General features: G+C 59.0%; 52 protein-coding genes (2 of these 52 running past the window's edge). 30 read left to right on the top strand and 22 right to left on the bottom strand.

The features are described from left to right. Nucleotides 1-223, bottom strand: the 5' end (the start) of a protein-coding gene (locus tag ACYZUA_RS09240) for an acyl-CoA dehydrogenase middle domain-containing protein (protein ID WP_461962833.1). It extends 656 nt beyond the left edge of the window; only the first 223 of its 879 coding nucleotides appear in the window; the start codon lies at nucleotides 221-223; the stop codon falls past the left edge of the window. Between the two features lie 154 nt (nucleotides 224-377). Here ACYZUA_RS09240 and olsB point away from each other — a divergent pair, with 154 nt between their 5' ends. Next, nucleotides 378-1,133, top strand: coding sequence for an L-ornithine N(alpha)-acyltransferase (gene olsB / locus ACYZUA_RS09235; protein ID WP_149629023.1), 756 nt, complete (start codon nucleotides 378-380; stop codon nucleotides 1,131-1,133). Then, on the top strand, nucleotides 1,133-1,924 hold the full coding sequence (locus ACYZUA_RS09230; RefSeq protein WP_461962832.1) for a lysophospholipid acyltransferase family protein: 792 nt from the start codon (nucleotides 1,133-1,135) through the stop codon (nucleotides 1,922-1,924). The genes olsB and ACYZUA_RS09230 overlap by 1 nt, the downstream gene beginning before the upstream one ends. 122 nt (nucleotides 1,925-2,046) lie before the next feature. Here the strand turns inward: ACYZUA_RS09230 and ACYZUA_RS09225 are convergent, their stop codons facing one another. Beyond that, the gene (locus tag ACYZUA_RS09225; protein WP_461962830.1) at nucleotides 2,047-2,625 is read right to left on the bottom strand and encodes an acyl carrier protein phosphodiesterase; all 579 of its coding nucleotides are present in this window, start codon (nucleotides 2,623-2,625) and stop codon (nucleotides 2,047-2,049) included. A gap of 155 nt (nucleotides 2,626-2,780) precedes the next feature. Here ACYZUA_RS09225 and ACYZUA_RS09220 point away from each other — a divergent pair, with 155 nt between their 5' ends. The 4 genes from ACYZUA_RS09220 (at nucleotide 2,781) to ACYZUA_RS09205 (ending at nucleotide 6,728) form a co-directional block, all read left to right on the top strand. Beyond that, on the top strand, nucleotides 2,781-3,101 hold the full coding sequence (locus tag ACYZUA_RS09220) for an ArsR/SmtB family transcription factor (RefSeq protein WP_347802846.1): 321 nt from the start codon (nucleotides 2,781-2,783) through the stop codon (nucleotides 3,099-3,101). 2 nt (nucleotides 3,102-3,103) lie between these two features. Further along, the gene (locus tag ACYZUA_RS09215; RefSeq protein WP_461962829.1) at nucleotides 3,104-4,270 is read left to right on the top strand and encodes an MFS transporter; all 1,167 of its coding nucleotides are present in this window, start codon (nucleotides 3,104-3,106) and stop codon (nucleotides 4,268-4,270) included. Nucleotides 4,271-4,291: 21 nt separating this feature from the next. Then, nucleotides 4,292-5,341 carry an alkene reductase gene (locus ACYZUA_RS09210; RefSeq protein WP_461962827.1) on the top strand — a complete coding sequence of 350 codons (1,050 nt, stop codon included), beginning with the start codon at nucleotides 4,292-4,294 and terminating at the stop codon, nucleotides 5,339-5,341. Between the two features lie 286 nt (nucleotides 5,342-5,627). Beyond that, entirely contained in the window at nucleotides 5,628-6,728 is a 1,101-nt protein-coding gene (locus ACYZUA_RS09205) for a hypothetical protein (protein ID WP_461962826.1), read from the top strand. A gap of 296 nt (nucleotides 6,729-7,024) precedes the next feature. Here ACYZUA_RS09205 and emhR read toward each other — a convergent pair whose 3' ends face one another. Further along, entirely contained in the window at nucleotides 7,025-7,663 is a 639-nt protein-coding gene (gene emhR, locus ACYZUA_RS09200; protein WP_461962825.1) for an efflux system transcriptional repressor EmhR, read from the bottom strand. A 265-nt stretch (nucleotides 7,664-7,928) separates the two neighbouring features. On the opposite strand from emhR, the gene emhA reads away from it, so the two are divergent. The 7 genes from emhA to ACYZUA_RS09165 all read left to right on the top strand — a co-directional run bounded on the left by emhA (nucleotide 7,929) and on the right by ACYZUA_RS09165 (nucleotide 18,054). Next, nucleotides 7,929-9,086 carry an efflux RND transporter periplasmic adaptor subunit EmhA gene (emhA, locus tag ACYZUA_RS09195; RefSeq protein WP_461962824.1) on the top strand — a complete coding sequence of 386 codons (1,158 nt, stop codon included), beginning with the start codon at nucleotides 7,929-7,931 and terminating at the stop codon, nucleotides 9,084-9,086. A 3-nt stretch (nucleotides 9,087-9,089) separates the two neighbouring features. Beyond that, nucleotides 9,090-12,251 (top strand): efflux RND transporter permease subunit EmhB, encoded by a 3,162-nt coding sequence (gene emhB / locus ACYZUA_RS09190; protein WP_461962823.1) that lies wholly within the window; start codon nucleotides 9,090-9,092, stop codon nucleotides 12,249-12,251. Beyond that, nucleotides 12,251-13,711 (top strand): efflux RND transporter outer membrane subunit EmhC, encoded by a 1,461-nt coding sequence (gene emhC, locus ACYZUA_RS09185; RefSeq protein WP_461962822.1) that lies wholly within the window; start codon nucleotides 12,251-12,253, stop codon nucleotides 13,709-13,711. The genes emhB and emhC overlap by 1 nt, the downstream gene beginning before the upstream one ends. A 439-nt stretch (nucleotides 13,712-14,150) precedes the next feature. Beyond that, nucleotides 14,151-15,410, top strand: a complete 1,260-nt coding sequence (locus ACYZUA_RS09180) for an OprD family porin (RefSeq protein WP_461962821.1) — start codon at nucleotides 14,151-14,153, stop codon at nucleotides 15,408-15,410. Nucleotides 15,411-15,618: 208 nt separating this feature from the next. Continuing rightward, nucleotides 15,619-16,809, top strand: a complete 1,191-nt coding sequence (locus ACYZUA_RS09175) for an NAD(P)/FAD-dependent oxidoreductase (RefSeq protein ID WP_461962820.1) — start codon at nucleotides 15,619-15,621, stop codon at nucleotides 16,807-16,809. A 22-nt stretch (nucleotides 16,810-16,831) separates the two neighbouring features. Beyond that, nucleotides 16,832-17,215: a DUF1641 domain-containing protein gene (locus ACYZUA_RS09170; protein ID WP_461962819.1), complete on the top strand. Its 384-nt coding sequence runs from the start codon at nucleotides 16,832-16,834 to the stop codon at nucleotides 17,213-17,215. Nucleotides 17,216-17,235: 20 nt separating this feature from the next. Next, a complete protein-coding gene (locus tag ACYZUA_RS09165) occupies nucleotides 17,236-18,054 on the top strand; it encodes a methyltransferase domain-containing protein (protein WP_461962818.1) in 819 nt (272 codons plus the stop codon). 157 nt (nucleotides 18,055-18,211) lie between these two features. On the opposite strand, the gene pcaC is transcribed toward ACYZUA_RS09165, so the two are convergent. From pcaC to pcaR, 10 genes are all read right to left on the bottom strand, one after another. Beyond that, the gene (gene pcaC, locus ACYZUA_RS09160) at nucleotides 18,212-18,604 is read right to left on the bottom strand and encodes a 4-carboxymuconolactone decarboxylase (RefSeq protein WP_008147336.1); all 393 of its coding nucleotides are present in this window, start codon (nucleotides 18,602-18,604) and stop codon (nucleotides 18,212-18,214) included. 10 nt (nucleotides 18,605-18,614) lie between these two features. Next, on the bottom strand, nucleotides 18,615-19,421 hold the full coding sequence (gene pcaD / locus ACYZUA_RS09155; RefSeq protein ID WP_461962817.1) for a 3-oxoadipate enol-lactonase: 807 nt from the start codon (nucleotides 19,419-19,421) through the stop codon (nucleotides 18,615-18,617). Nucleotides 19,422-19,432: 11 nt separating this feature from the next. Continuing rightward, complete coding sequence (locus ACYZUA_RS09150; RefSeq protein ID WP_461962816.1) at nucleotides 19,433-20,797, bottom strand: 3-carboxy-cis,cis-muconate cycloisomerase; 1,365 nt, start codon at nucleotides 20,795-20,797, stop codon at nucleotides 19,433-19,435. A 362-nt stretch (nucleotides 20,798-21,159) separates the two neighbouring features. Further along, entirely contained in the window at nucleotides 21,160-21,726 is a 567-nt protein-coding gene (gene pcaG, locus ACYZUA_RS09145) for a protocatechuate 3,4-dioxygenase subunit alpha (RefSeq protein ID WP_461962815.1), read from the bottom strand. A 1-nt stretch (nucleotide 21,727) separates the two neighbouring features. After that, on the bottom strand, nucleotides 21,728-22,432 hold the full coding sequence (gene pcaH, locus ACYZUA_RS09140) for a protocatechuate 3,4-dioxygenase subunit beta (protein WP_074874186.1): 705 nt from the start codon (nucleotides 22,430-22,432) through the stop codon (nucleotides 21,728-21,730). Between the two features lie 37 nt (nucleotides 22,433-22,469). Beyond that, complete coding sequence (gene pcaF, locus ACYZUA_RS09135; protein ID WP_461963924.1) at nucleotides 22,470-23,675, bottom strand: 3-oxoadipyl-CoA thiolase; 1,206 nt, start codon at nucleotides 23,673-23,675, stop codon at nucleotides 22,470-22,472. After that, nucleotides 23,672-24,451 (bottom strand): CoA-transferase subunit beta, encoded by a 780-nt coding sequence (locus tag ACYZUA_RS09130; RefSeq protein ID WP_461962814.1) that lies wholly within the window; start codon nucleotides 24,449-24,451, stop codon nucleotides 23,672-23,674. Before ACYZUA_RS09130 ends, pcaF begins: the two co-directional genes overlap by 4 nt. Next, a complete protein-coding gene (locus ACYZUA_RS09125; RefSeq protein ID WP_123719760.1) occupies nucleotides 24,451-25,308 on the bottom strand; it encodes a CoA transferase subunit A in 858 nt (285 codons plus the stop codon). The genes ACYZUA_RS09130 and ACYZUA_RS09125 overlap by 1 nt, the downstream gene beginning before the upstream one ends. A gap of 299 nt (nucleotides 25,309-25,607) precedes the next feature. Continuing rightward, a complete protein-coding gene (locus ACYZUA_RS09120) occupies nucleotides 25,608-26,954 on the bottom strand; it encodes a 4-hydroxybenzoate transporter PcaK (protein WP_074874177.1) in 1,347 nt (448 codons plus the stop codon). 141 nt (nucleotides 26,955-27,095) lie between these two features. Then, on the bottom strand, nucleotides 27,096-27,938 hold the full coding sequence (gene pcaR / locus ACYZUA_RS09115; RefSeq protein ID WP_150746117.1) for a pca regulon transcriptional regulator PcaR: 843 nt from the start codon (nucleotides 27,936-27,938) through the stop codon (nucleotides 27,096-27,098). 491 nt (nucleotides 27,939-28,429) lie between these two features. On the opposite strand from pcaR, the gene ACYZUA_RS09110 reads away from it, so the two are divergent. From ACYZUA_RS09110 to ACYZUA_RS09100, 3 genes are all read left to right on the top strand, one after another. Then, complete coding sequence (locus ACYZUA_RS09110) at nucleotides 28,430-28,558, top strand: hypothetical protein (RefSeq protein WP_461962813.1); 129 nt, start codon at nucleotides 28,430-28,432, stop codon at nucleotides 28,556-28,558. A gap of 47 nt (nucleotides 28,559-28,605) precedes the next feature. Next, complete coding sequence (locus ACYZUA_RS09105) at nucleotides 28,606-28,806, top strand: hypothetical protein (protein ID WP_007935837.1); 201 nt, start codon at nucleotides 28,606-28,608, stop codon at nucleotides 28,804-28,806. 375 nt (nucleotides 28,807-29,181) lie between these two features. Continuing rightward, entirely contained in the window at nucleotides 29,182-30,657 is a 1,476-nt protein-coding gene (locus tag ACYZUA_RS09100) for an inorganic phosphate transporter (protein ID WP_461962812.1), read from the top strand. A 267-nt stretch (nucleotides 30,658-30,924) separates the two neighbouring features. On the opposite strand, the gene ccoM is transcribed toward ACYZUA_RS09100, so the two are convergent. From ccoM to ACYZUA_RS09085, 3 genes are all read right to left on the bottom strand, one after another. Next, on the bottom strand, nucleotides 30,925-31,038 hold the full coding sequence (ccoM, locus tag ACYZUA_RS09095) for a cytochrome c oxidase subunit CcoM (RefSeq protein ID WP_461962811.1): 114 nt from the start codon (nucleotides 31,036-31,038) through the stop codon (nucleotides 30,925-30,927). Between the two features lie 144 nt (nucleotides 31,039-31,182). Then, complete coding sequence (locus ACYZUA_RS09090) at nucleotides 31,183-31,344, bottom strand: hypothetical protein (RefSeq protein ID WP_095128014.1); 162 nt, start codon at nucleotides 31,342-31,344, stop codon at nucleotides 31,183-31,185. A gap of 100 nt (nucleotides 31,345-31,444) precedes the next feature. After that, entirely contained in the window at nucleotides 31,445-31,786 is a 342-nt protein-coding gene (locus ACYZUA_RS09085) for an aspartate-semialdehyde dehydrogenase (RefSeq protein ID WP_095128015.1), read from the bottom strand. Between the two features lie 217 nt (nucleotides 31,787-32,003). Here ACYZUA_RS09085 and rapA point away from each other — a divergent pair, with 217 nt between their 5' ends. Next, nucleotides 32,004-34,850: an RNA polymerase-associated protein RapA gene (gene rapA / locus ACYZUA_RS09080; RefSeq protein WP_461962810.1), complete on the top strand. Its 2,847-nt coding sequence runs from the start codon at nucleotides 32,004-32,006 to the stop codon at nucleotides 34,848-34,850. A 206-nt stretch (nucleotides 34,851-35,056) separates the two neighbouring features. Here rapA and ACYZUA_RS09075 read toward each other — a convergent pair whose 3' ends face one another. Further along, nucleotides 35,057-36,406 carry a spinster family MFS transporter gene (locus tag ACYZUA_RS09075; protein WP_461962809.1) on the bottom strand — a complete coding sequence of 450 codons (1,350 nt, stop codon included), beginning with the start codon at nucleotides 36,404-36,406 and terminating at the stop codon, nucleotides 35,057-35,059. A gap of 288 nt (nucleotides 36,407-36,694) precedes the next feature. Here ACYZUA_RS09075 and ACYZUA_RS09070 point away from each other — a divergent pair, with 288 nt between their 5' ends. Then, the gene (locus ACYZUA_RS09070; protein WP_461962808.1) at nucleotides 36,695-38,977 is read left to right on the top strand and encodes a putative bifunctional diguanylate cyclase/phosphodiesterase; all 2,283 of its coding nucleotides are present in this window, start codon (nucleotides 36,695-36,697) and stop codon (nucleotides 38,975-38,977) included. Here ACYZUA_RS09070 and ACYZUA_RS09065 read toward each other — a convergent pair. Then, nucleotides 38,868-39,764, bottom strand: a complete 897-nt coding sequence (locus ACYZUA_RS09065; RefSeq protein ID WP_461962807.1) for an NAD(P)-dependent oxidoreductase — start codon at nucleotides 39,762-39,764, stop codon at nucleotides 38,868-38,870. The two genes, ACYZUA_RS09070 and ACYZUA_RS09065, sit on opposite strands and share 110 nt — an antisense overlap. A 197-nt stretch (nucleotides 39,765-39,961) precedes the next feature. On the opposite strand from ACYZUA_RS09065, the gene ACYZUA_RS09060 reads away from it, so the two are divergent. Then, nucleotides 39,962-42,157 (top strand): hypothetical protein, encoded by a 2,196-nt coding sequence (locus tag ACYZUA_RS09060; RefSeq protein WP_461962806.1) that lies wholly within the window; start codon nucleotides 39,962-39,964, stop codon nucleotides 42,155-42,157. A 305-nt stretch (nucleotides 42,158-42,462) separates the two neighbouring features. Here ACYZUA_RS09060 and ACYZUA_RS09055 read toward each other — a convergent pair whose 3' ends face one another. Beyond that, on the bottom strand, nucleotides 42,463-42,768 hold the full coding sequence (locus ACYZUA_RS09055) for a DUF2288 domain-containing protein (protein ID WP_461962805.1): 306 nt from the start codon (nucleotides 42,766-42,768) through the stop codon (nucleotides 42,463-42,465). Nucleotides 42,769-43,106: 338 nt separating this feature from the next. Between ACYZUA_RS09055 and ACYZUA_RS09050 the strand changes: the two genes are divergently transcribed. From ACYZUA_RS09050 to ACYZUA_RS09030, 5 genes are all read left to right on the top strand, one after another. After that, nucleotides 43,107-44,234, top strand: coding sequence for a branched-chain amino acid ABC transporter substrate-binding protein (locus ACYZUA_RS09050; RefSeq protein WP_461962804.1), 1,128 nt, complete (start codon nucleotides 43,107-43,109; stop codon nucleotides 44,232-44,234). 232 nt (nucleotides 44,235-44,466) lie between these two features. Beyond that, a complete protein-coding gene (gene livH / locus ACYZUA_RS09045) occupies nucleotides 44,467-45,390 on the top strand; it encodes a high-affinity branched-chain amino acid ABC transporter permease LivH (protein ID WP_461962803.1) in 924 nt (307 codons plus the stop codon). Further along, the gene (locus ACYZUA_RS09040) at nucleotides 45,387-46,643 is read left to right on the top strand and encodes a high-affinity branched-chain amino acid ABC transporter permease LivM (RefSeq protein WP_064676188.1); all 1,257 of its coding nucleotides are present in this window, start codon (nucleotides 45,387-45,389) and stop codon (nucleotides 46,641-46,643) included. The genes livH and ACYZUA_RS09040 overlap by 4 nt, the downstream gene beginning before the upstream one ends. Beyond that, complete coding sequence (gene livG, locus ACYZUA_RS09035; protein ID WP_461962802.1) at nucleotides 46,640-47,407, top strand: high-affinity branched-chain amino acid ABC transporter ATP-binding protein LivG; 768 nt, start codon at nucleotides 46,640-46,642, stop codon at nucleotides 47,405-47,407. The genes ACYZUA_RS09040 and livG overlap by 4 nt, the downstream gene beginning before the upstream one ends. Further along, on the top strand, nucleotides 47,408-48,109 hold the full coding sequence (locus ACYZUA_RS09030; protein ID WP_201114164.1) for an ABC transporter ATP-binding protein: 702 nt from the start codon (nucleotides 47,408-47,410) through the stop codon (nucleotides 48,107-48,109). It abuts the gene before it with no gap. Nucleotides 48,110-48,281: 172 nt separating this feature from the next. Here the strand turns inward: ACYZUA_RS09030 and ACYZUA_RS09025 are convergent, their stop codons facing one another. After that, entirely contained in the window at nucleotides 48,282-49,202 is a 921-nt protein-coding gene (locus ACYZUA_RS09025; RefSeq protein WP_461962801.1) for a LysR family transcriptional regulator, read from the bottom strand. A 105-nt stretch (nucleotides 49,203-49,307) separates the two neighbouring features. On the opposite strand from ACYZUA_RS09025, the gene ACYZUA_RS09020 reads away from it, so the two are divergent. The 3 genes from ACYZUA_RS09020 to ACYZUA_RS09010 all read left to right on the top strand — a co-directional run bounded on the left by ACYZUA_RS09020 (nucleotide 49,308) and on the right by ACYZUA_RS09010 (nucleotide 52,451). Continuing rightward, nucleotides 49,308-49,907 carry a short chain dehydrogenase gene (locus ACYZUA_RS09020; protein WP_223432946.1) on the top strand — a complete coding sequence of 200 codons (600 nt, stop codon included), beginning with the start codon at nucleotides 49,308-49,310 and terminating at the stop codon, nucleotides 49,905-49,907. A 169-nt stretch (nucleotides 49,908-50,076) separates the two neighbouring features. Then, on the top strand, nucleotides 50,077-50,742 hold the full coding sequence (locus tag ACYZUA_RS09015; protein WP_461962800.1) for a COG3650 family protein: 666 nt from the start codon (nucleotides 50,077-50,079) through the stop codon (nucleotides 50,740-50,742). Between the two features lie 95 nt (nucleotides 50,743-50,837). Next, on the top strand, nucleotides 50,838-52,451 hold the full coding sequence (locus ACYZUA_RS09010; protein ID WP_461962799.1) for an NAD(P)/FAD-dependent oxidoreductase: 1,614 nt from the start codon (nucleotides 50,838-50,840) through the stop codon (nucleotides 52,449-52,451). A 123-nt stretch (nucleotides 52,452-52,574) separates the two neighbouring features. On the opposite strand, the gene ACYZUA_RS09005 is transcribed toward ACYZUA_RS09010, so the two are convergent. Continuing rightward, the gene (locus ACYZUA_RS09005; RefSeq protein WP_461962798.1) at nucleotides 52,575-53,669 is read right to left on the bottom strand and encodes a PLP-dependent cysteine synthase family protein; all 1,095 of its coding nucleotides are present in this window, start codon (nucleotides 53,667-53,669) and stop codon (nucleotides 52,575-52,577) included. A 238-nt stretch (nucleotides 53,670-53,907) separates the two neighbouring features. On the opposite strand from ACYZUA_RS09005, the gene nhaA reads away from it, so the two are divergent. From nhaA to ACYZUA_RS08990, 3 genes are all read left to right on the top strand, one after another. Continuing rightward, complete coding sequence (gene nhaA / locus ACYZUA_RS09000; RefSeq protein WP_461962797.1) at nucleotides 53,908-55,095, top strand: Na+/H+ antiporter NhaA; 1,188 nt, start codon at nucleotides 53,908-53,910, stop codon at nucleotides 55,093-55,095. A gap of 121 nt (nucleotides 55,096-55,216) precedes the next feature. Next, entirely contained in the window at nucleotides 55,217-56,428 is a 1,212-nt protein-coding gene (locus ACYZUA_RS08995; RefSeq protein ID WP_461962796.1) for an S-type pyocin domain-containing protein, read from the top strand. Continuing rightward, nucleotides 56,425-56,655 (top strand): DUF7683 domain-containing protein, encoded by a 231-nt coding sequence (locus ACYZUA_RS08990; protein WP_461962795.1) that lies wholly within the window; start codon nucleotides 56,425-56,427, stop codon nucleotides 56,653-56,655. The genes ACYZUA_RS08995 and ACYZUA_RS08990 overlap by 4 nt, the downstream gene beginning before the upstream one ends. Before the next feature lie 66 nt (nucleotides 56,656-56,721). Here the strand turns inward: ACYZUA_RS08990 and ACYZUA_RS08985 are convergent, their stop codons facing one another. After that, nucleotides 56,722-56,901: the 3' end of an outer membrane lipoprotein gene (locus ACYZUA_RS08985; RefSeq protein ID WP_017336812.1), read on the bottom strand. It continues 285 nt past the right edge of the window; the window shows 180 of its 465 coding nt (coding positions 286-465); the start codon falls outside the window, past its right edge — the gene reads right to left on this strand; it ends in the stop codon at nucleotides 56,722-56,724.

Below are 56,901 nucleotides of genomic sequence, written 5' to 3'. Positions count from 1 at the left end.
AGGCGCCGAGGCTCAGCGGCGCGCTCGGCCAGAGCATGCGCAACGCCGCCTGATAGCCCACCAGAAACGCCAGGCCCGGGGTCGACATCAAACGCCCGCCGGCCACCGCCAGTTCGAACGGCGTGACGTTGCCCAACTGGTGCAACAAGGTCGCGAAACCCTCGCCCAGGTCCGGGTTGGTGGGCAGACGATCGTGGCGGCGCAGCAGGTTTTGCCAGGGCATAAGAGGCTCCTCGTGGGCTGTCATATAAGCATCACCAAAGCTTCATGGCGATGACACCGGGGCTACATAGCCTGACTTTGCACAACACGGCTGCATAAAGAAAGTCGATCGGCTGCAACCCAAGACGGGTGACCGGCCCGTACGGAGACTCACAATGACTCAGATCGCCCGCATCAGCGACACCGGCAATGAACGCCGCCTGCAAGCCGAACGCCTGGTGGGCGCCGAGGCCTTGCAGGAAGCCCAGGCCTTGCGCTTCAACGTGTTCAGCGGCGAATTCAACGCCAAGCTGAAAGGCGCGGAGCTGGGTCTGGACATGGATGACTATGATGTTCACTGCGCCCACATCGGCGTGCGTGACTTGAACACCGGGCGTCTGGTGGCGACCACTCGTTTGCTCGACCACACGGCCGCCAGCAGCCTGGGCAAGTTCTACAGCGAAGAAGAATTCAGCCTGCACGGCCTGCTCCATCTGAAAGGCCCGATCCTGGAAATCGGCCGCACTTGCGTCGACCCGGCCTACCGCAACGGCGGCACCATCGCCGTACTCTGGGGCGAACTGGCCGAAGTGCTGAACCAGGGCGGCTACAGCTATTTGATGGGTTGCGCGAGCATCCCGATGCAGGACGGCGGCATTCAGGCCCACGCGATCATGCAGCGCCTGCGCGAACGTTATCTGTGTACAGAACACCTGAGGGCCGAGCCGAAAAAACCGCTGCCGAGCCTCGACATCCCGTCCAACGTCATCGCCGAAATGCCACCGTTGCTCAAGGCTTACATGCGCCTCGGCGCGAAGATCTGCGGCGAGCCGTGCTGGGACGAAGACTTCCAGGTCGCCGATGTGTTCATCCTGCTCAAGCGCGACGAGCTCTGCCCACGTTATGCCAAGCACTTCAAGGCGGCCGTGTGATGAGTCGGTTACGGGTGTACGCGCGGATTGCGCGAGTGTTGGTGGTGGTGGCGCTGGGTTTGAGCATGGCCGGCGTGTTCGGATTGTTCGAACGTTTGGGGATTGCTCATTCGATGGTCCGTCGTCAGCGCTGGTCGCGATTTTTCATGGCGCGCCTGAGCAATGCCCTGCCCTTTCGCGTGACCACGCACGGTGAATTGCCGAAGGCGCCGATGCTCTGGGTCAGCAATCATGTTTCATGGACCGACATTCCGCTGCTGGGCATGCTCACGCCGCTGTCGTTCCTGTCCAAGGCCGAAGTGCGCACCTGGCCGGTGGCGGGCTGGCTGGCGGCCAAGGCCGGCAGTTTGTTCATTCGCCGAGGGTCGGGCGACAGCCAGTTGATTCGCAAACAGATGACCCGTCATCTGGAGCAGGAACATCCGCTGCTGATGTTCCCGGAAGGCACCACCACGGATGGCCGTTCGTTGCGCACTTTCCACGGTCGATTGCTGTCTGCGGCGATCGACTCCGACGTGAAGTTGCAGCCGGTGGCGATTCGTTATCTGCGCGACGGAAAGCTCGATTCACTGGCGCCGTTCATTGGCGATGATGATTTGCTCTCGCACTTGATGCGCTTGTTTGCCAATGATCGGGGTGAGGTGGAGATTCATTTGCTCAAGCCGATCGCATGTGAAGGTCGCGAGCGTGCGGCACTGGCGTTCGAGGCACAGCAAGCGGTGCAGAAGGCGTTGTTTGGGGCGATTCCGGAAAAGCAGGAAGCGCCAATGCGCCCGGCAATTGCGGCCTGACACCCATCCCTGAAAAAACACATATCCATGTGGGAGCGAGCCTGCTCGCGATAGCGACTTAACATTCAATGATGATGTGAATGAAAGACCGCCATCGCGAGCAGGCTCGCTCCCACAATGGTTTATGGCGTTGGATAGTTCTGCGCGAATTCCTGAAGTTGCGGATAGAACAACCGAAAGTCATCGCTCAACGGTTCATACAACACCCGCAATTCCTGCATCGCTGCGGCCAGCGCCTCCGGTCGCGTCAGCCGCCGTGAAATCCCTCGCAGCACCTGCTCAAGCACCACAAATTCCCGATAAGAACCCAACCAGTCATTGGCCATCATGTGCGGCGCGATCTGCGCCAGACGTTCCGGCAATTGCGCCTCGGCGGACAGCACCCGGTACACGCCCGAAGTGAACTGTTCCAGTGGCTGGTCGGAGTAAAGCGTCCAGTCACGCGCCAGGCAATGGTCGAAAAACACGTCAAGCACGATCCCGGCGTAACGCCTGCGGGTCAGGGAAAATCGTGACAACGAGACGTCCACCAACGGATGGCGGTCGGTAAAGACATCGATGCTGCGATGCAGCTGGATGGCCGCTTCGATCTCCGGATCGAACTGCCCTTGCAGCCGCCCTTTGACGAAATCGCCATACAGACTGCCGAGCAATTGACCGGGGCGCTGGCCACCGAGGTGCAGATGTGCGAGATAGTTCATGCCGCGCAGCTTAGCACTACGCCCTACATATCGTTATAACTCGATATACCGAATTACTCGGTCATCAGACCAAAATCATATTGGTATATCGCGAAGTACCGATTTAAAGTTCGCCTCATCGCGATATAGCGTTTTACTCATCACGAGCCCAAACCATGACCATCGACCTCGACGAAATAATAAAAGCCCTGGCACACCCAGTACGCCGAGACATCCTCATCTGGCTGAAAGATCCCAAAGTCCAGTTCCCGGAACAGATCCACAACCACGAGTACGGCATTTGCGCCGGACAGATTGATCAACGCTGCGGCCTGTCGCAGTCGACCGTGTCCGCCCATTTGGCGAACTTGCAACGTGCGGGACTGATCAGCAGCCAGAAAGCCGGTCAATGGCATTTCTTCAAACGCAACGAGGACGTGATTCAGGCGTTCCTCGACGCCATCGTCAAGGAGCTCAGCGCTCCGACAAGGAATTAACAATGCCCCTCTCGCTACTCATTCTGGCCTTGAGCGCCTTCGCCATCGGCACCACCGAGTTCGTCATCATGGGCTTGCTGCCCGATGTGGCAGCCGACCTCGGTGTGTCGATTCCCGGCGCCGGCTGGCTGGTGACCGGTTACGCCCTGGGCGTAGCCATCGGTGCGCCGTTCATGGCACTGGCCACCTCTCGATTGCCGCGCAAGGCCGCGCTGGTAGCGTTGATGGGCATCTTCATCATCGGCAACCTGCTCTGTGCAATGGCGACCGACTACAACGTGCTGATGTTTGCCCGCGTGGTGACCGCCCTCTGCCACGGTGCGTTCTTCGGCATTGGCTCGGTGGTGGCGGCAGGTCTGGTGCCGGCGAACAAGCGCGCTTCGGCCGTGGCATTGATGTTCACCGGCCTGACCCTGGCCAACGTGCTCGGCGTTCCACTGGGCACCGCGCTCGGTCAGGAAGCCGGCTGGCGTTCGACCTTCTGGGCGGTGACCGTGATTGGTGTGATCGCATTGATCGGCCTGATCCGCTTCCTGCCGGCCAAGCGTGATGAAGAGAAACTCGACATGCGCGCCGAACTGCGCGCCCTCAAAGGCGCCGGGATCTGGCTGTCGTTGAGCATGACTGCGTTGTTCGCAGCTTCGGTCTTCACCCTGTTCACCTACGTCGCCCCGCTGCTCGGCGATGTCACTGGCGTCTCGCCCAAAGGCGTGACCTGGACCCTGATGCTCATCGGCCTGGGCCTGACGGTCGGCAACATCATCGGCGGCAAACTGGCAGACAAAAGCATGGCCGCAACGTTGATCGGCGTCTTTATCTCGATGGCCGTGATCTCCACCGTACTGACCTGGACCAGCGTTGCGCTGATCCCGACCGAAATCACCTTGTTCCTCTGGGCCACCGCGTGCTTTGCCGCCGTGCCCGCCCTGCAAGTGAACGTGGTGACCTACGGCAAAGCCGCACCGAACCTGGTGTCGACCCTGAACATCGGCGCTTTCAATATCGGCAACGCACTGGGTGCCTGGGTCGGTGGCAGCGTCATCGCCCACGGTTTCGGCCTGACCAGCGTTCCTCTCGCGGCAGCCGCACTGGCGGTACTCGCCCTGCTGGTGACCCTGATTACTTTCCGTCAGACCGGCAATTCCGAACTGGCCCCTGCTACCAACTGATCTCTACAAGAGAGCTATTTCATGACGACTATTTTCGATCCGATCAAACTGGGCGACCTTGAGTTGGCCAACCGCATCATCATGGCGCCGCTGACCCGCTGCCGCGCCGACGAAGGCCGCGTGCCAAACGCGCTGATGGCCGAGTACTACGTACAACGCGCTTCGGCCGGCCTGATCCTCAGCGAGGCCACTTCGGTCACGCCGATGGGCGTCGGCTACCCGGACACCCCGGGCATCTGGTCCAACGATCAGGTGCGTGGCTGGGCCAACGTGACCAAGGCTATTCACGGCGCAGGCGGCAAGATTTTCCTGCAACTGTGGCACGTCGGCCGTATTTCCCACGGGTTGTACCTGGGCGGTGAAGCGCCGGTCGCACCTAGCGCCATTCAGCCGAAAGGCCATGTCAGCCTGGTTCGCCCACTGGCCGACTTCCCAACCCCACGCGCCCTGGAAACCGCTGAAATCGCCGACATCGTCGACGCCTACCGCGTCGGTGCCGAGAACGCCAAGGCGGCCGGTTTTGACGGTGTGGAAATCCACGGCGCCAACGGTTACCTGCTCGACCAGTTCCTGCAAAGCAGCACCAACCAGCGCACCGACAACTATGGCGGTACCGTGGAAAATCGTGCGCGCCTGTTGCTGGAAGTGACCGATGCCGCGATCGAAGTCTGGGGCGCGGGCCGCGTGGGTGTGCACCTGTCACCCCGTGCCGATCTCCATGACATGGGCGACGACAACCTGTCCGAGACCTTCACTTACGTCGCTCGCGAACTGGGCAAACGTGGCATCGCGTTCATCTGCTCCCGCGAAAAAGAAGATGGCGACAGCCTGGGTCCACAATTGAAAGAAGCATTCGGCGGCCCGTACATCGTCAACGAACGCTTCACCAAAGACAGCGCCAACGCCTGGCTCGCCAGCGGCAAAGCCGATGCGGTGGCCTTCGGCGTGCCGTTCATTGCCAACCCGGACCTGCCGGCACGTTTGAAGGCCGATGCGCCGTTGAACGAGCCACGTCCTGAGCTGTTTTATTCCAAGGGCGCGGTCGGCTACATCGACTACCCGGTGTTGTAAGCGCCCCCCCTTGAAACGCAAAAGCCCCGACTCGAAAGAGCCGGGGCTTTTTTGTCATTCACTACCCAACAATAAAACAACCACTAACATACAACATAAACCCAGATAAAAAAAACGAGCTTGCCTCAACTTAAAATATCCAGCAAACAATACCCTACCTAAAAAACTTGCGACACCGCCCACAAAAAATCATTATCCACTCCGTCGACACACCACCTCACCAACAACAGCAACAGCAACCACTTACACACTTCAACACCAACCCTTATTCAGTAGAGAATAAACAATGAACTACGAACAAGAATCACAACTCATCAAAGAAGAAAAACTTAAAACCCTATACGAAAATCGTAAAATCGCCGATTGGAAAAAATTCAACCAGGGTAAAAACACAATAGAACTATTGGTCTATATCCATAACAACACACCTGAAACAATCCAGCTTACCGAAACAAACTTCGAAGTCGAAGACTTGTCCGAATGTGATATCCCGCCCTACTCCATCGCCTCAATGGGCGCACAGAGTCACTTTAACCACGACAGACTCGGGGCGCTGAGCCCCGGCGACAAAATCTTTATCAAGAAGTTTTTCAAATATGCTGCAGGTGACAAGCAATGTCATTTTGATACACGTATGGTGGTGAAATCCTCGTTCGGCGTTTTTGAGCCCACCCGCACGCCGGTTTGGGATCATCAAGCACGCTCCACAGGCCGAAAACCTCTGATCTGCTCATCCCAATTGAGAGACAGCGATCTCCAAGCGCCTCACAGCTACTGGCTGGATGTCCATATCGGAACGGAACAACCCGGAACCCTGATCGCAAATGCATCACAGACCGATCTGGACAGTATGGAACTGGCAGAACAGACCTACCTGGACAACTTGGAACACAGCGAGTCAGAAGGAAAACTCCCAACCTCCCGTCCTTATATGGACGATTTTAAAGACGCCATATTTGCCAGCCAGGGCACAACAGATATCACCACGACCACCACTGTATTTTTTATTACAAACAATACATCAGAAAACTTCAAACTCATAGACAGCAACATCCATCCAGAGCACTTACACCCAGTAGCGAAACTTCTAAGACCTAAAGAAACCACCTACTTCTGCGAAAAAACCGTGTCCAACTTCCTTGATCCGAGCACCACCGATCAAAATAACAGGGTCCAGGCACAGCGACTTTTCACTTACAGCAATGCCAAGGGCGACCATGTCTCTCAGATCACTACAGATTTTAGACCTGAAACTCCAACTCATGCCAAAACCTGGAATCATAAGGTAGATTCAATCGGCGCTGCTCACGTGAGCTGCTCCTCCACACTGAACAACACATTGAATAGAGCACCTTACAGTTACCTGATAGATATCCAGATCGGATAAACGCTCATCGCGTGAATGTAAAACTGCTCTGCGTGTGTTTTACAACGGTTACCTGGCATTCGCCCAACCACCAGTCCGCGAAGACGAATCAGCGTGTTGCCGTTGATCGGCTACCCGGCGCTCCCGAAACGGGGTCGCTCACATTCGTTCACAGACTCGCACAAATCCCCTACAAAATACGTAGCTCGCTAGCTTTCAACCGAATCAGCATCCGTATATAAAAGCAGCCCATGACGAAAAGGCGAGCAACGAAATGAACCTCTGCTCGCCTAAAATGTTGACACAACCGGATCCAGTTACGCATTTTGACGAAGGCTTGGGCTGAAGCGCAGCATGTCCAGCCCGGTATCGACCCAACGCTCGGCTTCGGCGTGCAGCAAGAAGCTGTCAGGCGCCAGCAGCCATTGGTACAGAATGCCGTCGATGTACGCATGCAGGCTGATGGCTGCGCGGGCCGTATCGAGGTTTTCCGGTAACTGCCCCCGATTGACCGCATTACTCAGGGCCAGGGCGATTCGCACATTGCAATCAAGGCTGACCTCTCGGCGCTGCTGGCGCAGGTCGCACATTTCATCGGTGAATTCGCACTTATGAAACAGAATTTCATTGATGCGTCGGGTTTTCGGGTCCAGGGCAACTTGATGAAACAAATGAATCAGCAGCTTGCGCATGCAGCCGAGGGGGTCGGGTTCATCTTCGCTTTCGCTGGCCTTCGCCATTTCATCCAGCGGCTCCTGCAAGGTATCAAGCATGGCCTGCACCAGGTCCGCCTTGTTGCTGAAATGCCAGTAGATAGCCCCGCGCGTGACCCCGGCCAGGGTAGCGATATCCGCCAGTGTCGTACGCGCAACGCCCCTTTCGTAAAAGGCTTTTTCTGCCGCTTCCAGTATCTGGCTGCGGGTTTCTTGAGCTTCCTCTTTGGTACGACGGACCATGGCAGTACAACCTCAATCAGGATGCTTCAGCGATGTCTGAACATCCGCTGAATAAAAGTGGGGCGAGCGTTCTTGGGCTTCGTCCCCGGCTTACAATTCGAACCCTTGAACGGCTTTTGTAACGGTGTGGATACGCGGTCAAGGTATTTACAAACAACCATGAACGTAAGTATATTCCTTAGCAAGCTACTTATCCACTCAGCGCACACTTTTTACCTTTCCACCTTTCGAGTGCGCAATTTGCGCGCCTGACCCGAGGTTTTTCATGCAATTCAAGCCAGCTGTTACCGCTCTGGTCACCGCCCTCGCCTTGGCATCGCTGCTCAGCGGATGCAAAAAGGAAGAGGCGGCACCTGCCGCACCACCCCCTCAGGTCGGCGTCGTTACTCTGCAACCTCAAGCCTTTACCCTGACCTCCGAGCTTCCGGGCCGTACCAGCGCGTACCGCATCGCCGAAGTCCGCCCTCAGGTTAACGGCATCATTCTCAAGCGCCTGTTCAAGGAAGGCGGCGACGTCAAGGCCGGCCAGCAGCTGTATCAGATCGATCCGGCCGTTTATGAAGCCACCCTGAAAAGCGCCGAAGCCAACCTGCAACAGACCAAATCGATCTCCGACCGCTACAAGCAGTTGGTCAGCGAACAGGCTGTGAGCCGTCAGGAATACGACACGGCCCTGGCCAACCGTTTGCAATCGGAAGCCGCCCTGCAAAGCGCCCGGATCAATGTGCGTTACACCAAGGTTTACGCGCCACTCTCCGGCCGCATTGGCCGCTCGACCGTGACTGAAGGCGCGCTGGTCACCAGCGGCCAGCTCGACGCGATGGCAGTGATTCAGCAACTCGACCCGATCTACGTCGACGTGACCCAGTCTTCCGTTGAGCTGCTGGAACTGCGCCGCGAACTGGAAAGCGGTCGCCTGCAAAAATCCGGCGACAACGCGGCCAAGGTCATGCTGACCCTCGAAGACGGCAGCCAGTACAAACAGGAAGGCAAACTCGAGTTCTCGGAAGTCTCAGTAGACCAGACCACCGGTTCCGTGACCTTGCGTGCGGTATTCCCCAACCCTGATCACACCCTGCTGCCGGGCATGTTTGTACACGCCCAATTGCAGGCCGGTGTGAACAGCGCGGCGATCCTCGCCCCGCAACAAGGCGTGACCCGTGATCTCAAAGGCACCCCGACCGCACTGGTCGTCGGTCCGGACAACAAGGTCGAACTGCGTCAGCTCAAGGCCAGCCGCACTGTCGGCAACCAATGGCTGATCGAAGACGGCCTGAAGGCCGGCGATCGACTGATCACCGAAGGGCTGCAATACGTCAAACCTGGCGTTGAAGTAAAAGCCAGTGAGGCGACTAACGTTGGCGCAAAGAACCCGGCCCCCGCACAGGCAGCTAACAAGGCTTCCAGCGGTAAAGGGGAGTAAACCATGTCCAGATTTTTTATCGACCGTCCGATTTTTGCCTGGGTAATTGCCCTGGTCATCATGCTGGTCGGGGCACTATCGATCCTCAAACTCCCGATCAACCAATACCCGAGCATTGCGCCTCCGGCCATTGCAATCTCGGTGACCTACCCGGGCGCGTCTGCACAAACCGTGCAGGACACCGTGGTGCAAGTGATCGAGCAACAGCTCAACGGTATCGATAACCTGCGTTATGTTTCGTCGGAAAGTAACTCTGACGGCAACATGACCATTACCGCGACCTTCGAGCAGGGCACCAACTCCGATACCGCGCAGGTTCAGGTCCAGAACAAACTGAACCTGGCCACCCCGCTGCTGCCGCAAGAAGTGCAGCAACAAGGTATCCGCGTGACCAAGGCAGTGAAAAACTTCCTGATGGTGATCGGCGTGGTGTCGCGCGACGGCAGCATGACCAAGGACGACCTGTCCAACTACATCGTGTCGAACATGCAGGACCCGATCTCGCGGACCGCCGGTGTCGGTGACTTCCAGGTCTTCGGTGCGCAGTACGCGATGCGGATCTGGCTCGACCCGGCCAAGTTGAATAACTTCAACCTGACCCCGGTGGACGTGAAAACCGCCATCGCGGCTCAGAACGTTCAGGTGTCATCCGGTCAACTCGGCGGTTTGCCTGCTGTCGCCGGCCAACAGCTGAACGCGACGATCATCGGCAAGACCCGCCTGCAGACCGCCGAGCAGTTCAAGGCCATCCTGCTGAAGGTCAACAAGGACGGCTCGCAAGTGCGTGTCGGCGACGTTGCGGAAGTCGGTCTGGGCGGCGAAAACTACTCGATCAGCGCCCAGTTCAACGGCGCCCCGGCCTCCGGTCTGGCGGTGAAACTGGCCAACGGTGCCAACGCCCTCGACACCGCAAAAGCCCTGCGCAAGACCATCGAAACCCTCAAGCCGTTCTTCCCGGAAGGGATGGAAGTGGTGTTCCCGTACGACACCACGCCGGTGGTGACCGAGTCGATCAAGGGTGTGGTTGAAACCCTGGTCGAAGCGATCGTGCTGGTGTTCCTGGTGATGTTCCTGTTCCTGCAAAACTTCCGCGCCACCGTCATCACCACGATGACCGTGCCAGTCGTATTGCTGGGTACCTTCGGGATCCTCGCGGCGTTCGGTTTCAGCATTAACACCCTGACCATGTTCGGTATGGTGCTGGCCATCGGTTTGCTGGTGGACGACGCCATCGTCGTGGTGGAAAACGTCGAACGGGTCATGAGCGAAGAAGGCCTGTCACCCAAGGAGGCCACCAAGAAATCCATGGGGCAGATCCAGGGTGCGCTGGTCGGTATCGCCCTGGTGCTGTCGGCGGTACTGCTGCCGATGGCGTTCTTCAGCGGTTCCACCGGTGTGATCTACAAGCAGTTCTCGATCACCATCGTCTCGGCCATGACCCTGTCGGTACTGGTCGCACTGATCTTCACCCCGGCGCTCTGCGCGACCATGCTCAAGGCGATTCCGAAAGGCGAGCACGGCGTGCCGAAACGCGGCTTCTTCGGCTGGTTCAACCGCAATTTCGACCGTGGCGTCAAAAGCTACGAACGTGGCGTGGGCAACATGCTCGCGAACAAGGCCCCGTACCTGCTGGCCTACCTCATCATCCTGGTCGGCATGATCTGGCTGTTCACCCGCATTCCAACCGCGTTCCTGCCGGAAGAAGACCAGGGCGTGTTGTTTGCCCAGGTGCAGACTCCCGCCGGTTCCAGTGCCCAGCGCACGCAAGTGGTCGTGGATGAAATGCGTGAATTCCTGCTGCGTCCGGGCAAGGACGGTGGTGAAGGCGACGCGGTGGCTTCGGTGTTTACCGTGACCGGCTTCAACTTCGCCGGCCGTGGCCAGAGCTCGGGTATGGCGTTCATCATGCTCAAACCGTGGGACGAACGTAACGCCGAAAACAGCGTGTTCAAAGTCGCGGCCCGTGCCCAACAGCATTTCTTCACCTTCCGTGACGCCATGGTGTTTGCGTTCGCACCTCCGGCGGTGCTGGAGCTGGGTAACGCCACCGGTTTCGACGTGTTCTTGCAAGACCGTGCCGGCATCGGTCACGACGCACTGATGGCTGCACGCAACCAGTTCCTCGGCATGGCGGCGCAAAGCAAGGTGCTGTCGCAAGTCCGCCCGAACGGTCTGAACGACGAACCGCAATATCAGCTGGAAATCGATGACGAGAAGGCCAGTGCCCTGGGCATCACCCTCACCGACATCAACAACACCCTGTCGATTGCCCTGGGCAGTAGCTACGTCAACGACTTCATCGACCGCGGTCGGGTGAAGAAGGTTTACGTGCAAGGCCAGCCGGGCGCGCGCATGAGTCCTGAAGACGTGAAGAAATGGTATGTGCGCAACAGCGCCGGCACCATGGTTCCGTTCTCGGCGTTCGCCAAGGGTGAGTGGATCTACGGTGCACCGAAGCTGTCGCGTTACAACGGCGTCGAAGCAATGGAAATCCTCGGTGCCCCGGCGCCCGGTTATTCAACCGGTGAAGCCATGCTCGAAGTCGAAGCCCTGGCCAAGAAACTGCCGGCCGGTGTCGGTATTTCCTGGACCGGTCTGTCATACGAGGAACGGTTGTCCGGCTCGCAAGCGCCAGCGCTGTACGCCCTGTCGCTGCTGATGGTGTTCCTGTGCCTGGCGGCGCTGTACGAAAGCTGGTCGATCCCGATCGCGGTGATGTTGGTGGTACCGCTGGGGATCATCGGTGCACTGATGGCTACCAGCCTGCGCGGCCTGTCCAACGATGTGTATTTCCAGGTGGGCCTGTTGACGACCATTGGTCTGGCGGCGAAAAACGCCATTTTGATTGTCGAATTTGCCAAGGAACTGCATGAACAAGGGCGTAGCCTGCGCGATGCCGCGGTCGAAGCCTGCCGGATGCGTTTGCGACCGATCATCATGACGTCGCTCGCTTTCGTCCTCGGTGTGGTACCACTGGCAATCTCCACGGGTGCAGGTTCGGGTAGCCAGCATGCGATCGGTACCGGGGTGATTGGCGGTATGCTCACGGCCACGATCCTGGCGATCTTCTGGGTCCCACTGTTTTTCGTCACTGTGTCGGCCATGGGGCAGCGCAAAACCGCTGACCAGGACGACGCTATTGAACCTTCTAAAGAGGCTGGCTAATGAGCAAGTCGCTACTCTCCCTGGCTGTTGCCGCTTTCGTGCTCGGCGGTTGCTCGCTGATTCCCGATTATCAGCAGCCTGAAGCACCGGTGGCGGGCCAGTACCCGCAAGGTCCGGCGTATTCGCCGGCCCAGGCGCCTGCCCAGGCTGCCGCCGAACAGGGCTGGAAGCAGTTTTTCCATGACCCTGCGCTGCAACAGCTGATCCAGGTCGCCCTGGAAAACAATCGTGACCTGCGTGTCGCGGCGCTGAACATCGACGCCTTTGCGGCTCAATACCGCATCCAGCGTGCCGATCTGTTCCCGGCCGTGTCGGCCAACGGCACCGGCAGCCGCCAGCGGGTCCCGGCTCGGGCCTCGCAGACAGGCCAAGCGGACATCACCAGTTCCTACTCGGCCACGGTCGGCATCAGCGCCTATGAACTCGACCTGTTCGGTCGGGTTCGCAGCCTGAGCGAAGAAGCGCTGCAGAAGTACTTCGCCACTGAAGAAGCACGACGCAGTACCCAGATCAGCCTGGTGGCCAGTGTGGCCAACGCCTATCTGACCTGGCAGGCCGACAAGGAACTGCTGAAACTGACTCAGAACACCCTCGCTGCGTTCGAGGAGAGCTACAAGCTCACCGCCCGCAGCAACGAAGTGGGCGTCGCCTCGGCCCTGGACCTGGCCCAGTCGCGTACCTCGGTGGAAAACGCCCGCGCGCAAATGGCCAAGTACACCCGTCAAGTCGCCCAGGATGAAAACAGTCTGGTGTTGCTGCTCGGCACTGGCGTCCCGGCCAATCTGCAAGCGGCCAAGCCATTGGCTGACGACCTGCTGAGCGACGTGCCGGCCGGTCTGCCATCGGACTTGCTGCAACGTCGTCCGGACATCCTCCAGGCCGAATACAACCTGAAAGCCGCCAACGCCAACATCGGCGCGGCACGGGCTGCGTTCTTCCCGAGTATCAGCCTGACGGCCAACGCCGGGACCCTGAGCCCGGACCTGTCCGGTCTGTTCAAGGGCGGTTCGGGTACCTGGCTGTTCCAGCCGCAGATCAACCTGCCGATCTTCAACGCCGGCAGCCTGCGCGCAAGCCTCGATTACTCAAAAATCCAGAAAGACATCGGCGTGGCGAACTACGAGAAGTCCATTCAAACGGCCTTCCAGGAAGTCGCCGACGGCCTGGCTGCCCGCCAGACCTACACCGATCAGTTGCAGGCCCAGCGTGATTTCGTCACCGCGAACCAGGACTACTACCGTCTGGCCGAGCGTCGATATCGCATTGGCGTCGACAGCAACCTGACCTTCCTCGATGCCCAGCGTCAGCTGTTCAGTGCTGAACAGGTACTGATCACCGACCGTCTGGCGCAACTGGTCAGTGCCGTCAATCTGTACAAGGCACTCGGCGGTGGCTGGAATGAGCAGACGGCGAAGAACGAGCCGTTGAAAGAAGAAGCGCCGAAGATGAAGTTATTCTGATCGCGCAGTAAAACTAGAAGCCCACCGATTGGTGGGCTTTTTGTTGTCTGCAGAAAAATTGTGGCGCCAGGACTGGCCTCATCGCGAGCAGGCTCACTCCCACAGGGGATCTAGGGTGAACACAATATTGATGACCGACAGAGATCAACTGTGGGAGTGAGCCTGCTCGCGATGAGGCCAGAACAGCCACCACAAATCCCCAGCCAATCTTATGTTCGATAATCGCCCAAAACCCGCTTTCTCCGATTGAACCCTCCCGCCCATCCCCCGCACCATTCGTCGCACAAGACCAATAACAACAGGTTCGACACCATGCCCCCGCGCCCTGCCCTGTCCGGCTGATCCCGTTCGTTTTTGCCCTGATTTCAAATTTTAGTCTGCAACCCCAGGTTGCGGCAGCGCCCCGTTTCACGCCTAAAAACTAGAGAGACCCGAGCACATGACACCTTCCAATACTCAATACTGGTTCCCCAGCTTCATCGCCGTTGCACTGGCCAGTACGGCTCTGCCCGCCATGGCCGAGGAGTCAGGCTTTGTCGAAGGTGCCAAGATCAACCTGAACCTGCGCAACTTCTACATCAACCGCAACTTCACCAACCCGACCAAAGCTCCGGGCAAGGCAGAAGAATGGACACAAAGCTTCATCCTCGACGCCAAGTCCGGGTTCACTCAGGGCACCGTCGGGTTCGGCATGGATGTGCTGGGGCTGTACTCGGTGAAGCTCGATGGCGGTAAAGGCACGGGCGGTACGCAGTTGCTGCCGCTGGATCACGACGGTCGCCCGGCGGACAACTTCGGTCGCACCAACGTGGCGTTCAAGGCCAAGCTGTCGCAGACCGAAGTGAAGGTGGGTGAATGGATGCCGGTGCTGCCGATCCTGCGTTCGGACGACGGACGTTCCCTGCCGCAAACCTTCCGTGGCGGCCAGATCACCTCGAAGGAAATCGACGGCCTGACGCTCTACGGCGGCCAGTTCCGCGCCAACAGCCCGCGGGACGACAGCAGCATGAACGACATGTCGATGAGCGGAAAACCAGCGTTCACTTCCGACCGTTTCAACTTCCAGGGCGGCGAATACGCCTTCAACGAAAAGCGCACCCAGATCGGTGTGTGGAATGCCGAACTCAAGGACATTTACAGCCAGCAGTACGTGAATCTGATCCACAGCCAGCCCATCGGCGACTGGACCCTGGGCGCCAACCTCGGTTTCTTCTACGGCAAGGATGACGGCGGCGCCCGGGCCGGCGAGTTGGACAACAAGACATGGTCGGGTCTGTTCTCGGCCAAATACGGCGGCAACACCTTCTATGTCGGCCTGCAAAAACTCACCGGCGACAACGCCTGGATGCGGGTCAACGGCACCAGCGGCGGCACCCTGGCCAACGACAGTTACAACGCCAGTTATGACAATGCGAAAGAAAAATCCTGGCAGGTACGTCATGACTACAACTTCGTCGCCCTCGGCATTCCCGGCCTGACCCTGATGAACCGCTACATCAGCGGCGACAACGTCCACACCGGCACCATCACCGACGGCAAGGAGTGGGGCCGCGAAAGCGAACTGGGCTACACCGTGCAGAGCGGCGCGCTCAAGGACCTCAACGTCAAATGGCGCAATTCGACTATTCGTCGTGACTTCAGCAACAACGAGTTCGATGAGAACCGGTTGATCGTCAGCTATCCAATCAGCCTGCTATAGCGCTTGCTATAGCAGAGCTCAGGCAGCGACCGCAGGATGAAAACGGTCGTCTGCCTCGCACCGCTGGTCGGTACAAACTGGCGCTTTGCGTGTTCACAGATACAGTCAGGAAGCGTGTTTAATTCTCCATTGCGATGTAGGAGCCCCTTTTTTCTTCCGTTATCTCCGGATGCTGTACGCGAAGCTGCCATGACCACGGAGGTCAGGTATGAGCAAGCGAATAGTTATCGTCGGTGGCGGCGTAGGTGGAACCATGTTGGCCAATCAACTGGTCAACAAGCTGTATCCAGAAATCCTGCGTGGCGAAGTCTCGATTGCACTACTGTCCAATTCCCCCGATCACTATTACAAACCTGCGTTCATGTACGTGGCGTTCAATCAGTTCTTTGAAGAAGAACTCAAGCGCCCGGAACGTTCACTGTTGCGCCCGGAAATCAGCTTTTACGTCGAAGAAGTCACGGGTTTCGATTTCCCCGGACAATGCCTGAAAACCCGCAGCGGCAAACGTTATGGCTATGACTTTCTGGTCATTGCCACCGGTTGCGTGCCCGCGCCGGAGCGCATCGAGGGCTTGAAAGAAGCCGGCGACCACTTCTACCAATATCAGCCCGCCCGGCAGTTGGCAGAACGGCTGAGCACGATCAAAAAAGGCCGGATCTTCATCACGGTGTCTTTCCCGCAGACACCCAACGTGCCGCACCAATGCGGCATTGCGCCGGTAGAAACGACGCTGATGCTCGACGACTTCCTGCGTCGTCGGGGCGTGCGGGACCAGGTGGAAATCGTCTACACCTACCCGACCACGGCTCAGTTGCTGCGTAACTGCCTGTTTCTGCAACGCCCCACCGGGGAAATCCTGCCCGGCATTTTCGAGCAGAAGAACATCCGCTTCCAACGCGGCTTCACCCTCAGCCGTGTCGACCCCGAACGAAAAATCGCCTACTCCGAAGAAGGCGAAGAGCAACCCTTCGACATCCTGATGGCGACACCGCCGATCCGCGCTGTCGATGCGGTGCTGGAATCCGGAGCGTCACAAGCGCCCAACAACGAAGGTTGGCTACCGACCCACCACGAGACGCTGCAGGTCTACGGCCTGGACCACGTCTACGTGATTGGCGACACCGTTGATCTGCCGGTGAGCAAGGCCGGTGGTGCCTGCCATAACCAGGCGCCGGTCATCGCCAATAACATTGCCGCCGAGATTCGCCTCGGCGCGCCCAACAGCGTCTACGACGGACGGGTTCAGGCCGTGGCGCAGATGGGTCTCAACGCCGGTATGCCGCTGTGGTACGACTACGCCCATGACGTCCTGCCGACGCCGCCGACCAAACTCGGCGGTCTGCTGAGAAATGGTTTCAATCGTGGCCTGTACTGGGCGGTTGCCCGTGGAATGCTTTGATCCGCTCAGGGAGGCGTAAACAATGACGAACCTATCAGATGAAACGCTGACAACCAGCGCTGCCAGCATGCCAGCGACGCCGGGACTCACCGCCTTGATGGCGAAAATTCAGCCGCTGATCGACGGCGGTCGGCTCGACAACATTGTCAATGTGCTATCGCTGGTCTCGGACATGACCGACCTGCTGGACGCAGCGATGGTGGAAAAACTGGCGCGGCTGTTCGAAAACGCTACGGCGGCCACCTGGACAGTCAGTAACGCCGTGCGCATGGCCAAGGCCGAGGTCGCCGCCGCCCCCGAGCCGCCGGGAGCCTATGCGTTGATCAAACTGCTGAACGACCCGGACACGCGCAAAGGCGTGGCGGTTGTCCTGAAAACGCTGAACGTCATCGGAAGACAACTGTAACCGCCAGAGAGGATCACCTCATGAGCGTCAAACTTGAATCGGCAAGGAAAGCCTGCACCGACTGGGACGCCAAGGCGTACCAGCAGTTTTCCCGCCTCAGGCAACGACCGGTCAATGAATTGCTCGACCGTGTCGAACTCAAACAGCCCAAACGCATCTACGACCTGGGATGCGGCACCGGCATCGCCACGCAACTATTGGCCAAGCGTTGGCCTCGAGCGCAGTTGCAAGGCATCGACAGTTCCGGGCAAATGCTGGACGAAGCCCGTTGCCTGCCGATCAAGGCGTTGTGGAAACAGTGCGATCTACTCGACTGGCAACCCGAACAACCCGCAGACCTGCTGTTCGCCGCCGCCGTACTGCACTTCGTCAGTGGTCACGAACAGTTGTTGCCGCGACTGCTCGGCCAGCTCAATCCGGGGGGATGCCTGGCAGCGCACATGCCCGACTGGCGGGATGCGCTGTGGTATCAACTGATGCTCGACACCCTTGAAGAGGCAGGCCCCGGTGGCAAACCACTCGGCGCCCCGAAGTTGCGCGAGGCCATGGCTGCGCGGCCGCTGTTGTCTTTGGAAAGTTATTATCGGTTGCTCTCGCCGATCACCCGGACACTGGATATCTGGGAGACTGAGCAGCTACAGGTTGTCGACGGCAAGTCGCCGATCTATGACTGGGTCAAAGTCTCGGCGCTGCGGCCGGTGATGCAGGGGCTGAAGGATGATGAACAGGCGCGGTTCATCTACCACTACCTGATGCGCGTGCATGCGCATTACCCGCCCGAGAGCGACGGGCACACGTTGTTTCCGTTCAAGCGGATATTTATTGTCGCTACTGTGTAGTCCATGGCATCGCCATCGTCGGAACGCCGCCCGGAGCAGGCTCGCTCCCACAGTTGACCGAGTTCCTCCAGGGAGAATGAGGTCTAATGTGGGAGCGAGCCTGCTCCGGGCGGCGTTCCGACGAAGGCGTCAGTTCTGGCACCCTCAAATCCTGAGATCACTCCCGCGATTCAACCCCCAACTCATCCCACACCGACTCCGCCAGGTGGAACGTCGCATTCGCTGCCGGAATGCCGCAGTAGATCGCGCTCTGCATGATCACTTCCTTGATCTCGCCGCGGGTCACACCGTTGTTGGCGGCGGCGCGCAGGTGCAGTTTGAGTTCTTCGTTGCGGTTCATACCGATCAGCATGGCGATCGTGATCAGGCTGCGGGTATGACGCGGCAGCCCCGGGCGAGTCCAGATGTCGCCCCAGGCGTGGCGGGTGATCATTTCCTGAAACTCCGAGTTGAACTCGGTCAGCGCGTTCAGGCTGCGGTCGACATGGGCGTCACCGAGTACGGCACGGCGGACTTTCAGGCCTTCGTCGTAACGTTGTTTCTCGTCCACAAAAAAACCCTCAATGACCTGACAAAAACGCCAACACGCGCTCGCTGAACGCAGCACCGGCCTGGACGTTGGACAGGTGCGCGGCATAGAACTCGGCGTACTCGGCGCCCTGCACATGTTCCTGAATGAAGTGCCCGCCGGACGGAGGCGTGACCGCGTCTTCGGTGCCGGCGATGACCAGCAGCGGCACCTTGATCGAGGACAGCTGATCGCGGAAATCGGCATCGCGCACGGCGGCACAGTTCGCGGCATACCCTTCAGGCGAAGTGACCGCGAGCATGTCAGTAATCCTCTTCACGGCAGCAGGATTGGCTTCGGCAAAATCCGCGGTGAACCAGCGCGCAATCGACGCATCACGCAAAGCGACCATGGCGGCCGGACCGTCACGCAACACGGTTTCAATGCGCGGGTTCCACACCGACGGATCACCGATTTTCGCCGCGGTGTTGCACACCACCAGTTTGTTCAGGCGATGACCGGCGTTGATCCCCAGCCACTGACCAATCAGCCCACCCATGGACAAACCGCAGAAATGTGCGCGTTCGATGTGCAACGCATCCAGCAGCGCCAGCACGTCATGGCCCAGTTGCTCGATGCTGTACGGCCCCGGTGTGACCAGCGATTGGCCATGACCCCGGGTGTCGAAACGCAACACGCGGAAATGCTTGGTGAACGCCGCAATCTGCGCGTCCCACATGTGCAGGTCAGTGCCCAGCGAGTTGGACAGCACCAGCACCGGCGCATCCGCCGGGCCATCGAGTTGCGGCCCTTGAATTTGGTAGTGCAGTTCGCCCTCGGCGAGTTGTAAGAAAGCCACAGCAATCTCCTTCAGGCAGTCAACGCAGAATGTTCAGCCACCGCTCGCTCGACCCAGGTATGGGCCTGACCGAGGTAATGGGCGGGGTCCAGCAGATGATCGAGTTCAGCATCCGACAGTTCGGCGGTCACTTGCGGCTCGTCGCCGAGTACCGCTCGCAGATGACGTTGTTCAGTTACTGCGCGCTTGCAGCATTGCTCCAACAAATGATGCGCTGTGTCGCGCCCCACTCGTTGGGCGAGGACGATGCTCACTGCTTCGGCGAGCACCAGCCCTTGGGTCAGATCGAGGTTGCGGGCCATGCGCTCGGCGTCCACTTCCAGTCCGTCCGCCACCAGCCGCGCCTGTTTCAGGCTGCCGGACACCAGGCAGCAAATCTCCGGCAGGGTTTCCCACTCGGCATGCCACAGGCCCAGGCTGCGCTCGTGTTCTTGAGGCATGGCGCTGAACAGGGTCGAGAGCAAACCGGGTACGCGAGTCGCCGCACTGATCAGTACCGCCGCGCCCACCGGATTGCGCTTGTGCGGCATGGTCGAAGAACCTCCCTTGCCCGGTGCCGAAGGTTCGAACACCTCCCCCGCCTCGGTTTGCATCAACAGGCTGATGTCGCGGCCGAGTTTGCCGAGGCTGCCGGCGATCAACCCCAGTACCGAGCCGAACTCCACCAAGCGGTCTCGCTGGGTGTGCCAAGGTTGATCCGGCAGTGTCAGTTGCAATTCTTCAGCCAGCGCCCGGGCAATCGGCATCGCCTGCTCGCCGAGGGCCGCGAGGGTTCCAGAGGCCCCGCCGAATTGCAGCACCAGCAATCGTGGTTTGAGTTCCCGCAGACGTTGGCGGCTGCGAGTGACAGCGCCCAGCCAACCGGCGATTTTCATGCCGAGGGTGACGGGTGTCGCGTGCTGCAACCAGGTGCGCCCGGCCAGCGGTGTGGCGACGTATCGTTGGGCTTGGGCCGAGAGGGTTTCGCCCAGTTGCACCAGATCGCTTTCGATCAGCTCCAGCGCCCGGCGCAGTTGTAACACCAGTCCGGTGTCCATCACGTCCTGGCTGGTCGCGCCCAGATGCACATAGCGCTCGGCTTCGGCATGGTTGGCCGCGATCTGTTTACCCAGCGCCTTGACCAACGGAATCGCCGAATTGCCCGCCGTGGCAATCGCCTCGCCGAGGGCTGCGAAGTCGTAATGCCCGGCCTGACAGGCTGCTTCAATCGGCGCGACAGCCGTTTGCGGGATCAGCCCGACGCGCGCCTCGGCCCGGGCCAGTGCTGCTTCGAAATCAAGCATCGCTTGAACCCGACCCTGATCGCAGAACACCTCACGCATGTCGCGGGCAGTGAAATAGGCATCGAACAATTGATTGCCTGGTCGCTCGTTCATAAACAGTCCTGGAGGCATGGACCGGTCAGGCCCACGGGTAAAGATCAAAGGTCGTTTTGCAAGTACTTCGCCTGTTTCGGCAGGCGCAGGCTGAGCTTCCTTTTGCTGCGCTCTTCGCCGGTGTAGAGCGCTGTAGTAGCGGTGCCAGTTGTCATTGTTTTTCACTCAATGGGGACTGTGAGAGTCTAGACACACTTTGCAATAATCCCGTTCCACAAATGCATCAGCAACACATATCCCCTGTGGGAGCGAGCCTGCTCGCGATTGCGGTGTGTCATTCAGCAGTGATGGCACTGATACACCGCTTTCGTCGGAACGCCGCCCGGAGCAGGCTCGCTCCCACAGGGATTGCGGTGTTCCACTCAGTAATCGAAGAACACTGTCTCGGCATCGGTGCCCTGCAGGATCACATTCCACTGGTACACACCGGACGCATCCTTCTTCGCCAACAAGGTGCTGCGACGTTCTGCCGGCACGCATTCCAGCAGCGGGTCCGCCACGTTGGCCGGTTCGCCATCAAAGTAAATCCGTGTCAGCAGGTGTTTCACCAACCCGCGAGCAAACACTAGCACTACCAGATGCGGCGCCTGAGTCGTGCCTTTCAAGCCTTCCACCGTGCCTGGCTTGATCGTGGTGAAGCGGAAGCGCCCTTCTGCATCCACCGGCACCCGGCCAAACCCTTCGAAATTCGGGTCCAGGGGTTTGTCCTGATCGTCTTCGGGGTGGTCATACTTGCCGGCGGCATTGGCTTGCCAGACTTCCAGCATTGCGTCGTTGACGACGTCGCCGTTGCCATCGATGACTTGCCCGGTGATCGCCACGCGCTCGCCGAGGGATTGTTCGACGGTCAGGTCTTCGCGGTTCAGCCAGGTCAAACCGATGTGGTAATACGGCCCGACGGTGTGGGATGTGGTCGCGTTCAGCGTCATCTTATTTCTCCATCGGCGTGGCTTCGCGGCCGCGCAAGACGATGTCCCAGCGATAACCGAGGGCATAGGAAGGGATGGTTTTTTCCAGGTCGAAACTGGCGATCAAGCGTTCTTTGGCGCTGGTATCGGGTACGCAGTTGTAGATCGGGTCGTAGGCCAGCAACGGGTCGCCCGGGAAATACATCTGCGTGACCAGCCGCGTCAGAATGCTCGGCCCGAACAGTGAGAAATGGATGTGCGCCGGGCGCCACGCGTTGTGGTGGTTGCCCCATGGATAGGCGCCGGGCTTGATGGTCTGGAACTGGTACCAGCCATCGGCGTCGGTCACAGTACGTCCGGTGCCGGTGAAATTCGGGTCCAGCGGCGCATCGTGCAGGTCACGGTCATGGTTGTAGCGACCGGCGGCATTGGCCTGCCAGATCTCCACCAGAATCCCCGGCACCGGCAAGCCATCTTCATCCAGCACGCGGCCGTGAATGATGATGCGCTCACCCAATGGCTCACCCTTGTGCTGGGCAGTCAGGTCGTTGTCCTGCGCTTGGATGCGCTCGGCACCGATGGTCGGACCGGTAATTTCCGACAGCGAATGGGGCAAAAACACCAACGGCTTGGACGGCGAGCGACGGTTGGTGGATTGATAGGCCGGGTGCAGGTATTCCGGCTGGGTGCCCTCTTGCGGGCGGCGGTAACCAGGCTTGTCAGTCATGAAGCATTCCTCAGTTCTTATTCATCAACGCTGCGCGTCAGACCCGTTCGATCGCCAAGGCCAGACCTTGGCCCACACCGACGCACATGGTCGCCAGACCTTTCTTGCCACCGGTCTTTTCCAGCTGATGCAGGGCGGTCAGCACCAGACGCGCGCCACTCATGCCCAACGGATGGCCCAAGGCAATGGCGCCACCGTTCGGGTTGACCTGGGCCGCGTCATCCGCCAGCCCCAATTCACGCAGCACCGCCAAGCCTTGGCTGGCGAACGCTTCGTTGAGTTCGATCACGTCGAAATCGCTGACGGCCAGGCCGAGACGTTCGGTCAATTTGCGCACCGCCGGCACCGGGCCGATGCCCATGACCCGTGGTGCGACACCGGCACTGGACATGCCCAGTACTTTGGCGCGAGCCGTCAGGCCGTGCTTTTTCACGGCGTCGCCGGAGGCCAGAATCAACGCCGCCGCACCGTCGTTCACCCCGGAAGCATTGCCGGCGGTGACGGTTTTGTCGGGACCGTTGACCGGTTTCAGTTTGGCCAAGGTTTCCAGGGTGGTGTCGGCGCGAGGATGCTCATCCTGGCTGACGACACTTTCACCCTTCTTGTGGGCAATACGCACTTCAACGATTTCTTCGGCGAAAAATCCTGCGGCTTGCGCGGCGGCTGTCCGCTGCTGACTGCGCAGTGCGAAAGCGTCCTGATCTTCGCGGGAAACTTCGTAATCGTCAGCCACGTTGTCGGCGGTCTGCGGCATCGCATCCACGCCGTATTGGGCTTTCATCAACGGATTGATGAAACGCCAGCCGATGGTGGTGTCTTCCAGCTTCATGTTGCGCGAGAACGCCGCATCGGACTTGCCCATCACGAACGGTGCGCGGGACATCGACTCGACGCCGCCGGCAATCGCCAGCTCCATCTCGCCACTGGCGATGGCACGAAACGCGGTGCCGATCGCGTCCATACCCGAGGCGCAGAGACGATTGAGAGTGACGCCCGGAATGGTTTCCGGCAGGCCCGCCAGCAACAGCGCCATGCGCGCCACGTTGCGGTTGTCTTCGCCGGCCTGGTTGGCGCAACCGAGGAACACCTCGTCCACCGCGTTCCAGTCTACCGACGGGTTGCGCTCCATCAGCGCCTTGATTGGCACGGCGGCCAGGTCGTCGGCGCGAACCGCCGACAAACCACCGCCGAAACGGCCGATGGGGGTGCGAATTGCGTCGCAGATATAAACGTCACGCATCAGGCTTCTCCGGGTGCTTGGCCGTGGGCGGCGGCGGTGCGGGCTTCCAGATCCCTGAGTGCCGTCAGTTCGACATCCGTTGGCTCGGCTGTGTTTTCAACACTTTCTGCAAAACGAATCGCCCAACCGGTAGCCGCGCTGACTTGTTCACGAGTCACGCCTGGGTGCAACGCGGTGACCACAAATTCATGGGTGCCGGCTTCCGGTTCCATGATGCACAGGTCGGTAATGATGCCGACCGGACCGGCGCCCGGCAGGCCGAGACGCTTGCGCGAATCACCGCCCTCGCCATGGCCGACCGAGGTAATGAAGTCAAGTTTGTCGACAAAGGAACGCGCCGACTGCTTGAGGATGATCAGCACGCTTTTGGCCGAGCCAGCTATCTCCGGCGCACCGCCGGCACCCGGCAGGCGGACTTTCGGCGCGTGGTAATCGCCAACGACCGTGGTGTTGATGTTGCCGAAGCGGTCGACTTGCGCGGCGCCGAGGAAACCGACGTCGATGCGCCCGCCCTGCAACCAGTAGCGAAAAATCTCACCGGTCGGGACGACGGTGTCGGCGGTTTCCGCCAGTTCACCGTCACCGATCGACAGCGGCAGTACGCTCGGCTTGGCGCCAATCGGACCCGATTCGTAGATAAGGACGACATCCGGCGAGGAAGTCAGACGCGCCAGGTTGGCGGCTTTCGACGGCAGGCCGATGCCGACGAAGCACACCGAACCGTTTTTCAGACGGCGGGCAGCGGCGACGGTCATCATTTCATTGGTGGTGTAAGTCATTACTTGGCCTCCGAAGCAGCGGCCAGTTTGGCCTGGAACTCGCTGAAGTCAGCGCAGCCGTGGATGTACTCGTTGATCCACGCGGTAAAGGTTTCACGGTCGCGGGCAATTGGGTCCCAGGCCTGGTAGAAACGGTTATCACGCTCGTTGTAGCCGTGAGCGTAGGACGGATGCGCACCGCCGGGAACGTGGCAGACCGCGCTCAACGCCCAGGTTGGCAGAACGCAGGAGTTCATCGGTGCATTGAGGTCGTCGACGATTTCTTCGACGGTGACGATGCAGCGCTTGGCGGCCAGTGCCGCTTCTTTTTGTACGCCGAGAATGCCCCACAGCAGCACGTTGCCTTTGCGGTCGGCTTTCTGTGCGTGAATCACGGTGATGTCCGGACGCACCGAAGGTACGGCCGCCAAGACTTCACCGGTGAATGGGCAGGTGACGGTTTTGATCAGCGGGTTGACCTTCGGCAGGTCGGAGCCGGCGTAGGCACGCAGTACCGCGAACGGTAGGCCGGAAGCGCCAGCGACGTAGGCATTGGCCAGGTCGGCGTGGCTGTGTTCTTCGATTTCCAGTGCGTGCGGCCACTGCCTCTCGACGGCATCACGCAGTCGGTGCAGCGAACCGACGCCCGGGTTACCGCCCCAGGAGAAAATCAGCTTGCGAGCACAACCGGCGCCGATCAACTGGTCGTAGATCAGGTCAGGCGTCATCCGCACCAGGGTCAGGTCTTTCTTGCCCTGGCGAATGATTTCGTGACCCGCCGCCGTAGGGATCAGGTGAGTGAAGCCTTCGAGCGCGACGGTATCGCCGTCGTTAACGAATTGCTTCACCGCGTCGTGCAGCGAAAGGATTTCAGCCATGGGGCAGGCTCCCGTTTTGTTATGAACCGACAGTGGAAGAAAAAGGCGCGATGCGCAGCGCCGGAATGACTGAAGAGTAAGCCCCTGAAAATCGCCAAACAATCCGATAATCGACTGAGTGTTCGTTTATCGAACAGATTGTTGTCTCGCTATCGATGATCGTTCCCACGCTCCGCGTCCATTGAACAATCAAAAGCATCACGAGCAGGCTCACTCCCACAGTTGACCGCGTTCCCCTGCGGGAGCGAGCCTGCTCGCGATGAGGGCCGCAAGCTCAACGAAAAATCAGAAGCCTGTCCTCAGGTCGCATCCGCATGACTGACCATGCCCTTGATCACCACCGCCGTGGTCGCCAATGCCGCCGGAATCACCAGCGCTGTCAGCACCTGCTCGAAGTTCCAGCCCAGGCCCAGCAGCGTTGCGCCCATCCACGCACCAAGGATCGCGCCAAAGCGACCAATCCCGAGCATCCACGACACCCCGGTCGCCCGCCCCTGCGTCGGATAAAACCGCGCCGCCAGTGAAGGCATCGCCGATTGCGCGCCGTTGACGCACATCCCGGCCACCAGCACCAACGTCGCCAATAGCGTGATGTTGCCCAGGCTCTGCCCTACTGCGTAGGCAAACACCCCGGCGAATAGATAGAAAATGCCGATAACCTTGTGCGGATTGAACCGGTCCATCGCCCAGCCCACGCCTACCGCGCTCAAAACCCCGCCAAACTGGAACAACGCGCCGATGAATGCCGACTGCTCCATGCTCGCGCCACTGTCACGCATCAGCGTCGGCAGCCAACTGGTCAGCAGATAAACGATCACCAACCCCATGAAGTAGGTCAGCCACAGCAACAAGGTGCCGGTGCTGTAGGTGCCGGAGAAGATCACCGCGAACACGTTGCGGGCCTTCACGGTTTTCTGTTCCGGCACGCTGAAGCTGGAGGCTTGGGCGACGACGATTGGATCGATGGGCGCCAGGGTCTTGCGCACTTTGTCAGTGCCGCGATTGCGGACGACGAGGTAGCGCGCCGACTCCGGCAGCCAGAACAGCAATACGACGGCGAGGATCAGCGGCAAAATCCCGCCGATCAGCAGCAGACTGTGCCAACCAAAGGCCGGAATCAGTTTGGCGGAAATGAAACCGCCGCCCGCCATGCCGAGGTTGAAGCCGCAGAACATGCTGGTCACCAGCAGGGATTTCTTGCGCTCCGGGGTGTATTCGGACAGCAGCGTCGTGGCGTTCGGCATGCCGGCGCCGAGGCCAAGGCCAGTGAGGAATCGCAGTACCAGCAGTTGATCGACGTTGGTGCTGTAAGCCGAGGCCAGGCTGAACGCGCCAAACAACAGCACCGCGCCCACCAGTACGATTTTTCGCCCGAAGCGGTCAGCCAATGGGCCAGAACCCAGTGCGCCAAAGACCATGCCGATCAACGCCGCGCTCATCACCGGACCGAGACTGGCGCGGTCGATGCCCCAATCCTGAGACAGGGCGGGCGCGATGAAACCCATGGCCGCCGTGTCGAGGCCATCGAGGAAAACAATCAGGAAACACAGGATCACCACTCGCCATTGGTAGCGCGAAATGGGTTGAGCATTGATGAAGGACTGCACGTCGAGGCAGTTTCCTACAGCAGACTGAGGCTGGTTCATTATTTTTATTCCACGCAAAGAACGCAGTCGGATAGGAGCCAGCCAAGGCTGGCGCTGCCGCGACATTAGTGATCTTGGGGAAAGAGCGTCAATTCGATAAACGCGAGTCTGTGCGTTTATCGAACAGCTTAGGTAAATGGCTTACGCAAAGAGTTGCGCGCTGAGGTCGCGACTCGCGCTCAGAAGGCCAGGCAGGAAACGTTGTTCCAGCTCGTTGCGGCTGACTCGGCCGGCGTGGGTACTGACGTTTAGCGCCGCGACCACCTGGCCGGAAGCGTCGTACACCGGAACGGCAATCGAACGCAGGCCTTGTTCCAGTTCCTGATCGACGATGCACCAGCCTTGCTGCCGCACTTCTTGCAGGCATTCGAGCAACGCCTCGGGGGTGTGCAAGGTTCGGCTGGTCTTGGCTTGCAGCTCTGCATGGTCGAGGTACTCGCGCAGTGACGTATCATCCAGCGCCGCGAGAAGAATCCGACCCATCGAGGTGCAATAGGCGGGCAGACGTCCACCCACCGACAGGTCGACGGAAATCAGTCGCTGGGTGGTGGCCGAACGAGCGATGTACAAGATGTCATCGCCTTCCAGCGTGGCCATGTTGCAGGCTTCATGAAGTTGCTCGCTCATGCGGTCCAGATAGGGCTGGGCGGAAACCGCCAGCGGCGTCGAGGACACATAGGCATGGCCGAGCGTCAGCACTTTGGGCAGCAGCGAATACGTGCGGCCGTCGGTGGTGGCGTAGCCGAGTTTGATCAGCGTGTGCAGGCAACGTCGCACAGCGGCGCGGGGGATTTCCGTGCGGTGGCTGATCTGGGCGATGGTGAGGTGACGTTTGCGCTCCTGGAATGCTTGCACCACGGCCAGGCCTCGGGCCAGGGAGGTCATGAAATCCGGGTCGCCGGTCATTGCCTGGATCCGCTTGGCGGGCGAGGCCACGATCGGCGGCGCCACTGAAGCAAAGGAATTGCGCATTTGATCGTTCATATAAGGTCCTTTCCCACACGGTTCAGCGGCTATTACAAGCGGCTGCCGGTCCCTCATACAACCCCGAGCAGCCAAGATTGTGCGATTATCGAACCATCGACCGGTAATCGCAATCTGACCAGCCGATTATTGAACGGGCTTGCACCTGTTTTTACACTGGCTCTGACGCAGACTAGAAGGGGCGATGTAATTGTCTTAACTTGTTCGACTTAATGGCGTCAGAAAGACATCACTGTAACGCCGTGCCGTTGAACGACCTAGTTAGCCGTATAAAGTTGCGAGTAACAAAACAATCACACATCAAGACCCACATTTAACTCTTTGGCGATAGTGTTCTTCAAATCGACCGCTATAATGAAATTCAGTGGCGACCGGTTTTAATTGCCGATTCTGCCACCCGGTAGCGCGATGTTCCATCGCCGTTGCCCGCAGCAAGCGCCTGACACTCATTTCACATGCTTGGCCAAAGCGTTCGCTGAAACAGGAAACTGATGCTACGTCAGCTGTTTATCTCTGGTGCCGTGGCCGCCTGCAACATGGAAGTAATTGATCGCAATGCCGTAAAAAATGATGCCTTTGCGGGCCTTGTCCATTCGGCGAGCGTGGTCAAATACATTTGATGCAGCGCGTTTCACCAGAATTCAACTCAACTCAATCAGGTAGCACTGTGACGAAAGACGAACTGCGCGCGGAACTTGAGCGCCAGGAACAACGTTACAAGGAAGTTTACGGCGGGGAAGTCACCACCTACGCCGCTCAGCCCGAACCAGAACGCAAACCCTGGCGTAAACGCGCCACCGTTCAGGATCAGGCATTCACTCAAGAATTGCAGAAAATGGAAAAGGAACTCAAAGCCGAAGAGCCATAAGCCCTCGGCCTGAATCCTTTCAAGGGTCTGCGTCTGCACCCGTTAAAAACGGGATGTATCGATGATGCCTTTCGCGCCCGCTACCAGCGGGCAGCGGCCACCTCACCCCCTGGATGAGGCAAATGGCTCATGTCTGGCCTCTTTTCAGATATTTCACATAAGCGTTAAAACCTCTTGCTCCTACGAGAGGACGCCTTGCGGCTGCGGCCTTTTCAAAGAAATTCAACGACTTGAAAAACACGGTAAAAACCTGAGGCTTGAGCTGCTGCCACAAATTAATTCGTTGAAGAATGTTACCGATGAGCACCTAGTGCATCGATTAGCAGTCTTTTCTGGCATAATCGCGCCCCCTTACGACCGGGTCAGAAAACCTTCATGATCGATTTATTCAGCGGACTAGATGCTTGGGTGCTCGTGAGCCTCTTGCTCGCCCTGGCCTTTGTCCTCGCCTTCGAGTTCATCAACGGCTTTCATGACACCGCTAACGCGGTGGCCACTGTTATCTACACCAAAGCCATGCCGCCCCATCTGGCGGTGTTCTTTTCCGGTGTGTTCAACTTTCTCGGCGTGCTGCTGGGCGGTGTCGGCGTGGCGTATGCCATCGTCCACCTGCTGCCGGTTGAGCTGCTGATCAATGTGAACACCGGTCACGGACTGGCCATGGTGTTCTCGCTGCTCGCCGCTGCCATCACCTGGAACCTGGGCACCTGGTACTTCGGTATCCCGGCTTCCAGCTCCCATACGCTGATCGGGTCGATCCTCGGTGTCGGCCTTGCCAACGCCTTGATCAACGATATTCCGTTGGCCGATGGTGTGAACTGGCAGAAAGCGATCGATATCGGTGCGTCCCTGGTGTTCTCGCCAATGGCGGGCTTCCTGGTCGCCGCTCTGATATTGATCGGCCTTAAATGGTGGCGTCCACTGTCGAAGATGCACAAGACACCGGAACAGCGCCGCAAGATCGATGACAAGAAACACCCGCCGTTCTGGAACCGCCTGGTGCTGGTCATTTCGGCCATGGCCGTGAGCTTCGTGCATGGCTCCAATGATGGCCAGAAAGGTATCGGCCTGATCATGCTGGTGCTGATCGGTATCGTGCCGGCGCAGTTCGTACTCGACCTGGGCAGCACAACCTACCAGATCGAACGAACTCGCGACGCGACCCTGCACCTGAGCCAGTTCTACAAGCGCAATGCCGATACGCTGGGTGAATTCCTGGCCCTGGGCAAAAGCATGGAAGGTGATCTGCCGGAGAAATTCCGTTGCAACCCGCAACAGACCGAACCGACCATTACCGCCCTGCTCGGCACCCTTAAAGGTGTAGCCGACTACCACTCGCTGCCGTCGGAAAGCCGCATCGAAGTGCGTCGCTACCTGCTCTGCCTGGACGACACGGCGAAGAAAGTCAGCAAGCTTCCTGGTCTCGCTGCCCGTGAAAAGGCTGACCTGAACAAGCTGCGCAAAGACCTGACCACTACCACCGAATACGCCCCGTTCTGGGTGATTCTGGCGGTCGCCCTGGCCCTCGGCCTGGGTACCATGGTCGGCTGGAAGCGCGTGGTTCTGACCATCGGCGAGAAGATCGGCAAGCAAGGCATGACTTACTCCCAAGGCATGTCGGCGCAGATCACTACCGCAAGTCTGATCGGCATGGCCAACATCTTCAGCCTGCCGGTGTCCACCACCCACGTCCTGTCCTCGGGTGTGGCCGGCACGATGGTCGCCAATAAAAGCGGCCTGCAAGGTGGCACCGTCAGAACCATCCTGCTGGCCTGGGTCCTGACCCTGCCAGCCACAGTGTCCCTGTCTGCCGGCCTGTTCTGGCTGGCGTCGAAGGCACTGGGCAGCTGATACATAGCCGCACAAAAAAGGCGCGTTCCGTAAGGTTCGCGCCTTTTTTATTGCTGCAATTTTCTCCACTCCACCGATCGACTGTGGGAGCGAGCCTGCTCGCGATAGCGGCTAATCAGTCGACATTTTCATCGCGCCGGACACTGTCATCGCGAGCAGGCTCACTCCCACCCTGATTCTGTGCACTCTGATAGAAAACTACAGACAAAAAAAAGGGCAACCGAAGTTGCCCAAAATGCCTTGCGTGCTCATTGCGTCCAGAAAGACCTACGGTTTGCGCTTTTGCGAATCCTTCCAGATAAAAAATCCAAACCCTGCAAAAAACAGAACCATGAGGCCGACTGTCAGCACTCCGGCGATCACCACGTTGTCGAAAAACATGACTGGCCTCCTGCACTTGCCTTGTTGCGATAGGGCTAAGTTAACCAATCAGGCAGGAGAAGAAATTGACCGGGATCAATGTCGCCCGAGACTGGGCGTAAAGGAGGGGAAATAACTGACCTGCATCAAGCGATGCAGGGTGTTTCAACGCTTTTTCGGTTTGTTCTTCGGCTTTTTCTTCGCTTTACCCAACGGCATGGCGTGTTCGAACGCCTGGCGCACTTCGTTCAGGCGCTTTTCATTAAGGTCATGAACCCGCTTGGCGCGTTCGGCGTTGAGGTCGATCAGCTTGTCGTCTTGGCTCATGGTGTTCAGTGCATCGCTTGGAATGAAATTCAGTTGCCGTACTTGCTGGCAAGGATGTGCCAATAATGCGGTCTGACGGCAGCGCTGACCAGCCGTGACCTCAAATCTGGATATCGACCCACAAACCCTGCCGTGGCTGATCTTCCATCAAAGGCGCCACCGGCACGGTATTGTCGGCGTTGAGCTCGTCACCGGGAATCGCCAGGTGCTCTTCAGGATCCTCATCGGCTTCGCGGCGGCGCCTTTGCTGTTCCTGCTTGCGGCGCTGTTCCTCGCGCAGCTGAAACGCCGCCTCTTCCGGATCGCGCTGTTGCAGGTCGATGGTGCTTTCGTTGGAGCTTTCCTGCACCGGCACCACGGGAGGAATATCCGGCCGCTGGCGAATCGGATCCTGCTGTGAGGTGATTGGCACGGCACTCAAGGGGAGCATCGGTGGCAGCATAGTTATTCGTCTCCTGTCAGCAGGCTGTCGGCTGCGGGGATGGCGACTTGAGCCATCGGTCGCAAACTGTGACCCGTTTGGCACGAATAGGTGCCCAACCCACAAGCGCTGCATCGTTGGACTAACGTAAGACTGCGAGTTTTTATGAGAGTCCTTTGGCCCTGAAGCCCTCATTCCGTTAAGATAGCCCGCTTTTTCAAGGTGGGAGTCAGGCAGCATGGCGCAGCAGTATCAACCGGGGCAACGCTGGATCAGTGACAGCGAAGCCGAGCTGGGTTTAGGCACCGTTCTGGCACAGGACGGCCGCTTGTTGACCGTGCTCTACCCGGCCACTGGCGAGACTCGCCAGTACGCGCTACGGAATGCGCCCCTCACCCGCGTGCGGTTTTCGCCGGGTGACTCGATCACTCACTTCGAAGGCTGGAAACTGACCGTACAAGAAGTCGACGACGTCGACGGCCTGCTGGTTTACCACGGCCTCAACGGGCATAACGAAGCGGTTACCCTGCCGGAAACCCAACTGTCGAACTTCATTCAGTTCCGTCTGGCCAGCGATCGTTTGTTCGCCGGGCAGATCGACCCGCTGGCCTGGTTCTCCCTGCGATACAACACCCTGGAACACACCAGCCGCCAGTTGCAGTCTGCGCTTTGGGGCCTGGGCGGCGTGCGTGCGCAACCGATCGCGCACCAGCTGCACATCGCCCGAGAAGTCGCCGACCGCATTGCACCGCGGGTTTTGCTGGCGGACGAAGTGGGCCTGGGCAAAACCATCGAAGCCGGTCTGGTGATTCATCGCCAACTGCTCTCGGGCCGCGCCAACCGCGTGCTGATCCTGGTTCCGGAGAACCTGCAGCACCAGTGGCTGGTCGAGATGCGCCGCCGCTTCAACCTGCAAGTCGCGCTGTTCGACGAAGAACGCTTCATCGAAAGCGATGCCGCCAACCCGTTCGAAGACACCCAGCTCGCGCTGGTTGCACTTGAGTGGCTGGTGGAAGACGAGAAAGCCCAGGACGCACTGTTCGCCGCCGGTTGGGACCTGATGGTCGTCGACGAAGCCCACCACCTGGTGTGGCACGAAGACAAGGCCAGCCCGGAGTATTCGCTGGTTGAACAACTGGCCGAAGTCATTCCCGGCGTCCTGCTGCTGACCGCGACCCCGGAACAACTGGGTCAGGACAGCCACTTTGCGCGTCTGCGCCTGCTCGACCCGAACCGTTTCCATGACCTGCACGCCTTCCGCGCCGAGAGTGAAAACTATCGCCCGGTGGCCGAAGCCGTTCAGGAGCTGCTGGACAAGGGGCGCCTGTCGCCTGAAGCGCACAAGACCATTCACGGTTTCCTCGGCAACGAAGGCGAAGCGCTGCTGGCCGCCGTCAACGATGGCGACATCGAGGCCAGTGCCCGTCTGGTCCGCGAATTGCTCGACCGCCACGGCACCGGCCGCGTGCTGTTCCGCAACACCCGCGCCGCCGTGCAGGGTTTCCCGGAGCGCAAACTGCACCCGTACCCGCTGCCGTGCCCCGACGAGTACCTCGAACTGCCGTTGGGCGATCACGCTGAGCTGTACCCGGAAGTCAGCTTCCAGGCCCAGCCGGACGCCAATGAAGAAGAACGCTGGTGGAAATTCGACCCGCGTGTCGAGTGGCTGATCGATCAGCTGAAGATGCTCAAGCGCACCAAAGTGCTGGTGATCTGCGCCCACGCCGAAACCGCCATGGACCTGGAAGACGCCCTTCGCGTGCGTTCCGGCATCCCGGCCACGGTGTTCCACGAAGGCATGAACATCCTCGAGCGTGACCGCGCCGCCGCCTACTTCGCCGACGAAGAGTTTGGCGCGCAAGTGCTGATCTGCTCGGAAATTGGCAGTGAAGGTCGTAACTTCCAGTTCTCGCACCACTTGGTGCTGTTCGATCTGCCGTCGCACCCGGACCTGCTGGAGCAGCGTATCGGTCGTCTCGACCGGATCGGCCAGAAGCACATCATCGAACTGCACGTGCCGTACCTGGAAACCAGCCCGCAAGAGCGCCTGTTCCAGTGGTACCACGAAGCGCTGAACGCGTTCCTCAACACCTGCCCGACCGGTAACGCCTTGCAGCATCAGTTCGGCCCGCGCCTGCTGCCGCTGCTGGAAAATGCCGACGACGGCGAGTGGCAAGCGCTGATCGACGAAGCCCGCGCCGAGCGCGAACGCATGGAAGCCGAGCTGCACACCGGCCGTGACCGCTTGCTGGAACTCAATTCCGGCGGCGCTGGCGAAGGTGATGCGCTGGTCGAAGACATCCTTGAGCAAGACGATCAGTTCGCCCTGCCGATCTACATGGAAACCCTGTTCGACGCGTTTGGCATCGACAGCGAAGACCATTCGGAAAACGCGCTGATCCTCAAGCCGAGCGAAAAAATGCTCGACGCCAGTTTCCCGCTGGGCGATGACGAAGGCGTGACCATCACGTACGACCGCAACCAGGCGCTGTCTCGCGAAGACATGCAGTTCATCACCTGGGAACACCCGATGGTTCAGGGCGGCATGGACCTGGTTTTGTCCGGTTCCATGGGCAACACCGCCGTGGCGCTGATCAAAAACAAGGCGCTGAAACCTGGCACTGTATTGCTGGAACTGCTCTACGTCAGCGAAGTGGTTGCTCCGCGCTCGCTGCAGTTGGGCCGTTACTTGCCGCCGGCCGCCCTGCGCTGCCTGCTCGATGCCAACGGTAATGACCTGTCGGCCCGGGTCTCGTTCGAAACCCTTAACGATCAGCTGGAAAGCGTACCGCGCGCCAGCGCCAACAAGTTCATCCAGGCCCAGCGCGATCAGCTGACGCCACGGATCAACGCCGGCGAAGAGAAGATCTTCCCGCGTCACGCCGAGCGCGTGGCTGAGGCGCAACGTCGTCTGGCCGCCGACACCGATGAAGAACTGGCGCGCCTGACCGCGTTGCAAGCGGTCAACCCGACCGTGCGTGACAGCGAACTGGTTGCCCTGCGCAAGCAACGCGAGCAAGGCCTGGCCATGCTCGACAAGGCTGCGCTGCGACTGGAAGCCATTCGGGTGTTGGTGGCGGGTTAACGCCCCTGCTCTACCCCGCTAAAACAAAGAAGGCCCGCAGCGATGCGGGCCTTTTTTTGTCTGCTTGATTGTTAAGGTGTTGCTGATGGCCTCATCGTCGGAACGCCGCCCGGAGCAAGCTCGGCTCCCACAGGGGGGTCTGAGTTGCCCACAATTTTGTGGTTCCACTCGGTCATTGTGGGAGCCGAGCTTGCTCGCGATGGCGATTAGGCAGTCGCCACAGAAACTCCAGGCTCAACCACCGCCACCAACCCTTCCTTCATACGCTTGGCATCGCGCACAAAACAACGCGAAGCCAGGAACAGAAACACCATGGTGAAAAACAGCGCCACCGGGATCAAGTACATCGCGTCATGCAAGCCGACAGCCTTGAACGCCTCAGTCATCTGTTCGGCACCGGCCGAGAGCATCGCGGTATGCGCAAAGTGGTCGGACAATGCGCCCACCACCACCGGCCCCAAACCACCACCCAGCAAATACAAGCCGGCAAAGAACAGCGCCATGGCCGTAGCCCGCAAGCGCGGCTCGACTACGTCCTGAATGGCGGTGTAAACGCAGGTGTAGAAGTTGTAGGCAAATAGCCAGCCCACACTGAACACCGCCACAAATACCCCGATCTCGATCCGCCCGGAATGCAGCGCCCAAGCCGTACACACCGTCGAGATGATCAAGCTGAACGCGGCAAACAGCAGTCGCCCATTGGCCACCCGCTGGTGAATCTTGTCCGCCACCCAACCGCCCAGTGTCAGGCCGAACAACCCGGTCACGCCGACGATCACCCCGGTCGCCACCGCCGCGTCCTGCAACGGCATCAGGAAATAACGCTGCAGCATCGGCACCAGAAACGAGTTGCAGGCATACGTGGCAAAGTTGAAACACAGCCCCGCCATCACCAGCCACAGGAAAGTTGGCACCGCCAACACCCGACGGATTGGCCGGTCTACGCGCTCCTGCGAGACTTGAACACTCTCTGCCGCACCGCGTTTCGGTTCCTTGATGAAGAACATGAAGACCGCCAGGATCAGCCCCGGCACTGCCGCGATAAAGAACGGCGCGCGCCAGCTGTCGAAGGCCTTGACCATCCAGCCGATGGTGAAGAACGCCAGCAGTAACCCCAGCGGCAGACCGAGCATGAAAATACCCATTGCCCGTGCCCGGCGGTGGGCCGGGAACAGGTCGCCGATCAGCGAGTTGGCGGCCGGTGCGTAACTGGCTTCACCGATACCGACGCCCATGCGCACGATCAGGAAAGCCCAGAAACTCCCCACCAGTCCGTTGACCGCTGTCAGCCCGCTCCACGCCGCCAGGCCCCAGCCCATTAATTTACTGCGCGAACCGGTATCGGCCATCCGTCCCAGAGGCAGGCCGGCAATGGCATAAACGAGGGTGAATGCGGTACCGATGATCCCCAGCTGAAAGTCGCTGAGGTGCCATTCCATGCGGATCGGCTCGATGATGATGGCTGGAATGGTGCGGTCGAAGAAGTTGAACAGGTTGGCCAGGAACAGCAGGAACAGAATGCGCCAGGCATTCGCCGCTTGGGTCGAGTTCTGCATGGGTCCGTCTCTTTTATTGTTATTGGGGCTTCACTGCCTGCGCATCCGAGCCCGGAACCTGCAATTTAGTCAGGCCCGCGAGGGCTGTCTGTCATTATTTGTAAAGCTGATATCCGCCCATGGAAGATGTCGCAGCTGATGCACGATTTATTTCCAAACGCTCTAGCGCTCATTCCAAAATGGTTAGGGCCGAAGTGCCACTATCGTTTGCACTCTAAACATGCGTTCTATACTCCAAAGCATTCGCCAGCGTTCATGGCGCCAGCCAGGATGACAATGGGGCATGCTATGGAGTGGCTTGGTTTGCATTTCATTACCGAGCTGACGGCGAACGGCCAGGTAATACTCAACTGCACACATGACCCTTTTCTGGTGCTGCTGGCCTATTTGGTCGCCTGTGCCGGCAGCTTTGCCACATTGGACATGGCCGAACGGGTCGGTCACGTGGAAAAACCCGCCTCGCAACGCCTCTGGCGCTGGGTCGGCGCCAGTTGCCTGGCGGGCGGGATCTGGGCCATGCACTTCATTGGCATGCTAGCGTTTCAGGCGCCGATCGACATTCAATATGACTTACCCATCACTCTCCTTTCTCTGTTGATCGCCCTGCTCGCCTCGTGGCTGGCCATGCATGCTCTCAGTCATCCCCGCCTGAGTTTTTGGCAGTATCTCCAGGCTTCGATCTGTATCGGCCTGGGCATCGCCACCATGCATTACGTCGGCATGAGCGCCATGCGTTCGAGTGCGGTGGCCTATTACCAACCCACGCTATTCGCCCTGTCCATTGTGATCGCCATCGGTGCCAGCCTTGCAGCCCTGCTGATATCAAGTCATCTGCGCGACGGCACCGGTGTACTCCATCAACTGCTCAAATACATCGCCAGCCTGGTGCTCGGGGCCGGTATCGTCAGCATGCACTTCACCGGCATGGCCGCCTTCAATCTGGTGCTGCCCGCCGACAGCCTCCAGCCGTTGCCCGGCGAAAACAATCATCTACAACTGGGTCTGACGGTGGCGATCATGACGTTGCTTATTATCGGCAGCAGCATCAGCGCGGCGCTGGCGGACAAGAAGCTGCAAAACAAGGAGCGCGACCTGCAACGGGTCAACGCCCTGCTCAGCCAACTGGACCAGGCGAGGATGTCGTTACAACAAGTGGCGCACTATGACCCTCTGACCAACCTGATCAACCGCCGTGGCTTCAACCAGATTTTTGCCGAGAAACTCATCGAGAAAACCAACGAAGGCGGCATGCTGGCGGTGTTGTTCCTGGACATCGACCATTTCAAGCGGATCAACGACAGCCTCGGCCATGATGCCGGCGACGAATTGCTCAAAGTCCTGGCCAACCACATAAAGTGCTCGGTGCGCAGCCACGAAGATGTGGTGGCGCGCTTCGGAGGCGACGAGTTTTGCATCCTCATCGGCCTGCATGATCGTGATGAAGCGCGGCACATGGCCCAGCGCATCATGGCGAAAATGAAGGAGCCCATCGAGCTGTCCGGGCGGCGCATGGTCATGACCACCAGTATCGGCATCAGCGTGTTTCCGGAAGATGGCAAGACCTGTGAAGAGTTGCTGAAAAACGCTGACCTGGCGCTGTATCAGTCCAAGGACAGCGGGCGCAATGGCCTGAATTTCTTCAGTGAAAACCTGAAAACCCGCGCGACGCTGGAACTGCAACTGGAAGAAGAGCTGCGCCACGCCCTGCGAGAAAACACCGGACTGATGCTCTATTACCAACCGATCTACGACCTGAAAACCGGCCTGGTCAGCAAGCTTGAAGCGCTGGTCCGCTGGCAACATCCGGTTCACGGACTGCTGGCACCGGACCGGTTCATTGCCATCGCCGAGGCCAACGGCCTGATCGCCGAACTGGACCACTGGGTCTTGCGCAAAGCTTGTGATGATCTGGGCGAGTTGTCGCGTCAGGGTTGCGAAGAACTCCACATCGCCGTGAACTGCTCGCCCCTGAACCTGGCGCGCGAAGAATTGGCTGATGAAATCGAACACGCGCTGCGGGTCGCCGGAGTGGCGCCGCAGCGGCTGGAACTGGAAGTGACCGAAAATGCGCTGATGGGCAACATCGCCGATACGCTGGTGCTGCTACGCCAGATTCGTGCCCTCGGCGTGTCGCTGTCGATTGATGACTTCGGCACCGGTTACTCATCACTGGCCTATCTCAAACGGCTGCCACTCAACACGCTGAAGATCGACCGCTCGTTCATCCAGGACATTCCCAAGGCCACCCAGGACATGGAAATCGTTCAAGCGATCATCGTCATGGCCCACACGCTGCATTTGCAGGTGGTAACCGAAGGCGTCGAAACGCTTGAGCAGTACGAGTTTCTGGAGCGTAACGGCTGCGACTTCGTGCAGGGCTACCTGCTCAGTCATCCGGTACCGCTGGCGCAATTGCGTCCCGTGCTGAACGAAATCAACCAGCGCAGACACTCGCCCATCGTCAGTTCTCTGAGTCTGGTTCGCGGTACAACTGCACTAATGTCGACGGATCTTTTTCCAGAAAACCCTGGCCCCCATGCAGGCGCATCAATTGTGCGGCCAGTCCACTGATCGGTGTGGCCGAGCCTTGCTCACGGGAAAACTTCACTGCGCTGTCGAGGTCCTTGAGCAGCGTGCGCACATGCCATTTCACTGGTTCGAAACGGCTTTCGGCCATTTGCGGAGCAAGGATCTGCAACGGTTTTGAATCGGCGAAACCACCGGCCAGCGCCTCGGCGATCAGACGGGCGTCGACGCCGGAACGCTCGGCCAACGCCACCACTTCGGCGATCACCAGCGCATTGCAGGCGACGATCATCTGATTGCAGGCCTTGGTCACCTGCCCCGCTCCGACGGCGCCCATGTGGGTCACGCGCTGGCCGAGGCTCAACAGCACAGGCCTGACGCGCTCAAGATCCGCCGTTTCACCGCCCACCATGATCGCCAGGCTGCCGGCCTCGGCGCCGACCACTCCACCGGACACGGGTGCATCCAGCCAGCTCATGCCGGTTTGTCTGACCAGCGCTGTCGCCATTTCCCGCGTCGCGGTAGGTTCCAGGCTGGAAAAATCCACCAGCAATTGACCGCTTTTCGCACCTTGCGCAATCCCGGCCGCGCCAAACACCACCTCACGAACCACCAACGTGTCCGCCAGGCACACCATCACCACGTCGGCGTGCTGGCACAGCTCAGCCGGCGTGGCGACCTGTCGTGCACCAGCCTCGACCAGCGGCGCGCACTTGGCTGGATTACGGTTCCACACCGTCAGCGGATAACCCGCTGCCAGCAAGCGACGACACATTGGCAAGCCCATCAGGCCGACCCCGGCAAACCCGAGCGAAGGTAACGTTGCCATCATTTGGCCTCCTTTTGATTAAAGATCATCGAATATTGGCCGATTCATCATGACTTAGGAAAGGATTCCCCCGAGCGATGCTCAGGCCAAGGCCCTGACGCTTGGGCCAAATACGCGCTGAAAAAAGACGCGAGATCCCATCCGTGATGGTTTGACGACATCGTGTCGCTCAACCAACCAGCCCAGGTACATGGCGCACAATGACTTCTAAAAACAATCCGGCCACTGCGATATCCGATCTGACGTTGAGCCCCGCGGCAAACAGTCCCGCACCGTCGAAGCCATTGACGCCATCGCGCCCGCTGGCAACTCAGCAATACCTGTATTTCACCGAAACCAATACCGATCGCATCCTCGATAATCTCGACGGTCTGCGCGACATGGTGTTCCCGCGCCCACCGCATCTGGAAGGCGACAGTGAACATCACAGCGATCAGGAATTCCCGTCGGTGTGCCTGATCGGCCTGGGCCGCTGCGGTTCGAACATCGCGCTGGACGTCGCCGAGCTGGTGTACAACGCCCGCAAGTTCTACCTCAACGAATTCAATAACGAAGATCGCCTGTCGCCGGACAAGCGCTTCGCCGAAAAGGGCTACAGCCCGGCCCAGTGGATTCGCAACAACCTGCGCCTGGGGCCGAACAAGGCCACCAAACCGGTGTTCCTGGTAGAACCGCTGGTCATGCTCGGCGACCTGGACAAAGACATCGCCGGCCGCATCCGTTTCTCGCGCAAGGGCGAAAAAAGCGGTTTCCTGCGCGACTACAGCAAAATGAAAATCATGGATTTGTCGGAAGTCCACGCCGGTGGCGCCGGTAACGCGCCGATCCTCGGTCAGTACCTGGCCAAGATCATCCTGAACAAGGACACCCAGCGTTTCTCCAGCCCTGACTGGAAGATGATTCACTCGTACCTGATCGACAGCTGCGGGATCAAGGCCAACCAGTCGCGCCTCTATTTCTCGATCTTCAGTGCCGGTGGTGGCACCGGTTCGGGCATGGCCTCCGAATTCGGCCTGGCCCAGCAGCACTCGTACATGAACAAGACCTTCGACACCAAGCCGATGGATGAGCACGACAGCAAAAGCGGTCATTCTTTCGTCTTTGAGCCGATCTTCACCAGCGGCATCTGCGTGTTGCCGAATATCTCCGATCACCGTAGCGAAATGTCCGAGGCGTTGCACATCAACGCCGGTCGCCTGCTGTGTAAATACCTGTCGGAAGAGTGGGACTTCTCCTACAACTTCGCCAATGACGACAGCAGCGAAGCCAGTGTCATGGGCCGGATCCGCCCATGGAACGCGATGATGCTGATCTCCAACGACATCATGCGTTACGCCGAAGAAAGCGATGACGGCAACATTCAGAACATCGACGTCAACGCGATGGAAAAGCACGCTAACCAATACATCTCACAGCAGATCTTCAACATTCTGACGGCGCAGGCGGTGACCACCGACTACGACCAGAACTATTTCCGTCGGGCTGGCATCGACATTGGCGAAACCATTCGCCTGGACGCCAACGACCTGTTCATGAGCCTGGCCGGCCCGGTGGCTATTGCCTACGCCGAGTCCGTGGTGCCGGAAACCCCGCCGCCGAGCAGCGACAAGTTCAAGGTGTTCGAGAAAGAACCGCAGCGTCTGAACATCGACGACTTGTTCTTCCGTTCCATCGATTTGCCGCACTTCAACAAAGTGACCCAGGCAATCGAAGGCATCAGCCTGTTGCCGATCGAATCCAAGCGCTATCGCGCCTCGCTGGAGCAGTACAAGAATTCGGGGTATGACGCGGCCGCGTTGCACGACCTGCACTTCTTCAAGAACTGCTCGTCGGTGGTCTCGATTGTTTCGTTGCCGAAGGACTACAAGCTGTCCTACATGGATTTGAACCGGTTGAAGACCCACCTTAACAGCCTGTTCCCGAACACCACGCTCAAGCGTTATGCACTGGTCATCGGCGCCTCGGCCAACTTGTCGCTGACCACTTTGATCGCCAAGAGCCCGTGCCTGTCGGACGACTTCCTGACGCTGATCGTGGCCTTCATCAAGCGTTGCTTCGCGAAAAATCCGTACCGCTTTGACGAGACCCTGGATAACTCGATCCTGGACTTCATCATTAATGAAGAGTTCGACGAGGACCGGATCGACGAGTTGCTGAATGAGTTCGAGAACCCGGCGAAGATCCTCGATACCAACTGGTACGCGATCAAACCGATGTACGAGAAGAAGTACCGCGAGCTGATCAACGACAAAGACAAGTTCGTCTCGATCAATGACATTCGTCTGTCCCGGGACTGCGTGAAGAAGTCGATCAAGTACTTGCGCGAGATTTACCGTCACCGGATTGGCAAGACCAAGGTTATTTCGCTGAATAACCATACCGGTAAAACCGCTTAATCAGCGGCGCCGCCATCGCGAGCAAGCTCGGCTCCTACAGGGGCGATGTCGATCACAAATTTTGTGAACGCACCGAACCCCTGTAGGAGCCGAGCTTGCTCGCGATGGCGGCCCCACATTCCTATAAATCCCAACATTCAGAAACAATTAAGCAGCCATCAGGCTGCTCGATAAACTGTTCCCGTTACGTTTACGTCACCGTGATGCTGGCCCGCCTGTGGCCTTTCTCTACGGCAACATGCCATCACGCTACTCGGCTACACACATTTGCCCGACAAGGTCGCGCACCAATAGAGTGCGCCACTTCAGCTCGTCGCCCTTTCCTGGATCAGAATCCACGGCGAAACGACCACTGCCCACAGCTCCGGATCACGTTCAAAAAGATCCAGCGCCCGCGTTTCAGACAGCTTGGCGACCTTGTCGGCGGCCAGCCAGGCAGCCACTTTCTCGCCTTCGTTGGTCGCGACTGCCTCCGCTGCAGCAATCAAATCCAGACCGGGATCGACCCACAATAGGGCACCCTTGGCGAAGAACGGTTCAAGCTCCTTCCAGGTAATAGATGCGGTTTCACCAAGCAGCTTGGCATAGAGGGTGCTAGGTTCTTGAGTCATGGGTCCTGTCCGGAAAAGAAATCGACGCAATCATAACGTTGGTGGTCTGGCAGAAAAACCCGGATGCAATAGAGTTACCGATTGAAAACAGCAGGAAAGCCAAGGATTGCTGATATTTCAGCTATAACCCCCGCCGCCATTCTGTCTTTTTCTTTCAAAAAAGCGACACCCTCTGATTTTGCCCCCTGGCGCCAGCTTCCCAGGCTAACAATTGGCGCTCTACACTGTACCGGTACAGTTGCCGGGGGCATTTTCCGGAGGATATCGAAGATATCTGACCCGGTTCTGCTGCTACGGCGCCAGGACTATAAAAACTACAACAGTAAGAGTGGAGCACTATGACTAAGGCTACTAAGCAGATTTCCAAACTGTTTGCCGCTATGGTTCTGGCCGGGGTTGCCAGCCATTCGTTCGCAGCTGACACCATCAAGATCGGCATCGCCGGCCCTAAAACCGGCCCTGTAGCCCAATACGGCGACATGCAGTTCAGTGGCGCCAAAATGGCCATCGAACAGATCAACGCCAAAGGTGGCGTAGACGGCAAGAAACTCGAAGCCGTTGAATACGATGACGCCTGTGATCCAAAACAAGCAGTAGCGGTCGCGAACAAAGTCGTCAACGACGGCGTCAAGTTCGTGGTCGGTCACCTGTGCTCCAGCTCCACTCAACCGGCTTCGGACATTTACGAAGACGAAGGCGTGATCATGATCACCCCGGCTGCCACCAGCCCGGACATCACTTCCCGTGGTTACAAAATGGTGTTCCGCACCATCGGTCTGGACAGCGCCCAGGGCCCTGCCGCCGGTAACTACATTGCTGACTTCGTAAAACCGAAAATCGTTGCTGTCCTGCACGACAAACAGCAATACGGTGAAGGCATCGCCACCGCCGTTAAAACCACTCTCGAGAAGAAAGGCACCAAGGTTGCCGTGTTCGAAGGCATCAACGCCGGCGACAAAGACTTCTCGTCGATCATCGCCAAGCTCAAGCAAGCCAACGTCGACTTCGTCTACTACGGCGGCTACCACCCGGAGCTGGGTCTGATCCTGCGTCAAGCTCAGGAAAAAGGCCTGAAAGCCAAGTTCATGGGTCCGGAAGGCGTGGGTAACGACTCCATTTCGCAGATCGCCAAAGACGCTTCCGAAGGTCTGTTGGTAACACTGCCGAAATCCTTCGACCAGGATCCGGCCAACATCGCCCTGGCTGACGCGTTCAAAGCCAAGAAAGAAGATCCGAGCGGTCCGTTCGTGTTCCCGTCCTACTCGGCGGTGACCGTGATTGCCGACGGCATCAAGGCTGCCAAGAGCGAAGACACTGCCAAAGTGGCTGAAGCCATCCACGCCGGCACTTTCAAGACGCCTACCGGCGACCTGAGCTTCGACGACAAGGGCGACCTGAAAGACTTCAAATTTGTGGTTTACGAGTGGCACTTCGGCAAACCAAAAACTGAAGCCAAGCCCCAGTAAGGCGTTGCCTGACTGACTGCCAATAAAGCCCACGGCGTGCCGTGGGCTTTGTTTTACGAACGTATTGGGCCGCGCTGGCGTGATCCGCCAGTCTCCCCACCTGAAAATCTCAAAACCGTCATCAGCGGTTCGCTGGCAAATCTCGAATTCGAAGTGGGTGCAGATCCACGGGGCTCGAGCGGGAAAATGACTCCACCAGTGAAATGCGTATCAGGTTTTTAGGAGCGCTGTAATGCCTGACATCTATCACTTTTTCCAACAGCTGGTTAATGGTCTGACCATTGGCAGCACGTATGCCCTGATCGCCATCGGCTATACGATGGTTTACGGCATCATTGGAATGATCAACTTCGCCCACGGCGAGGTATACATGATTGGCTCCTATGTGGCGTTCATCGCCATTGCGGGCCTGACCATGATGGGACTCGACAGTGTTCCACTGTTGATGACCGCTGCTTTTCTCGCGACCATCGTCGTGACCAGTGCCTACGGCTACAGCATCGAACGGATCGCCTACCGCCCCTTGCGCGGCAGCAACCGTCTGATCCCGCTGATTTCCGCCATCGGCATGTCGATCTTCCTGCAGAACACGGTTCTGCTGGCGCAAGACTCCAAGGACAAATCCATCCCCAACCTGATCCCCGGTAACATCTCCTTCGGGCCAGGTGGCGCACATGAAGTGCTGATTTCCTACATGCAAATCGTGGTGTTCGTGGTGACCTTTGTCGCCATGCTCGGCCTGACGATGTTCATCTCACGCTCTCGCCTGGGTCGCGCCTGCCGTGCCTGTGCCGAAGACATCAAGATGGCCAACCTCTTGGGTATCAACACCAACAACATCATCGCCCTGACCTTCGTCATCGGTGCCGCACTGGCAGCCATTGCGGCTGTGTTGCTGAGCATGCAATACGGCGTGATCAACCCGAACGCCGGTTTCCTGGTCGGCCTCAAAGCCTTCACCGCAGCGGTATTGGGCGGTATCGGCAGCATCCCCGGCGCCATGCTCGGCGGGATTGTGCTTGGGGTGGCGGAAGCCTTTGGTGCCGATATCTTCGGCGACCAGTACAAGGACGTCGTGGCGTTCGGTCTATTGGTTCTGGTGTTGTTGTTCCGGCCAACCGGCCTGTTGGGCCGTCCGGAGGTTGAGAAAGTATGACTAGGAATCTTAAACAGGCGTTGTTCAGCGCCTTGCTGGTGTGGGCTGTGGCCTACCCGGTACTCGGTCTGAAACTGACCATCGTCGGCATCAACCTCGAAGTCCATGGCACCAGCGATGCAACCCTGATCACCATCGCCGTGTGCTCGGTGCTGATGTTCCTGCGGGTGCTTTTTGACCAGCAAATCAGCTCGGCCTGGCGGTCCTCGCCAAGCATGCCGCTGATTCCGGCCAAGGCCAGCAACTTCCTGACGCTGCCGACCACCCAACGCTGGATCATTATTGCGTTAATCGCCGGTGCGCTGGTCTGGCCGTTCTTCGGCTCTCGCGGGGCGGTGGATATCGCAACGCTGGTGCTGATCTACGTGATGCTGGGCCTGGGCCTTAACATCGTGGTCGGCCTGGCCGGTCTGCTCGACCTTGGTTATGTCGGCTTCTACGCCGTCGGCGCCTACAGTTATGCACTGTTGTCGCATTACTACGGCTTGAGCTTCTGGATCTGCCTGCCGATCGCCGGCCTGATGGCGGCCACCTTCGGCTTCCTGCTCGGTTTCCCGGTACTGCGTTTGCGTGGTGACTACCTGGCAATCGTGACCCTGGGCTTCGGTGAAATCATCCGTTTGTTCCTGCGTAACCTGACTGGCCTCACCGGTGGCCCGAACGGTATCAGCAACATCGAGAAACCGACGTTCTTCGGCCTTACCTTCGAACGTAAAGCAGCCGAAGGCATGCAGACCTTCCACGAGTACTTCGGCCTGGCGTACAACTCGATCAACAAGGTGATTTTCCTTTACCTGGTTGCGTTGTTCCTGGCACTGGCTGCGCTGTTCGTCATCAACCGTTTGCTGCGCATGCCTCTGGGGCGCGCGTGGGAAGCGCTGCGTGAAGACGAAATTGCCTGCCGTGCACTCGGCCTCAATCCTACGGTCATCAAGCTGTCGGCCTTCACCCTGGGCGCCAGTTTCGCCGGTTTTGCCGGTAGCTTCTTCGCCGCCCGCCAGGGTCTGGTGACACCGGAGTCCTTCACCTTTATCGAGTCGGCGATCATTCTCGCCATCGTGGTATTGGGTGGCATGGGCTCGCAACTGGGCGTGATCCTGGCTGCCGTGGTGATGATCCTGTTGCCTGAAATGATGCGTGAGTTCAGTGAGTACCGCATGTTGATGTTCGGCGCCTTGATGGTGCTGATGATGATCTGGCGTCCTCAAGGCCTGCTGCCCATGCAACGTCCTCACATGGAGCTGCGCAAATGAGCCGCGAGATCCTTAAAGTCGAAAATCTGAGCATGCGCTTCGGCGGCTTGCTGGCGGTCAACGGCGTAGCCCTGAGCGTGAAGGAAAAACAGGTCGTGGCACTGATCGGCCCGAACGGCGCCGGCAAGACCACCGTGTTCAACTGCCTGACCGGGTTCTATCAGCCGAGTGGCGGCAGCATCCTGCTGGACGGCGAGCCGATCCAGGGCCTGCCCGGCCACAAGATTGCCCTCAAAGGCGTGGTGCGCACCTTCCAGAACGTGCGGTTGTTCAAGGACATGACGGCGGTCGAGAACCTCTTGATCGCCCAGCACCGTCACCTGAACACTAACTTCCTGGCGGGCCTGTTCAAGACCCCGGCGTTCCGCAAGAGCGAACGCGAGGCCATGGAGTTCGCCGAGTTCTGGCTGGACAAGGTCAACCTCACAGCGTTTGCCAACCGTCCGGCCGGCACCCTGGCCTACGGTCAGCAACGTCGTCTGGAAATCGCTCGCTGCATGATGACCCGTCCGCGGATCCTCATGCTCGACGAACCGGCCGCCGGCCTGAACCCGAAGGAAACCGAAGACCTGAAGGCGCTGATCAGCATGTTGCGTGAAGAGCACAACGTCACCGTGCTGCTGATCGAACACGACATGAAACTGGTCATGAGCATTTCCGACCACATCGTCGTGATCAACCAGGGCACGCCTCTGGCTGACGGCACGCCGGAACAGATCCGCGGCAATCCCGAAGTGATCAAAGCCTACCTGGGGGAAGCGTAAATGCTGCAATTCGAAAACGTTTCCACCTTCTACGGCAAGATCCAGGCCCTGCACAGCGTCAACGTGGAAATCCGCCAGGGCGAAATCGTCACCCTGATCGGTGCCAACGGCGCGGGCAAATCCACCTTGCTGATGACGCTTTGCGGTTCACCGCAAGCCCATAGCGGCAGCATCAGGTACATGGGTGAAGAACTCGTGGGGCAGACCTCGGCGCAGATCATGCGCAAGAGCATTGCCGTGGTTCCGGAAGGTCGTCGGGTGTTTGCCCGTCTGACCGTGGAAGAAAACCTCGCCATGGGCGGGTTCTTCACCGACAAGGGCGATTATCAGGAACAGATGGACAAGGTTCTCGGACTTTTCCCACGCCTGAAAGAACGCTTCGCTCAACGCGGCGGCACCATGTCCGGCGGCGAACAGCAAATGCTCGCCATCGGCCGTGCGCTGATGAGCAAACCCAAGCTGCTGCTGCTCGACGAACCTTCGTTGGGCCTGGCACCGATCATCATCCAGCAGATATTCGACATCATCGAACAGCTGCGCAAGGACGGTGTGACGGTGTTCCTGGTGGAGCAAAACGCCAACCAGGCGCTGAAAATTGCTGACCGTGCGTACGTTCTGGAGAACGGCCGGGTGGTGATGACAGGCACTGGGGAAGCGCTGCTGACTGATCCGAAAGTACGTGAAGCGTACTTGGGTGGTTGAGTCTTTGCGGTAAACAAAAAACGGCCTTCGGGCCGTTTTTTTATGCCTGACTCAAATCCCAAAACAACGAAAACCCAATGTGGGTTCAGCCTGCTCCCGAATGCAATTTCACATTCAACAGAAATGTTGCCTGCCCTACCGCTTTCGCGAGCAGGCTCGCTCCCACAGGGATCTATGTGGTGTGCTGGAGTCGATCCAGCGCTTCACCGCTGCGCTTGAACCAGCCAATCAGATAATCCGCCAGCACTTGCGTACGTTTCGGCAAACCGCCCTGATACGGGTGAACCAGGTACATCGGCATTCTGCGCGTCTGATAGTCACGCAGGAGCCAGCGCAAACGTCCGTCAGCCAATTCCACTTGCAGCAGGTACGACGGTAACCGCGCAATGCCGGCGCCGGCGAGGGCCGCTTTTTTCAAAAGGCTGTAATGGTTGCTGGCGAACGGCCCCGACACGCGAACCCGCAACAACTCGTGTTGCTGGTGATAGAGCCACTCTTCGCGGCCGCTGTAATGACTGTTGAGCAGACAGTGGTGTTCGGCGAGTGCTTGAGGCGTCAACGGTTCGCCGTATTGCTTAAGGTAGGCCGGGCTGGCGCAGGTCATTTCGTGCCAGGCTAAAAGCGGTCGAGCCACCAGGCGCTCGTCATTGCCCACCTCGGAGCGAACCGCGAGATCAAACCCGTCGCGGGACAAATCACGGTAGTTGTTGCTCAGGTCCAGCTCGATCTGCACCTCGGGGTATTTGCCAGAGAACTCCAGCAACAAGCCATCGAAGAAGGTTTCCCCCAGCGATACCGGAACCGTGATGCGCACCGGGCCGGCCATGTCGTCCTTCAGCCGCGCCAATGCCTGACGCGCCCTCTCGACCTGGACTACGAGCGCCTGGGCTTGCGGCAACAGCGCCGCACCCGCAGCGGTCAGGCTCAAACGGCGGGTGGTGCGTTGCAGCAGGACCACGGAAAACCGTGTTTCCAGCAGGCTGATGCGCTTGGACAATTGGCCCTTGCTACAGCCCAATTGTTGCGCCGCCAAGGTGAAACTCCCCGCTTCGATCAACACCGCAAACGCCGCCAGATCATCCATTTCGCTCATGGATTGTTTCCATTTGAAAGCCAAAGGTTGCCTATTAGCACGCTTATCAATGAAAAAAACCACTCTAGACTTCAACCTCGTTTAACCACTACGAGGATCAGCACCATGAAAATTCTTTTGATAGGCGCAGGCGGCACCATCGGTTCGGCGGTCGACAAGGAGCTGTCCGAGCGTCACGAGATCATCCGCATCGGCCGCAACAGCGGTGATTTCCATGTGGATATCAGCGACAGCGCGTCGATTCGCAAGCTGTTCGAGAAAACCGGCAAGTTCGATGCACTGGTCTGCGCCGCCGGCAACGTGACATTCGCACCCCTCGATGAAATGACCGAAGAAAGCTTCGCACTGGGCCTGAAAGACAAGTTGATGGGTCAGGTCAATCTGCTGCTGATTGGCCGCGAGTTCGCCAATGACGGCGCCTCGTTCACCTTCACCACCGGCGTGCTCAGTCACGACCCGATTCGCAGCGGCGCCTCGGCGGCGCTGGTCAACGGCGCCCTCGACAGCTTTGTCCGTGCCGCAGCGATCGAACTGCCTCGCGGTCTGCGGGTGAATTCGGTGAGCCCGAACGTACTGGTCGAAGCCATGGGCAGCTACGCGCCGTACTTCCGCGGCTACAAACCGGTTCCGGCAGCGGATGTAGCATTGGCCTACGCCAAAAGCGTGGAAGGCCTGCAAACAGGTCAGACCTTTCACGTGGGCTAAACCGCCGCAACCTGTAGGAGCACGGCTTGCCGGCGATGGCGATATCGAAGACGCCATCGCCGGCAAGCCGTGCTCCTACAAGTGATCGGCGAACCGAATTCAAAAATAGTGGGGTTGTGATGAACGGTCAGGCTGAGTAACGTGGCGGCACTTGTCTGGAGACTCAAAGATGCGTGTTGCCCGTTCCTTAGTCCTTGTTGCCCTGCTTCCGTTGTTCGCCGCTTGCCAGTTTTTCGATGGCCCGCGTGAAAATGCCTCCCACGTGGGCCAGACCCGCATGCAGGGCCAGTTGACGGCGGCCGACGGCAAACTGTTGTTCCAGCCGTGCAATGAGCAGCGCAGTTATGTGGTCAACGACACCGGCGGCACCAGCGTCCTGCAAGAGGCCGCAACCCTGGCCGACGCCCAGGGCAAGCTGTTTGCCGACGTACGCGGCCGGATCGTTGCCAGCGGTGCCGACAGCCGCCTCGATCTTGCGCAGCTGTACCGCGTCGAGCGCTCGGGCACCGCGTGCAACGATCCGAATTTCAAAGTGCTGATTCTGCGCGCCGCCGGCCATGGGCCTGAGTGGAACGTCAAAGTCAGCGGCAAAGGCATGGTCATCGAGCGCGCCGGTCAGCCGCCATTGGCCGTGCCCTACGTTGAAGAGCAACTGGGCGATGGCCGCTTCAACCTCAGCACTGAAGCCAATAACCAGCACATCGAATTGTGGGTGGCACCGCAACGTTGCGTCGACAGCAGCACCGGCAGTGTCCAGCACATGAGCGCCGAACTGCGCGTCGACGGCCAGGTTCAGCGTGGCTGCGGGTATTTCGGCGGATCGCGTAACGACTGATCGTTTTAGCCTCACGGGAATCATTCGTTGAGGCTTATAATCGCGGGCTTCAAACGCCTTGGCGCAGTTGTGCGCCCCGCGAACCGGATCCTGTCATGTTACGAATCACCGAACTCAAGCTGCCGATCGACCATCCCGAAGAAGACCTGCGCCCTGCCATCGTGCAGCGCCTGGGCATCACCAGTGATGACCTGCTCGACTTCACCTTGTTCAAGCGCAGCTACGATGCGCGCAAAAAGTCCTCCGAACTGTGCTTCATCTACACCATCGACCTCAACGTTCGCGATGAGGCGGCGGTGCTGCACACGTTCGCCGATGACCGTAACGTCAACGTGGCGCCGGATGTCAGCTACAAAGCGGTCGGCCAGGCGCCGGCTGATCTTGAGCAACGTCCTGTCGTCGTGGGCTTCGGTCCGTGCGGGATTTTCGCCGGGCTGCTGCTGGCACAAATGGGCTTCAAGCCGATCATCCTCGAGCGCGGCACCGAAGTGCGTCAGCGCACCAAGGACACGTGGGGACTGTGGCGTAAAAGCGTGCTTAACCCGGAATCCAACGTGCAGTTCGGTGAAGGTGGCGCGGGGACGTTCTCTGACGGCAAGCTCTACAGCCAGATCAAGGACCCGAAATTCATCGGTCGCAAAGTCCTGCACGAGTTCGTAAAAGCAGGCGCGCCGGAAGAAATCCTCTACGTCAGCAAACCGCACATCGGTACGTTCCGTCTGACCGGTGTGGTGGAAAACATGCGTGAGCAGATTCGTGCGCTGGGTGGCGAAGTGCGCTTTCAGCAGCGCGTGACCGACGTGTTGATCGAGGACGGCCAACTGGTCGGCGTCGAGCTCAATGGCGGCGAGCAGATCCATTCGAAACACGTGATTCTGGCCCTCGGCCACAGCGCCCGCGACACCTTCCGCATGCTCCACGGCCGTGGCGTGTTCATGGAAGCCAAACCGTTTTCGGTGGGTTTCCGCATCGAACACCCGCAATCGCTGATCGACCGCGCGCGTCTGGGCAAGTACGCCGGCCACCCGAAACTCGGGGCTGCCGACTACAAACTGGTGCACCACGCCAGCAACGGACGTTCGGTCTACAGCTTCTGCATGTGCCCGGGCGGCACCGTGGTGGCGGCGACGTCCGAGCCGGGTCGCGTGGTCACCAACGGCATGAGCCAGTACTCGCGCAACGAGCGCAACGCCAACTCCGGGATCGTCGTCGGGATCACCCCGGAAGTCGATTATCCGGGCGGCCCGCTGGCCGGGATCGAGTTGCAGGAACGCCTGGAATCCCACGCCTTTGTGCTGGGCGGCAGCAATTACGGAGCGCCGGCGCAACTGGTCGGTGACTTCATTGCCGGCAAGCCGTCCACCGAGTTGGGCAGCGTAGAACCCTCCTACAAACCGGGGGTTGCCTTGGGTGATTTGGCGCTGGCCTTGCCGGCATTCGCCATCGAAGCCATTCGCGAAGCCTTGCCAGCGTTCGAGAAGCAGATTCGCGGTTACTCGCTGCACGATGCCGTGTTGACCGGGATCGAGACACGTACGTCGTCGCCGCTGCGGATTACCCGTGACGAGTCGATGCAGAGCCTGAACGTGAAAGGCTTGTTCCCGGCAGGTGAAGGCGCGGGTTATGCGGGCGGGATTCTGTCGGCGGGTGTCGACGGGATTCGGATTGCAGAAGCCGTGGCTCGCGACATCCTCGGTCTCAAGGCCTGACCCAAATCCCTGTGGGAGCGAGCCTGCTCGCGATAGCGGATCAGCATTCAACAGAGATGTTGACTGATCTACCGATATCGCGAGCAGGCTCGCTCCCACATTGGTTTCAGCGTTTGATCAACTTCAGATATTGGCGCGCAGCACGGTGGCCGGCAGTGGCTCGCCGCGCTCAACGCTTGCCGCCACGGCATCCATCAAACCGCTCAACTCATACCCCTGGGCCTTGAGCCAAGCCTGATCGTAATAGGTGGTGGCATAGCGCTCGCCGCCATCACACAAAATCGCCACGATCGACCCCGACTCCCCCGCCGCCGCCATCTGTTGGGCCGCCATCAACGCGCCGATCAGGTTGGTCCCGCTCGACCCGCCCACCCGACGTCCCAAACGCTGCGCCAGGTAATGCATGGCCGCCAGAGATAACGCGTCCGGCACCTTGACCATCGCATCGATCACTTTGGGCAGGAACGACGCTTCCACCCGAGGCCGGCCAATGCCTTCAATCCGCGAACCGCAATCCAGGCGCAGACTGGCGTCGCCGGTCTGGTAGTAATCGAAGAACACCGAGCGCTCGGCATCGGCGCAGAGCACGCGGGTGCAATGTTGGCGATAACGCACATAACGACCCAGCGTCGCGGTGGTGCCGCCGGTGCCGGGGCTGGAAATCAGCCAGCTCGGCTCGGGGTGCAGCTCGAAGCGCATTTGCTGGAAGATCGACTCGGCGATGTTGTTGTTCGCCCGCCAATCGGTAGCGCGCTCGGCATAGGTGAACTGGTCGATGAAATGCCCATCGTGTTCACGAGCCAGGCGCTCGGATTCGGCGTAGATCTGCGTCGGATCATCGACCAGATGACTCTTGCCGCCATAGAAGGCGATCTGCGCGATTTTCTCTTTGGAGGTGGTCGCCGGCATCACCGCGATGAACGGTAAGCCCAGCAAACTGGCGAAGTACGCCTCGGAAATCGCCGTCGAACCGCTGGACGCTTCAATCACCGGCGCACCGGGTTTGAGCCAGCCATTACACAGCGCATACAGAAACAGCGAGCGTGCCAACCGGTGCTTCAGGCTGCCGGTGGGATGGCTGGACTCATCCTTGAAATACAACTCGATGCCCGCAAATCCCGGCAGCGGCAAGGGGATCAGGTGAGTGTCGGCGCTGCGCTGGAAGTCGGCTTCGATGATCCGGATGGCTTCGCGGGCCCACTGTCGGTTGTCGCTCATGGTGGTTTTCTCGTTGAGTCGGCCTTGTTGCAAGGCTCAGCTAACAAGCTTAGGAAAAAACCTACATCACGCACAGATACAGCTGAGGTTCAATACGCCGGACAACTGCTAGGCTCAGTCCCTGCCGGTCGTTCGCGTTGTAACGGCATATAACAAAAAAGAATATAACTTTTGTTTTAACAACTAACGGTACGGGTTAGGGTGTGCCACCTTTTGAATTCATCGATGGAGAGCGACCTTGCCTCTGCGTAGCACTTTCACGCGTTTCTTCCAGTTGGAAGCTGCCAGCGGTCTGTTATTGATCGCCGCTGCTGCTCTGGCTTTGATCATCAACAATTCCCCGCTGTCGTGGCTTTACAGCAGCTTTCTGGACACGCCGGTCGTGGCGCAGGTCGGCGCGTTGCAGATCGCCAAACCGGCGCTGCTGTGGATCAACGACGGCCTGATGGCCTTGTTCTTCCTGCTGATCGGTCTGGAAGTGAAGCGCGAAGTCCTTGACGGTCAACTGTCGAAACCGTCGCAAATCGTCCTGCCCGGCGCAGCGGCGATCGGCGGCATGGTGGTTCCAGCGCTGTTCTACTGGTTTCTGAACCGCGAGGACCCGGCAGCCCTGAGTGGCTGGGCCATCCCGATGGCCACCGACATCGCCTTCGCCCTCGGCGTACTGGCCCTGCTGGGTAAGCGGGTACCGGTGTCGCTGAAGCTTTTCCTGATGACTTTGGCGATTATTGACGATCTCGGCGCGATCATCGTCATTGCGATCTTCTACTCGGGCACGCTCTCGACCCTTTCGCTGACTCTGGCGGCAACGTGCATCGTGGCCCTGATCGCGATGAACCGGCTCGGGGTGGTCAAGCTCGGGCCGTACATGATCATCGGTTTGATCCTCTGGGTTTGCGTGCTCAAGAGCGGCGTCCACGCAACACTGGCCGGTGTGACCCTGGCCTTCTGCATTCCGCTGCGCACGAAAAACGCCGAACCTTCGCCGCTGCTGACCCTCGAACACGCCCTGCATCCATGGGTGGCCTACGGCATCTTGCCGCTGTTCGCCTTCGCCAACGCCGGCCTGTCCCTGAGCGGCGTGACCGTCGAAAGCTTCACCCACCACGTGCCGATGGGCATCGCGGTCGGCCTGCTGCTGGGCAAAACCCTCGGCGTCTTCGGCCTGACCTGGCTGGCCGTGAAAATCGGCATCGCCGCCCTGCCCCAAGGCGCCAATTGGGGCCAGGTAATGGGCGTGGCCATCCTCTGCGGCATCGGTTTCACCATGAGCCTGTTTGTCGGCTCCCTGGCGTTTGTACCGGGTGTCAGTGAATACGCAGGGATGGATCGGATGGGGATTTTGACCGGGTCGATACTGGCGGCGCTGATTGGTTATGCGGTCACGGCGGCGGCGAGTCGCAAGAGCGCCGCGCTGCAATCCTGATCAACAGAGACAACTCCTAGAGTCATTCAAGACTCGTCCTACAGCCACGACCAGCCTCGTTCGTTAACGTCGCACAGCCCCTTTGTTGGGGGCTGTCGACGGACGAACGCAAGGAAGATCAGTGGCTGGCAATAAGGACATTCCCCGGGTTCAGAACCCTCCGTCAGGCGACGGTCATCACGTCACTCACCGCTTTATGACGGCCACCGAACTGGCCGCGCGGGATGCCAGACAAAACGCTTACGACGCCATGCTCGCGAGGCAAGACGCCTTCGAACGGAGTCGTGAGGTTGGCGCGAAAAAGCACGAAACCGTTCGCGCGGGCTGCGTCTTTGCCAAGTCCTGCAAGCTGCCGGACGCCATCATCGATTACTCGAATCCTTCGGGGATGGTGCCCACCGACAGTCTGAAGGACTACGGAGAAGTCGCCTGGCTCGGCGCTCGTGAGGTAGACGACGCCGGGCTGCTGAATCTTGAAACGATCAGTGGCAGTACCGTTTCGCTCGGTATTGGCCGTCTTGCACTCCGTACGCCGACTCTCGTCATTCCGGCCGCAGCACTCGGCGCTACTGGAGCTACCGTATTGGCCGGCCTGGCCGCAATTTTCTGGGTACCCGGCCTGGACGACAGCGCCCTCTACACCGAAGAACAATTACGCACCCTGGAACAGGCCCGCACCCGCGTTCGGCTGAGAGTCGAGCAACAGGCTGACGGCAGCCTCAAGGGATACGGTTTCTACACCGGCAAGAACCGCGATTGGGAAATGGTCGATGTCGCGCAGTTCGCATTGCACGGCAGTCAGCAGGTGGCGGATCTGGGGGATGGTGTTGAACTGATCTGGACACCGGCTGTGGATGGTTCCGACATCCTCGGCACTCCAGCGCTGGAAGCGGCACCACAAGCGCCGCATATTTGGGTTTATCCGCCGACGAAAGCGGCGGATAGCATCATCGTGAATCCGGTTTACCCGCCTGAGTACAAGGATTTCATTCTTGTGTTTCCGGCGGACTCTGGGGTTAAGCCGGTTTACATTGTTGTCAACGCCCGAACTGGAGACCACGAATACTACCCGCCGCCTGAAGTACTTCCCGCCTACCCTGACGCGAAGGTCGTGGGTCGTAAAACACCGGTTTTAGGTGGCGGAGGGCTTCGTAAACGATGGAAAACGGCAAAAGGGCTAATTCTGGAATGGGACTCTATGCATGGTGCGATCGAGATGTACGACGCTAGAGGTAAACACATCGGGGAATTCGATCCAAATACAGGTGAGCAGACGACCAAGTCAAAAAACAAAAAGTCCAAAAAGAAAAAGGAAAGGAGAATTGAACCTTGAGATATCTAGTAGAAGCTTTTGACAAAAGAACGGAATTCCAAGCCTTTGTCGTTGAGTTGCCGCAAGGTTGCGATGAGCAAATCAAATCCATCATGGGTTGGACTAAAGACCAACAAGGCTGGGAAGGCTATAACCTTTCCCAGTTGCAACTGTCAGCGATCGAAGGGCTGATAGGAAAACCCATTCACGACCCGGACCATTACTTCCAACTCACGTGTAATGTGTGAAGGCAGCAGATACAAAAAACCCCAACCAGTCACCTGATCGGGGTTTTCTTTTACCCGTATTCCCGCTTAATGCGAAACGCGGCTAGTCCCATCAACAGTAGCAATCCGCACCCGCTCGCCAACACGGAACACTTCGTTCTCCTGAACCTGTTGCACATAGGCGCGCATGCTGCCGTCGTCTTCGCGAACGGTGATTTCCACGCCTTGGGCGCGGGTCAGGCCTTCTTCTGTGGCCGAGCCGATCAG

The sequence above is a fragment of the Pseudomonas sp. LS2P72 genome (assembly GCF_054897865.1).
The sequence above is the reverse complement of the archived record's forward strand: the minus strand, read 5'-3'. Positions and strand labels throughout refer to the sequence as shown.

What these genes read in the sequence shown, in the direction of transcription:
- ACYZUA_RS09060 (WP_461962806.1), top strand. Translation starts at nt 39,962, where the DNA reads ATGACTTCTAAAAACAATCCGGCCACTGCGATATCCGATCTGACGTTG.
- ACYZUA_RS09230 (WP_461962832.1), top strand. Translation starts at nt 1,133, where the DNA reads ATGAGTCGGTTACGGGTGTACGCGCGGATTGCGCGAGTGTTGGTGGTG.
- livH (WP_461962803.1), top strand. Translation starts at nt 44,467, where the DNA reads ATGCCTGACATCTATCACTTTTTCCAACAGCTGGTTAATGGTCTGACC.
- ACYZUA_RS09225 (WP_461962830.1), bottom strand. Translation starts at nt 2,625, where the DNA reads ATGAACTATCTCGCACATCTGCACCTCGGTGGCCAGCGCCCCGGTCAA.
- ACYZUA_RS09125 (WP_123719760.1), bottom strand. Translation starts at nt 25,308, where the DNA reads ATGGCTGAAATCCTTTCGCTGCACGACGCGGTGAAGCAATTCGTTAAC.
- ACYZUA_RS09090 (WP_095128014.1), bottom strand. Translation starts at nt 31,344, where the DNA reads ATGAGCCAAGACGACAAGCTGATCGACCTCAACGCCGAACGCGCCAAG.
- ACYZUA_RS09120 (WP_074874177.1), bottom strand. Translation starts at nt 26,954, where the DNA reads ATGAACCAGCCTCAGTCTGCTGTAGGAAACTGCCTCGACGTGCAGTCC.
- emhR (WP_461962825.1), bottom strand. Translation starts at nt 7,663, where the DNA reads ATGGTCCGTCGTACCAAAGAGGAAGCTCAAGAAACCCGCAGCCAGATA.
- ACYZUA_RS09015 (WP_461962800.1), top strand. Translation starts at nt 50,077, where the DNA reads ATGCGTGTTGCCCGTTCCTTAGTCCTTGTTGCCCTGCTTCCGTTGTTC.
- ACYZUA_RS09210 (WP_461962827.1), top strand. Translation starts at nt 4,292, where the DNA reads ATGACGACTATTTTCGATCCGATCAAACTGGGCGACCTTGAGTTGGCC.
- ACYZUA_RS09165 (WP_461962818.1), top strand. Translation starts at nt 17,236, where the DNA reads ATGAGCGTCAAACTTGAATCGGCAAGGAAAGCCTGCACCGACTGGGAC.
- ACYZUA_RS09030 (WP_201114164.1), top strand. Translation starts at nt 47,408, where the DNA reads ATGCTGCAATTCGAAAACGTTTCCACCTTCTACGGCAAGATCCAGGCC.
- ccoM (WP_461962811.1), bottom strand. Translation starts at nt 31,038, where the DNA reads ATGTTTTTCGACAACGTGGTGATCGCCGGAGTGCTGACAGTCGGCCTC.
- ACYZUA_RS09205 (WP_461962826.1), top strand. Translation starts at nt 5,628, where the DNA reads ATGAACTACGAACAAGAATCACAACTCATCAAAGAAGAAAAACTTAAA.
- ACYZUA_RS09050 (WP_461962804.1), top strand. Translation starts at nt 43,107, where the DNA reads ATGACTAAGGCTACTAAGCAGATTTCCAAACTGTTTGCCGCTATGGTT.
- ACYZUA_RS09170 (WP_461962819.1), top strand. Translation starts at nt 16,832, where the DNA reads ATGACGAACCTATCAGATGAAACGCTGACAACCAGCGCTGCCAGCATG.
- ACYZUA_RS09075 (WP_461962809.1), bottom strand. Translation starts at nt 36,406, where the DNA reads ATGCAGAACTCGACCCAAGCGGCGAATGCCTGGCGCATTCTGTTCCTG.
- ACYZUA_RS09100 (WP_461962812.1), top strand. Translation starts at nt 29,182, where the DNA reads ATGATCGATTTATTCAGCGGACTAGATGCTTGGGTGCTCGTGAGCCTC.
- ACYZUA_RS09065 (WP_461962807.1), bottom strand. Translation starts at nt 39,764, where the DNA reads ATGATGGCAACGTTACCTTCGCTCGGGTTTGCCGGGGTCGGCCTGATG.
- ACYZUA_RS09070 (WP_461962808.1), top strand. Translation starts at nt 36,695, where the DNA reads ATGGAGTGGCTTGGTTTGCATTTCATTACCGAGCTGACGGCGAACGGC.
- emhB (WP_461962823.1), top strand. Translation starts at nt 9,090, where the DNA reads ATGTCCAGATTTTTTATCGACCGTCCGATTTTTGCCTGGGTAATTGCC.
- ACYZUA_RS09130 (WP_461962814.1), bottom strand. Translation starts at nt 24,451, where the DNA reads ATGACTTACACCACCAATGAAATGATGACCGTCGCCGCTGCCCGCCGT.
- pcaR (WP_150746117.1), bottom strand. Translation starts at nt 27,938, where the DNA reads ATGAACGATCAAATGCGCAATTCCTTTGCTTCAGTGGCGCCGCCGATC.
- ACYZUA_RS09025 (WP_461962801.1), bottom strand. Translation starts at nt 49,202, where the DNA reads ATGAGCGAAATGGATGATCTGGCGGCGTTTGCGGTGTTGATCGAAGCG.
- ACYZUA_RS09010 (WP_461962799.1), top strand. Translation starts at nt 50,838, where the DNA reads ATGTTACGAATCACCGAACTCAAGCTGCCGATCGACCATCCCGAAGAA.
- rapA (WP_461962810.1), top strand. Translation starts at nt 32,004, where the DNA reads ATGGCGCAGCAGTATCAACCGGGGCAACGCTGGATCAGTGACAGCGAA.
- ACYZUA_RS09220 (WP_347802846.1), top strand. Translation starts at nt 2,781, where the DNA reads ATGACCATCGACCTCGACGAAATAATAAAAGCCCTGGCACACCCAGTA.
- ACYZUA_RS09005 (WP_461962798.1), bottom strand. Translation starts at nt 53,669, where the DNA reads ATGAGCGACAACCGACAGTGGGCCCGCGAAGCCATCCGGATCATCGAA.
- ACYZUA_RS09175 (WP_461962820.1), top strand. Translation starts at nt 15,619, where the DNA reads ATGAGCAAGCGAATAGTTATCGTCGGTGGCGGCGTAGGTGGAACCATG.
- emhA (WP_461962824.1), top strand. Translation starts at nt 7,929, where the DNA reads ATGCAATTCAAGCCAGCTGTTACCGCTCTGGTCACCGCCCTCGCCTTG.
- ACYZUA_RS09085 (WP_095128015.1), bottom strand. Translation starts at nt 31,786, where the DNA reads ATGCTGCCACCGATGCTCCCCTTGAGTGCCGTGCCAATCACCTCACAG.
- livG (WP_461962802.1), top strand. Translation starts at nt 46,640, where the DNA reads ATGAGCCGCGAGATCCTTAAAGTCGAAAATCTGAGCATGCGCTTCGGC.
- ACYZUA_RS09055 (WP_461962805.1), bottom strand. Translation starts at nt 42,768, where the DNA reads ATGACTCAAGAACCTAGCACCCTCTATGCCAAGCTGCTTGGTGAAACC.
- ACYZUA_RS09180 (WP_461962821.1), top strand. Translation starts at nt 14,151, where the DNA reads ATGACACCTTCCAATACTCAATACTGGTTCCCCAGCTTCATCGCCGTT.
- olsB (WP_149629023.1), top strand. Translation starts at nt 378, where the DNA reads ATGACTCAGATCGCCCGCATCAGCGACACCGGCAATGAACGCCGCCTG.
- emhC (WP_461962822.1), top strand. Translation starts at nt 12,251, where the DNA reads ATGAGCAAGTCGCTACTCTCCCTGGCTGTTGCCGCTTTCGTGCTCGGC.
- pcaH (WP_074874186.1), bottom strand. Translation starts at nt 22,432, where the DNA reads ATGACTGACAAGCCTGGTTACCGCCGCCCGCAAGAGGGCACCCAGCCG.
- ACYZUA_RS09150 (WP_461962816.1), bottom strand. Translation starts at nt 20,797, where the DNA reads ATGAACGAGCGACCAGGCAATCAATTGTTCGATGCCTATTTCACTGCC.
- ACYZUA_RS09215 (WP_461962829.1), top strand. Translation starts at nt 3,104, where the DNA reads ATGCCCCTCTCGCTACTCATTCTGGCCTTGAGCGCCTTCGCCATCGGC.
- ACYZUA_RS09040 (WP_064676188.1), top strand. Translation starts at nt 45,387, where the DNA reads ATGACTAGGAATCTTAAACAGGCGTTGTTCAGCGCCTTGCTGGTGTGG.
- ACYZUA_RS09020 (WP_223432946.1), top strand. Translation starts at nt 49,308, where the DNA reads ATGAAAATTCTTTTGATAGGCGCAGGCGGCACCATCGGTTCGGCGGTC.
- pcaG (WP_461962815.1), bottom strand. Translation starts at nt 21,726, where the DNA reads ATGACGCTGAACGCGACCACATCCCACACCGTCGGGCCGTATTACCAC.
- ACYZUA_RS09110 (WP_461962813.1), top strand. Translation starts at nt 28,430, where the DNA reads ATGCTACGTCAGCTGTTTATCTCTGGTGCCGTGGCCGCCTGCAACATG.